This window comes from Pseudotabrizicola sediminis (assembly GCF_004745575.1).
GTDB lineage: Bacteria > Pseudomonadota > Alphaproteobacteria > Rhodobacterales > Rhodobacteraceae > Pseudotabrizicola > Pseudotabrizicola sediminis.
On the sequence record NZ_RPEM01000006.1, the window covers coordinates 251,694 to 294,637 of the forward strand.

Genomic DNA, 42,944 nt, shown 5'->3' on the forward strand with positions numbered 1-42,944 from the left:
GATCCGGTCTGGGAACGGCTGTCGGCGCGGGTGGCCGGGCTGCCCTGTCTGACCATCGCCGCGCTGAATGGCACGCTGGCAGGCGGGGCGATGGGGATGGTGCTGGCCTGTGATGTGCGCCTGTCTGTCGCCTCGGCCAAATTCTTCTATCCGGTGATGAAGCTCGGCTTTCTGCCGCAACCGACAGATCCGCGGCGCATGTCTGCGCTGATCGGCCCGGCCCGCACCAAGATGATCCTGATGGGCGGGGCCCGCATAGAGGCGGCCGAAGCGCTGGACTGGGGGCTGATTGATCGCATCACCACGCCAGAGGCGCTGATAGCTGAGGCGCAGGCCGTGGCGCAGGATGCCATGGCCGCAAGTGCAGACCATGTGGCCGCGATCAAACGGCTGGTGCCGCTGACCTAGACCTTCCGGATGGTATCGCCCGGCTGCAGGGTCGGCGAAAGCTCGATGATCTCTCCGCCGACAATACCGTCGGGCCGCTTGCCCGCGATGATCTCGGCGGCCAGCCGTCCGATATCCAGACGGCAAGCGTCCATCGTTGCCAGCCGCCTTGGCAGACCGTCCAGCAGCTCCACCCCGTTGAACCCGGCCAAGCCCACGCGCCCCGGCACATCAATGCCCTGCGCAAGACAGTACAACAATCCGCCGGCACCGATCATATCGTTGGAGTAATACAGGAAATCCACGTCCGGGCTGCGCTTCAGGACCGCTTCTGTCATCTCGCGGCCTTTCAGCAGGGCAGACCCGCCCGAATAGAATTCCCGGTCGGCAAGCGCCAGCCCCTCGCGGGCCAGCGCCTCTTCAAATCCGGCCAGCCGCTTCTTGGCGCGGTGGTCGTTCGGCATTTGCGTGCCCAGAAAGGCAATGCGCCGGTAGCCCGCAGCCACAATCGCCTCGGCCATCTGCCGCCCGGCCCGGCGGTGGGAAATCCCCACGGCGGAATCGACCGGGGTGCCGTCAATATCCATAATCTCGACCACCGGCACACCCGCCTGCGCCAGCATGGCCTGACTGGCCTCGCTATGTTCCAACCCCGCCAGGATCAGCCCGGACGGCCGCCAGCTGAGCATTTCATAGATGACCGACTCTTCCCGCTCCGGCAGGTAATTGGTCACGCCCACCACCGGCTGCAACCCGGTGTCTTCCAGCACATCGGAAATGCCAGTCATCACCTCGGGGAACACCATATTCGACAGCGACGGGATGATGACGCCCACCAGATTGACCCGCTGGCTGGCCAGGGCGCCTGCGATCTTGTTGGGCACGTAGCCCAGCCGCCGTGCCGCCTCCAGCACCCGCTCGCGCGTGGTGTCTGACACATCGCCCCGATTGCGCAACACGCGGCTGACAGTCATTTCACTGACGCCCGATGCCTCAGAGACATCGCGCAAGGTCAGGGTGCGGCGGAAATCGGGAACAACGGGCTTTGTCAATGGAACGGCCTTCTGCGGCGGAGTCTTTTCTTGTTAGCGCCAAATACGTCCCTTGTCCAAGGCCGTTTCATCTGTTATGTTACCGCTAACAGCCAGATCAACCGGCTGACAAAATCCTTCGCGTCCTGCAAGCTCTCAGCCCGGACGCGACGGACCCTGAGGGGGAGTGGTGGGCCAAAACTCACTCCCCCTTTACCTCCCTGCGATCCCCCCCCCCTCAAAGTCCGCGCTTGAAACCAGATGCATTTTTCCGCATGAAGGTGGCGCGTGGTCCCGTGGCTCAACTGGATAGAGCAGCCCCCTCCTAAGGGGCAGGTTACAGGTTCAAGTCCTGTCGGGATCACCAGAATGTCATCATGCGCGGATGCGCAATCCGTCGGGGTCGTGGGGTGGGCATCGGGTCAGTTCTGCCTGAATCGTGTCACCTGCGACCATCAAGGCATAGTGTCCTGCCGAAAGCCAATCCTCTGACACGCCGCAGTCATGCCGGACATAGCCGTAGCCGATGCTTTTCCCCACCGTATACCCATACCCGCCCGAGGTCAGATATCCCACCGGCAGCCCGTCTCGCAGAATGGTTTCGCGCCCGACCAGCACGGCGGCAGGATCGGCCACGGTAAATCCAAGCAGGCGCTTTTTGAGCGGCTGCCCGGCAACTGCCTCCAGCGCTGCGCGACCCCGGAATGCCGTATTCCCTTTCATCTTGACCGCCCAGCCCAGCCCAGCCTCGAACGGGGTGTCGTTGGGGGTGATATCGGATGACCAGGCGCGATAGCCTTTTTCCAGCCGAAGCGATTCCAGCGCGCGGTAGCCGACGGGGCGCAAATCACGGTCTGCAGCCATCAGGGCGTCGAACACCGCCCCGGTCTGCGTCAGCGGTACGTGCAATTCCCACCCCAGCTCGCCCACATATGTTACCCGCAACGCCCGCACCGGCGCGCCAGCGATGGTGATCTCGCGCGCATGGCCGAAGGGAAATGCGGAGTTGCTCACATCATCTGCGGTGACCCGCGCCAGAATGTCCCGCGCGCGCGGCCCCATCAGGGACAGCGTGCCCCGGTCTTCGGTCACGTCGCGGAACACCACACCGTGCTTTGGCAGCTGGTCGGCGATCCAGCCGAAATCATGGGTGCGAAAACCGGTGCCGGTGACGATGTAGAACAAGTCCTCGTCCATGCGCGCCACGGTCAGATCCGCCTCGATCCCGCCACGCGAATTGAGCAGCTGAGTATAGGTCAACCGCCCCGCATCGCGGGCCACCCGGTTGGCACAGATCGCCTCCAGCGCCTCGGCAGCTTTGGGGCCGGACAGCTCGTATTTGGCAAAGCTGGACTGGTCGAACAGCCCGGCATGGCTGCGCACATGGGCATGTTCTTCACCTACCGGGCCGAACCAGTTCTGGCGGCCCATGGCGTAGACATCGCGCGGCTCCATGCCTTCGGGGGCGAACCAGTTCGGGCGTTCCCACCCCAGTTTCGACCCGAACACGGCGCGATGTGACTTCAGGCGGTCATAGAGTGGTGACACGATCAGCGGGCGGCCTGAGGTGTATTCCTCATGCGGGAAGGCCACTGTGTAGTGCTTGCCATAGGCTTCCAGCGTGCGCGTTGCCACCCAGTCGCGGTCGCGGTGCATGGCCGAAAAGCGCCGGATATCCACGGCCCACAGGTCCAGCGGTGCCTCGCCCCGCATCACCCATTCGGCCAGCACCCAGCCCGCGCCGCCCCCCGAGGCAATGCCAAAAGCGTTGAACCCGGCACCGACGAACATGTTCGGGCATTCGGGTGCCGCGCCAAGGATGAAATTGCCATCCGGTGTAAAGCTTTCTGCCCCGTTGATCATCTGCTTGACGCCCGTGGTTTCCAGCGCCGGAATGCGGGCCATCGCCTGTTCCAGATGCTGGCTGAAATGATCGAAATCATCGTCAAACAGCCGGAACTCCCAATTTGGCGGTATGTCCCCGGTGACCCAGCCCTGCGGATTGTCCTCATAGCCGCCCATCACCAGCCCGCCGACCTCTTCCTTGAAATAGGTGCGGCGGTCGGGGTCACGCAGCGTGGGGGCGTCGGGCGACAGCCCGTCAATCGCTTCCGTGATGATGTACTGGTGCTTGACCGGGTGCAGCGGCACCGTCACCCCCGCCATCGCCCCGATCTGGCGCGCCCACATGCCGCCGCAGTTTACGACCGTGTCGCAGGCGATCCGCCCCTGATCGGTTTCCACATGGGTGATGCGGGGGCCGTCCATCGTAAATCCGGTCACCGTCACGCCCTCAGCCATACGTGCGCCATACATGCGCGCGCCCTTCGCCAGACTTTGGGTAATGTCCGAAGGGCTGGCCTGACCGTCGGTCGGCAGCCAGCTGGCCCCGATCAGGTCGGACGTGTCCATCAGCGGCCACATCCGCTTGACCTCTTCGGGCGAAATCAGGTGCATTTCCATCCCGAAGCTGCCCGCGGTCGTGGCAAGGCGGCGGTATTCGGTCCATCGGTCGGCGGTGGTGGCAAGGCGCAGGCAGCCTGTCATCTTCCACCCGGTATCCAACCCGGTTTCCGCCGCCAGCCCCTTGTACAGATCCACCGAGTATTTCAGCACCTTGGTGATGCTGGCCGAAGAGCGCAACTGCCCCACCAGCCCCGCGGCATGCCATGTGCTGCCGCTGGTGATCTTGCCCTGTTCCAGCAGCAATACATCGGCCTTGTGATCGCGCGCCAGATGATAAGCGGTGGAACAGCCGATGATGCCGCCGCCTATGACGATGATCTGGGCCTGGGCTGGAAGGGTCATGTCAAAGCGTCCCGTGTGTTTGGGTGAACTGGTCCAGCACCGCCTCAAGGCGGATCAGATTGTCGCGCGCATAATCGCGGTAGTCTGCGCCGGGGGCAGCGAGGTGAATGTCAGAGACCATTGCCCACATCGCCTCTCGCAGCAGGCTGGCGCATTGCATCGCATCAAAGGCGCGCTGAAAGGCGGCGTCGGGGGCATGGCCAAGGTAGGACTGCAACAGGGCTGCGGTTTCGTCAGATGTCATCCCCGCATTGGAAGACACCCCGGCAAGATCGAACATCGCCGTGCCGAACCCCGCGTATTCATAGTCGATCAGCCACAGCCGGCGACCGTCATCAAGGATATTGGCGGGCAGCAGATCATGGTGGCCGAAGATGATGGGCAGCGGGATCTGCACGGCCTCCAGCCTCTCGGACAGCGCCAGAAATCGTGGCAGGTCAGGCGAAAACGGACTGTCGCTTGCCTTGATGGTGCAGGCGTAGTCACGGATTACGTGGAACGGCCAGAAGATATAGGGCGTGCCCTGGATGTGCCGCGCCATGCCATTGTGAAACCGGCGCAGAAGCGCGCCAACCCGGTCAGGGGCGGCACGCACATCTTCGGCCCCCCATGTCCGCGACGGGACGAATTGCACCACGCTGACACCGGGGGCCGCATATTCCACCGCCGGGCCAAAGCCTGCGGCATGGGCGGCGCGCGCGGTTGCCACCTCGCGCGCGCGGTCCACGTGGTGAAACGGAAAGTCGCGGCCAAAGCGGGCGACATGCTTGCCCGCCGCGTCGGTCACCAACCAGCTTTCGTTCGACAGTCCACCCTCCAGCGGCACCGCCGAGGGCGTGCCGGTCCAGCAGGGCAACGTCAGGATGTGCGCCGGTGTCGTCATGCCGCACCCTCCAGCCCCAGCTGGGCGCGGGCGCGGCGGGCAGCGGCAGACAGCAGGCGATCAGCGATGATGGCGATAAAGGCAATCGCCAGCCCCGCCACCAGACCATTGCCGGGGTTGGCCTTGGTCAGCGCGATATAGACATCCTGCCCCAGATCGCGGGTGCCAACCAAGGCTGTGATGACCAGCATCGACAGTGCGAACATGATGGTCTGGTTCAGACCCAGCAAAATCTCGGGCAGCGCCAGCCGCAGGCGGATGCGGGTCAGGATCTGCCAGGGCGTGCAGCCCATGGCCCGCCCCGCCTCGATCAGCCGCGGGTCCACCGATTGCAGGCCCAGCACGGTGTAGCGGATGGCGGGCGCGATGGCATAGGCCACCACCGCGATCATCGCAGTGAAGTCGCCGACACGGAACAGCATGACGATGGGCATCAGGTAGACAAAGCTGGGCAGGGTCTGCGCCGTGTCGATCACGGCGCGGGTCACCGTCCACAGCCTTTCGCGCATCGCCACGGCGATGCCGATGGGCACGCCGATGGCCATGGCGATCAGGGTGGAAATGCCGCACAGATAGACCGTGATCATCGCCTTTTCCCATTGCCCGGTCGCGGCGATCAGAAAGGACAGGCCGGATGTCAGCAGCGCCAGCCGTCCCCCGCCCAACCGCCAGCCCGCCACCCCCAGCAGCAGAACCACCGCCAGCCATGGCAGGCCCAGCATGAACCGCTTCACCGGCACCAGCAGCCAGACAAGGAAGAAGGTCTTCACCGCCTCCAGCGTGTCGAAAAAGGTGATGTTGATCCACTGGACGGCCGCCGCCCAGAACGGGCTGGTCGAAAGCCGGGCCGCGTCAGGATAGGTCTGCACCGCCGGAATCAGCAGACCGATGATGAAGGTTGTCACGACCAGCACAGCAGCGGCAGTCACATAGGGATGCCGCCGGATCAAGGGCCCCTTCCGCCCCGGAACGGCACCGCGATGCGCCACGGCCTGACTCAACCGGTCCAGCGCAATGGCCAATGCCACAATCGCCAGCCCCGCCTCCAGCCCCGCGCCGAAATCCAGCCGGCGCAGGGCGTTGAGCACATCAAACCCAAGCCCCCCCGCGCCGATCATCGAGGCGATGATCACCATGTTCAGCGACAGCATGATCACCTGATTGACCCCCACCATCAGCGCCTCGCGCGCCGAGGGGATCAGTACCCGCCACAGCGTCTGGCGCTTGGTGCAGCCCACCATCCGGGCCAGATCATGCGCTTCCTCGGGCACCCGCGACAGAGCCAGCGTGGTGATCCGCGTCATTGGCGGGGTGGCATAGATCAGCGTGGCGATCACCGCCGCCGTGGGGCCAAAACCGAACAAAATCAGGATCGGCACCAGATAGGCGAAGACCGGCATGGTCTGCATCAGATCGAGCAGCGGTCGCAAGGCGCGTTCAAACCACGGATGCCGCCACGCCAGAGTGCCGAACAGCAGCCCACCGGCCACGCCCAGCGGCACCGCCACCAGGATCGAGGCGAGCGTCACCATCGCACTGCGCCACTGGCCAAACACCGCGATAAACGCAAAGCACGCTGCCATCAGCAGGGCCAGGCGCAAGCCCCCCGCCCAATGCCCCAGCGCCGCCATCATGCCGATGACGGCCACCCACGAGATGGGCGGTACATGCTGGACCATCACCCCGCCGGTCTGCTCCTGCACCCCGTTGGCCAGCAGCCCAAGCGCCAGCTGATAGGGTTTGTCCACCAAGGCGGCGACGGCGCGGGTGACATCGGAAAACGCCACCGGACCAAGGCTGGCATCTTTCACCAGCCAGGTTATCGCGGCTCCGATCCAACGCGCGGCAGGGATCTGCCACGTCGTCGGATAGTCAAACGCCATCGGCAGCAGTGTCTGCCCCCACAGCCAAAGCGCCAGTGCCAGCGCCAAGGCCATACCCCAGATCAGCCGCCCATCCCCCGGGCGCATGGCGGGAAAGGGCAGGGCGGTCATGCCTCACCCCCCAGCAGCAGACGGATCACATCGTCGCGCGCGACAGTGCCGATGGCGCCACCATCTTCGGTTACACCGACATGAGCCGCACCTGACAGGAACGACGGCCCGGCCTCTGCCACCGTGGCACGGGCTGGCAGGCAAGGCATCCCCTCTGGCACTGGGCCGGGGGTCACCAGTGACGCCAGCCGCACGACTTTTGCCTTTGGCACCGCGCGGGTGAATTCGCGCACGTAGTCGGTGGCCGGGTTCAGAACCAGATCTTGGGGCGTGCCAACTTGCACCACCGCACCATCCTTCATGATGGCGATGCGGTCGGCGAGCCGGATCGCCTCGTCAAAATCATGCGTGATGAACACAATCGTCTTGTGCAGCCGCGACTGCAGCCGCATGAACTCGCCCTGCAGCTCCCGCCGGATCAGCGGGTCCAGTGCCGAAAACGGCTCGTCCAGAAACCACAGCTCCGGTTCTGCCGCCAGCGACCGCGCAATGCCGACGCGCTGTTGCTGCCCGCCGGACAACTGGCGGGGATAGGCGTGTTCGCGCCCCGACAGGCCGACCAGCGTGATCATCTCCTCCGCCCGGGCCTCGCGTGCGGGGCGGGGCATGCCCTGGACCTCCAGCGGAAAGGCCACGTTGTCCAGCACCGTCATATGCGGAAGCAGCGCAAAATGCTGGAACACCATGCCCATCCGGTGTCGGCGGATCTGCGTCATCTCGGCATCCGAGGCGGTCAGCAGGTTCTGGCCGTTGAACAGGATTTCGCCCGCCGTGGGTTCGATCAGCCGCGAAAGGCAGCGCACCAGTGTCGATTTGCCAGACCCGGACAGGCCCATGATCACAAAAATCTCGCCCCGCCGCACCGTCAGATCGACCGCGCGCACAGCGGGCACCAGCCCGAGTGCGGCCAGCCGGCCAGCGTCCTGGCCCGCCGCGGCAAGGTGCTCGGCGGCGCGCGCCCCGAACACCTTCCAGACATTGCGGCAGATCAGGGTATCGGGTCCGGGCGTCATGGCGCTTGATTACTGGGCGACCCACCCGCTCCATGTCGGCTCATTGGCGGCAATCCACTCGGCGACCACAGCCTCGACCGTTTTGCCGTTCAGATCGACCTCGGTGATCATCGCGCCCATCTGGTCATTATCGATGCTAAAGGCGGAAATCGCCTTGTGCGCGCCGGGCCATTTGTCTTTGACGCCGGACCACCCGACTTTCCAGATATCGCCAAATGGCTTGCCGCAATCATAAGCGGCATCAGGGTTTCCGCCCCAGGCGGGATCGGTGTAGCAGGCGGCGTCATAGGTCGGAAATTCTACCCATTCGCCTTCATACTTGGCCGGGGCCCAGTGCGGCGCATAAATCCACAACAACACTGGGGCCTGGCGCTGATAGGCCGACTCCAGTTCGGCAAACAGCGCGGCATCTGTGCCCGCGTGGATCACCTCGAACGGCAGCTCCAGCGCCTCGATCCGCTCTTCGTCAAAGCCGCCCCAGGTGACCGGGCCACCCAGATACCGCCCGTTCGGCGCGGTTTCCGGGGTTGAAAACGCCTCGGCGCAGGCGGGGTCTTTCAGCGCTTCCCAGTTCGGCAGGCCAGGGCAGGCCTCTTTCATATAGATCGGATACCACCATTCCTCTTTCGCCTGCATGCCGGTGGGACCCAGTACCTCGACCCCGCCAGTCGCTACGGCGGCATCCATCGCCTCGCGCCCTGTGGTTTCCCAGATCTCCATCGCAACATGCAGATCACCGGTTTCCAGCCCGGCAAACTGGGCCAGATAATCGGCCTGCACATATTCGACATTGTAGCCGCCCTTGCGCAGAACTTCGCCCATCAGCTGGGTGGTGATCAGCTGGCCGGTCCAGTCGTGCAGGGTCAGTTTGATCGGGTCGGTTGAATCCTGTGCCAAGGCGGTGGTGGCGCAGAGCATGGCGGCAAGGCTGAGGGTCAGGCGCATCGGTCACTCCCTGTTGTGGAACGGGGCCGCATGGGCGGCCTGTGGGTGGGTTCCGGGCGCTTGGGGCGTGAAAGCAGGCCTGCGCCTTCTGATAAGGTGATTAGCGCGCGTCACGCAGGCAGCTGTCAACGAAAAATTGGGAAATCTGTGGGTATCGTGACCGCATGTTTGTAAACTGGTGGCAAAGCGGGCAGGATATTCGGTATATCCACACGCCAACCACAGGACGCCGCCCCATGCTGACACCACGACACAGCGCGATTCTCAAGCTGTTGGAAGGTCAAGGGCCACAGTCTGTCACCGTGCTTGCCGATCTGTTGGAGGTGTCGGGCGAAACCTTGCGCCGCGACGTGCGGGCGCTGGCCGATGCCGGGGCGGTGGTGCGGGTGCATGGCGCGGTCGGGCTGGCGGGTCAGATGGGCGAAGCGCCGTTTCACCGCCGCATGCGTGAAAATGCTGGGGCAAAGCAGGCCATCGCCCGCGCCATGGCCTTGCAGATCGCCGATGGCGACTCGCTGATGCTGGACACCGGCACCACGACCAGTTTTCTTGCGCGCGAATTGTCTGGCCACCGGCGGCTGACCGTGGTGACCAATTCGTCAGACATCGCCCGCACGTTGGCCACCAGTAACGGCAACCGGGTTTTCATGGCGGGGGGGGAATTGCGCGGCGATTCCGGCGCGGCGCTGGGGGCCTCGGCGCTGGCCTTCATCCGGGCCTTCGCGGTACAGCACGCCATCATCTCGGCCGGGGCGGTCGATGCAAGCGGGGTGATGGACTTTGACCTGCAAGAGGCGGAATTTGCCCGCGCCGTTCTGGCCTGTGGCACGCGGCGGGTGGTGGTGACCGATGCCAGCAAGTTCGGACGGTGCGGATTTATCCGGGTGACCGGTTTCGACGCGGTGGATGAAATCATCACCAATGTCGCTCCGCCTGACGATGTGGCAGCAGCCCTGTCGATGGCGGGCACGCGGGTGCTGCTAGCCGCGGCGCAGGACAACGGCCAGTGACGGGATGGTCCCGGTCTCGCCGGGCATCGAGACATAGGGGGCCGTGGCTTCTACCACTGCCACGCCTGCCATCGTGGTCAATATCGTAGAGAAGCCAGCATCCCAAAGCGAGGTTTTCACCGTCAGCACCATCGGCCCGCCTGCCCTTGTGATACGGATCAGTTCAGGCAAAGCCTCGGCCCCGACATGGCCGGTGGTAAAGACACCGGTGGAAATCACGGCTGCGAAGGCCCCATCGGCAAACGGTAACGGCTGGCCAAGGGCCAGCTGATGCAGACGCGCATAGCTTCCCTTGCTGCGCGCCACTGCCAGCATGCCTGCCGACAGATCCAACCCTTCAACAGGCGCAAAGCCAAGGATGCCCAGCCAATCGCCCAGCAGACCGGTGCCGCAGCCCGCATCCAGCACGGGCCCTGTCCCGCGCGGCGCATGGCGCGCCAGCAAAGCGCAGCCAATCGACGGGTGCCGATACCCCGCAGCCGCCATTTCAGCATCATAGCTGGCGGCCCAGGCATCATAGGCGGCGGCCACCTGCTCGGGGGCTTGCGCGTCATAGACTTTGCCGAGGTGGCCATCGTGGTGACCGATGCTCATGGTGGACACTCCTGTGTTCTGGCGGCTAGCTTGGTTCAAGGTGCTGGGCAAGGCAACGGGGGAACAGGCATGCAGGATGATATCGCCGGGTTGATCGCGGGCATTCCGGCCCTTGCCGGATGGAACGATCCGGCGCAGCGGCTGGGCGGCCTGACCAACCGGGTGTACCGGCTGGGTGATGCGATCCTGCGGGTGCCGGGCGAAGGCACCGCCGGCTACATCGATCGCGACGCCGAGGCTGTTGCGGCAGTGGCTGCAGCGCAGGCCGGGGTCAGTCCGGCCGTGCTGTACAACGACCCGGCCAGTGGCATCATGGTCACCCGATATGTCGCCGGAACAGTGACCATGACGCCGCACGCCTTCCGCAATCGCCCCGGTGCCCCTGCCCGTGCCGCACTGGCCTTGCGCCACCTGCATCAGTCGGGGCAGGTCTTCGCCACACGGTTCGATCTGTTCGCCATGATCGACGATTACCTAAGCTTGCTGTCGGACAAGGCTGTGGCGCTGCCGGATGGCTATCACGCCGTGCTAGAGGAGGCAGAGGCGGTGCGCGCAGCACTGGCCCGCAACCCTGCCCCGGTGGTGCCGTGCCATTGCGACCCCTTGTGCGAAAATTTTCTCGATACCGGTTCACGCATGTGGATCGTCGATTGGGAATATTCGGGCATGAATGATCCGATGTGGGATCTGGGCGATCTGTCGGTAGAGGCGGAATTCAACCAAGGTCAGGATGACGCCATGTTGGACGCCTATTTTGATGGCCCCGCCCCGGACCACGACCGCGCGCGGATGGTGATTCACAAGGCGATGTGTGATCTGCTTTGGACCCTGTGGGGTCTGATCCAAGTGGCCAACGCCAATCCGGCAGATGATTTTCATGCCTATGCCAACACGCGCTTTGCCCGCTGTCGCAGGCTGATGGCCTCTGCCGTCTTTGGCCACCATCTGGCGGTGCTGCAGGGCAAGTAACGGGCAGCCCCGCGGGGCTGCCCGATCTCTTAGCGCGGTTCGTTCATCAATCCGCGCACGATGGAATAGCAGGCAGCCAGCAGAACCAGCGTGAACGGAAGCCCGGTCGAGACCGCCATTGCCTGCAAGGCTGCCAGACCACCGCCCAGCAAGAGCGCAATCGCCACCAGCCCTTCAAACGTGGCCCAGAACACCCGCTGCACCACCGGCGCATTGGTCTTGCCCCCGGCGGCAATGGTGTCGATCACCAAAGACCCGGAGTCGGACGAGGTGACGAAGAACACCACCACAAGGACGATTCCGATCAGCGAACTGATCCCCGCCAGCGGCAACTGGCTCAACATCTCGAACAGCTGCAGTTCCAGTGCGGCTTCTTGCACGCCGGTAAAACCGTCGTTGACCACCTGCGAAATGGCGCTGCCGCCCATCGCCGTCATCCACAGGACCGAGAACAGACTTGGAACGATCAGCACCGCGATCAGAAACTCACGCACCGTCCGCCCACGCGAGACCCGGGCGATGAACATGCCGACAAAGGGTGACCAGCTGATCCACCACGCCCAGTAAAATGCGGTCCAGCCCGCGGCAAAGTTGGTGTCTTCGCGGCCAAAGGGGTTGGCCAGAGCCGGCAGATACTCACCATACGCAACCAGGTTGCTGAAAAAGCCCGTGAAGATACTGGCGGTCGGGCCAAGCGCCACGACAAAGATCAGCAGCGCAATGGCAAGGAACATGTTGACCTGTGACAGAACCTTGACCCCGCCTTCCAGCCCGCGAACGATCGAGATGATCGCCAGCAGGGTGATGAAGATGATCAGGATGATCAGACGGGAATCCGCCTGCCCAAAGCCGAACAGGTAGTCCAACCCCGCTGCTGCCTGCTGCGCACCGATGCCAAGCGAGGTGGCAAGCCCGAAGATCGTGGCGAAGATCGCCATGATATCAATGATATGCCCGGGCCAGCCCCAGATCCGCTCGCCAAAGATCGGGTAAAAGGTGGACCGCAGGGTCAACGGCAGCCCCTTGTTGTAGGAAAACAGCGCCAAAGCCAGCGCCACAACGGCATAAATCGCCCAAGGGTGCAGGCCCCAGTGAAAGATCGTAGCCGCCATGCCCAGACGCGCGGCCTCTGCCGGGTCGCCAGCTGCGCCCCCCAGCGGCGCCCAGTCGGTGCGCGCGCCGGTGTCATCCAGCGTCACGCCCCCCAGCGCTGCCGTGTAATGCGACAAAGGCTCTGACACGCCATAAAACATCAGGCCAATGCCCATGCCCGCGGCAAACAGCATCGAAAACCATCCGACATAGCCGTAATCGGGCGTGGCGTCCGGGCCACCAAGGCGGATTTTGCCAAGCGGCGAGACGATGAGGAACAGGCACAGCAGAACAAAGATGTTGCCCGCGATCAGGAAGAACCAGCCCATATTCCCGGTCAGCCAGTCACGCATGCCGGTGAACACCGGTTCTACCTGGTTCTGGAATGCCAGTGTCAGGATGGTGAAGGCCACGATGCCAAGCGCCGATATGCTGAACACCTTCTGGTGAAAATCGAACTGCAGCATGTAGCTTGGCGCCACATTGTCCTGCCCGATGGAATAGTCGGTGACGATGATCTCGGTCTCGCCCTCGGGTTCAGGGATTGCTTCGATGTCGCTAATGGGTTCGTCGTCGCGCTGTGGCGCGTTCGGGGTGTCGGTCATGATGTCCCTCTAATGGTTTCAGACCCGGCGCGGTTTACGCTGGTTTTACCCGTCAGCAGCTGACGGCGGGTCCTCCCGGATGGAGCGGCCTGCGACCACAGGCCAAGTTCGGACGCGCAGTTGTGTCAGCGTTCCTGCTGACAACGCGCCCATGCGAAGTTCGTGCCACCCAAAGGGCGGCGCACGGGCGGTTTTCGCTGATTTGGACAAAAAGTTCAACCGGTGGATGGAACAAGTGTGCACTGTCTGCCCTGTGCGGGCACCCAAACGGCGACCGTCAGCCCGTTTTCTGCCTACGCGTGATGACCGAAACATGGGGCTGATATTGACGTCAGCGAGGCACGCCTTTCTCAAAAGCGGAGCCGCGGGCCCTTCGCCACGCGGCTCTGTCTGTGATGTGATGTTATCGAGCGGAAACGGCCGTCGCTTCGGGGCCAGTCACAAAGCGGCCGAAATAACCCTGCGCGCGCAGGACCGCCGCGCCGAACAAAAGAAATGCGATCTGCACGCCGAGATGGCCCGACAATATCCAGACATAATCACCGGGGGCGGCATGGGCACCAAAGTGTTCGCCCATTCCATGCGTGACCCGCAGGGTCAGGATGCCCAGCGCCGTCATCAGCCGCACGATGATCGTGAGGGACGGGACACCTTCGGCATTGGTGCCACGCTGCGCCATCGACGCCAGTCCCAGAACGAAAGCGACGTTAAGTGTCATGGCGATGGCCAGAGGCAGTGTCGTCAGCTGGCTTTCGCCGTTTGTGGTGCGCAGCTTCTGGTAAGCTGGCGACTTGCGGAAACTGGCCATCTGGCCAAGGTTCCAGATCAGCAATGTGACATTCACGAAGGCCAGCCCCGCGATCGCGACCATGGCGACTGCCATCGTGGTCTGCAGCAGCGGATCACCTGTGGCCCAGGCGCGGGCAAGATCTTCGAGCACCGGCACCTGTTGCCCGGAATGCGGCACCTACATGTAAAGCCACAGAAAGAACGACACCGCCAAACCTCCGGCTCCGACCGAAGACAGAAAGTACTGGGGCACCCAGGTATCTGCGGGTCTGGCAGTTTTGGTTATGGTCGCGTCATTTCATCGGATCAGCACGGTAAACGCGCCCACAAGCCACGGGTGCGGGTGCGTCAGACGCGGATCTTGCGGAAAAACAGCGACTGCACGGTGTAGACAAGAACAGCCGCCCCAACGGCCCCCATCCCGGCCACCCCTAGCAGGACGATCACATCGACCGGTCCACCGATGTCGCGCAGGTGCGAGTTGGTCATGACCTGAACGAACAGCACTGCCGCGACCGCGCCGAAGGGCATGGAAAGCTGTGCCAGCAGGAATTTGCGCCACGCGATTGACCGGTCGCGGATCATGACGAAGAGATAGGCCAGGGTGACCACGATGGCCGCAAGGACCATCGCCCAGAACAGACCCCGCCCGAAGATCTCCTCGAACACAGCGATCAGGGTTTCGATTGTCAGCTCTTGCATGGTGCCCTCCTCAGGCCTTGCCGCGCAGCATGGCGTTATAGGTGGCCTTCAATGCCACCTCCTTCATCAGCCAGCTGATCCACAATTCTTCCAGCGGCGCGATGAGTCCGGGGAAGGACGGGACCAGATTGTTGTGATAGTCGAACTCGATCAGCATGGCGCGGCCAACACGCGTGATCATCGGGCAAGAGGTATAGCCGTCATAGACTGCCGTCCCCTCGCGCCCCTCGATGGCGGCTACAAGGTGATCTTCAACCACCGGGACCATCCACTTGACGCTGGCCGCCGTCTTGCCCTTGGGCACGCCCGCCACATCGCCCAAGGCAAAGACCTCGGGGTAGCGCAGGTGGCGCAGGGTTTTCATATCCACCTCGACCCAGCCCTGATCCGTCCACTTGTCGGTCCAGGACAGCCCAGACTGGCGGATCACTCCGGGCGCGCGTTGTGGCGGGATGGCGTGCAGATAGTCATAGGGCATTTCGACATCGGTCTTGGTTTCCACCTTGGTGGTGGGATCGACCTTGGTTTCCACAAAGGTGGCGCGCCGGGTGCCGGGGTCGATGGCTTTCAGAACACGTCCGTAAGCGCTGTTGAAGCCGCGGTCTTCGAACAGCATCCGCAGCTTTTCATGCACGATCGGCACGGAAAACAGCGCCTGCTGCGGGGCGGCATAGTGAATTTCATACTTGCCTGCGCCCACACCCCGGCTGGCAATGTCGTCGATCAGAAAAGTGTGCTTCAGGGGCGCACCGGCGCATTTCATTTCGGTGGCCGGGCGGGTGAACAGACCCACGCCACCCTCTTAGGTGAATTTCGACGCGGCCTCCCAGGTTTTCGCAGCATAGTGCGGCCCGGCATACAGCGCGCCAATGCCATTCTGATCCACCATATCCAGAGAGAAGCCCTCGATGGCATCATGATCCAGCACAAGGCCTGGGGCCACGACGAGGAAATCGTAAGGAATGCTCTGCCCGCCCGTTGTCGCCACTGTTTTGGCAATCGGGTCGATGGCGGCAGCGTGTTCGGCCACCAGCGTGATACCTTGGGGCAACCAATCGGTGGTGTTTGAAACGGTGTATCCGGCAGGCTTCAACCCGGCAGCCACCAAGCTGAGCCCCGGTTGGTACAAGTGTTCGGCGCGCGCGTCGACAAGGGTGATCTTTGCCCCGTCCAGCCGCATCACCAGATGGTTTACAAGCGCGGTACCAGCGGCCCCCGCTCCGATGATGGCGATCCGCGCTTAGGTTGCAAGACGTGCGGCTTTGGCTGGCACACCAAGTGCGGCGACTGCCACCCCTGCGGCGCCAAGCCCCAGAAGGGCGCGGCGGGACGTTGGAAGACAGGGCATGGTCATGGGCATCTCCTCCTCGATATCCTGCATTTTAGGCCAACGTTTTGCGGTCGATACTTGATCGGGATCAGCCGCATTCAAAAAGTGGAATGTTTTGTGGTCGCAGTGCGCGAGGCGTCCGGTGCGACCCCCGCCGCAAACCCCAGGCTTGGTTGCGCGCCAGCCGCTGTGCGCAAGCAAGCATCGGCGGTGCTGCCCGGGATTGTCAGAGATCGGACGCGACTCTGCCTGCGTTAGACATCTGTGGCGCAGTACACGCGATACAGGGTTTCCAGCAGCGCGCGGACTTCAGCACTGGCAAGGCTGTAATAGATCGTTTGTCCATCGCGGCGGGTAACCACAAGCCGCAACGCCCGCATCTTGCCAAGATGTTGTGACAGAGCGGCTGGGGTCAACTGGACGATCACGGCCAGATCGCCTGCCGACTTTTCACCGGCCAAGAGCGAACACAAGACCAGCAACCGTTTGGGGTTGGCCATGGCAGCCAGGGTTTCAGACACTTCTTCAGCCTTTGTTTCAAGGGCTTTCATATCTTCAAGGCTGATATCGGTTTTCATGATTGACATTTAAGCACTTTCGAAAGTAATAAGCAATATGGCTCGAAAACAAGGAACACGAAATGACAAACGTTGGACATGTTGATCGATTGCTGCGCCTCATTCTGGGTGCGGTTTTGCTGGCTGCGCCCTTCCTCCCTGTGTTCGCAGGACTGTTTGCTGCCTGGGGCGCGTGGAAATTTGCCGTGGCTGGCGTGGGCGTTGTGATGATTGGAACCGCCCTGTTCCGGTTCTGCCCTGCTTATACAGTGCTTGGCATCAATACCTGCCCGATTACAAAGAAATAAACCCTTCTTTCGGCGCCTGGGCGCTGAAGGTTCGATCTTCTCTGCCGACTGGTCCTGCGCAGCCAATTGCAGGGCACTTGGTCCCTTTCAAGCCGGAGCTTGCCGTTAGATGATCACTGAATTCACCCCCCTTGCCTCACTGTTTGGCGGCGTCCTGATCGGCTTTGGTGCCTTGATTTTGATGGTATTCAACGGGCGCATCGCGGGCATGACCGGCATGTTGAACGGTATGCTGGAACCACGAAATCCCGACAGCCCTTGGCGGCTGGCGTTTCTGGCGGGCGCGATTGTGGCCCCCTTGCTGGCCACTCTGCTTGGCGCTGAATTCGCCTTCGTCTCTCCGACCAATGGGGCGCTGCTGGCTTTGGGGGGCGTGATCGTGGGGATTGGCGTCACATACGGATCGGGCTGCACCTCGGGACATGGCGTGTGCGGTATGGCGCGCCTGTCACCCCGGTCGCTGGTGGCAACCCTGACCTTCATGGTCACGACCTTTGCCACCGTTACGCTGATCCGTCATGGTTTTGGAGGGTGATGCAGATGAACCGCATCTTCTCAGCCCTTGTCGCGGGCATGATCTTTGGACTTGGCATCGCCATCTCGGGGATGGGCAACCCGGCCAAGGTGCTGAATTTCTTTGACCCCCTCGGCACATGGGACGCAAGCCTTGCCTTTGTGATGGGTGGGGCATTGGTCACCACCGCGATTGGCTATCGCGTGATCTTTGGCCAGCGCAAAATACCGCTGTTCGACAAGAAATTCCACCTGCCGACGGCACGTGTGATTGATGCCAAGCTGATCGGCGGTTCTGCCTTGTTCGGCGTGGGCTGGGGCATTTCCGGTTTTTGCCCCGGGGGTGCCATTCCGGCCCTCGGCTTTGCGCCGTGGCCGACAGCGCTTTTCCTGATCTCTATGGGGGGGGGCATTCTGATTGCGCGCTGGCTGCAAGCCTTGCCCCGCCGCCAAACCATCTGACAGTCCGAAGGAAACATTCATGAAGACCTTTGCCCCGATTCCGCATGCTGTTGATCTTTCAATCAAACCTGAGGTTACGGCCTTCTTTGACGAACCGACCAACACAGTGACCTATGTCGTGCGCGATCCGGCCGGCACGGCCTGCGCCGTCATCGATTCTGTGATGGACATCGACTATGCCGCAGGACGCATCTCCTATACCTCGGCCGATGCAGTGATCGACTTCATCCGCGCGCAGGGCCTGACGCTGGAATGGCTGATCGAGACACATGTCCATGCCGACCACCTTTCGGGCGCGCCCTACATTCAGGGCAAGCTTGGTGGCAAGATCGGCATCGGTGAGAATATCACCATCGTTCAGGACACGTTTGGCAAGGTCTTCAATGAAGGCACCGAGTTTCAGCGCGACGGCTCGCAGTTTGACCGTCTGTTCAAGGATGGTGACACCTATCAGATCGGCGGTATGACGGTGTTTGTACTGCACACACCCGGTCACACCCCGGCCTGCATGACGCATGTGGCGGGCGATGCCGCCTTTGTCGGCGACACGTTGTTCATGCCAGATGGCGGATCGGCCCGTGCCGATTTCCCCGGCGGGGACGCACGCACGCTGTACCGGTCGATACAGCGGGTGCTGTCGCTGCCCGCGGAAACGCGGCTGTTCATGTGCCATGATTATGGGCCCAACGGCCGTGAAATCCGTTGGGAAACGACTGTGGCCGAACAGATCGCGCACAATATTCACGTCAGGGATGGCATCACCGAAGATCAGTTCGTCGAGGTCCGTGAAGCCCGTGACGCCAGCCTTGCCATGCCGAAACTGATTATCCCATCGCTGCAGGTCAACATGCGCGCGGGCGATCTGCCGCCCCCGGATGCAAGCGGGAAGCGCTTTCTGAAAGTGCCGATCAACGGGCTGTAGGCTTTCGGAACGGCAACGCCGCACCCTGTATTCGCCGCGCGACAAAAAAGGCCAAGCCGTTGAAACGTTTATCTTCCCTGTTTCCGATCCTCGGGTGGGCACCTGCCTATACGAAAGCCGACGCGCAAAGCGATCTGGTCGCGGCGGTGATCGTGACCATCATGCTGGTGCCGCAAAGCCTTGCCTATGCCATGCTGGCCGGCCTGCCGCCGCAGGTGGGGCTTTATGCCTCGATCTTGCCCCTGATCGCCTATGCGATCTTTGGCACCAGCCGGGCGCTCGCGGTCGGGCCGGTGGCCGTGGTGTCCTTGATGACAGCGGCGGCGGTGGGGCAAGTGGCGGCCCCCGGCAGCGCGGAGTATCTGACGGCAGCCATCACGCTGGCCTTCCTGTCCGGGATTGTCCTGGTGGCAATGTCGGTGCTGCGCCTGGGGTTCTTAGCCAATTTCCTGTCGCATCCGGTGATTTCGGGTTTCATCACCGCATCGGGACTCCTGATTGCGATCAGCCAGCTGCAGCACATTCTGGGGATCAGGGTGGAAGGTGACAGCCTCTTGCGCATTCTGGGTGGGATCTACGCGAAGCTTGATGGGCTGAACCCATTTACCCTTGCCATCGGCATGACTGCGACTGCATTCCTGTTCTGGACACGCAAGCAGTTGAAGCCACTTTTGCTGGCGCGCGGCCTGCCTGCGCGTGCGGCAGATCTGATCGCCAAGTCCGGCCCGGTTGCCGCCATCGTCCTGTCCATCCTTGCGGTTGTCGGCTTTGGGCTGGTGGACAAGGGTGTAAGAATCGTTGGCGACATCCCCGGCCACCTGCCGCCCTTTGCGGTGCCGTCGTTTGATCTGGGCCTGTGGCAGGAACTGTTGCTGCCTGCGGTGCTGATCAGCCTTGTCGGTTTTGTGGAATCTGTATCGGTCGCGCAAACCCTGGCCGCGAAACGGCGGCAACGCATCGTGCCCAATCAGGAACTGACCGCCCTTGGTGCGTCCAACATCGCCTCGGCCTTGTCGGGCGGCTATCCGGTGACGGGTGGGTTTGCCCGGTCCGTGGTGAATTTCGACGCGGGTGCCGAAACTCCGCTGGCGGGTGCCTTTACCGCGGCAGGTATCTTGGCCGCGACCGTTTTCCTGACCCCCCTGTTCCAGTTCCTGCCACAAGCCGTGCTGGCCGCCACGATCATTGTGGCCGTCCTGTCGCTGGTGGATATCGCCGCAATCCGGCGCACCTGGGCCTATTCCAAGGCCGATTTCGCCGCGATGGCGGTGACCATCCTGACGGTGCTGCTGGTGGGGGTCGAAGCGGGGATTACGGCCGGCGTGTCGCTGTCGCTGGCGCTGTTTCTGTGGCGCACGTCGCGCCCCCACATCGCCATTGTTGGCCAGGTGCCGGGAACAGAGCATTTTCGCAACATTGACCGCCATGATGTCATCACCGATCCGCGCATCCTGTCGATCCGGGTCGATGAAAGCCTGTACTTTGCCAATGCCCGCGCCCTTGAAGACGCGATCTATGACCACATTGCCGATCAGCCACTGCTGAGGAACGTGGTTCTGATGTGCCCGGCTGTGAATGCTATCGACGCAAGCGCGCTGGAGAGCCTTGAAGCCATCGCCCATCGACTTGGCTCTGCCGGGATCGGCTTTCATCTGTCAGAGGTGAAAGGTCCGGTGACGGACGCGCTGATGCGGTCCGATTTCATGGACCACTTCAAGGGGCGGATCTTCCTGTCGCAATACGAAGCATTCACGACACTGACCGCCGCGGCACCGAATGGGACCATGACGCCGACCGGTTCCGGGATGCGCGTAGAGACCGCGTAGAGGGACAAGGGGTTAGCCGCTGGATGCCCGGTCGGGCGACGCGCGCAAAGTAGTCTGCTATGACAAACAACGTTGCCGCCACCGCGAGGCAATCACTGCAACCGTCGCCTCTGCGCTGTCGACCTTCCCCGACTGTCATCTTCTGGCTCGGACGATCAATGAGTCTCGACCTCTGGCCGATCATCGCTTAGGATTCGAGCCGATCGCCCGGATACGGCGGCAGAATTTCAAGGAAAGACCACCAAGGAGGTAGGCATGAAAATCATATCCTTCAACGCTCTGGCAGGGGCCGCGCTTGCGGTCGGGCTGATGGCACAAGGCGCGGTGGCGCAGGACATGCAGTTCTTCCGCATCGGCACCGGCGGTACGGCAGGCACGTACTATCCCATCGGCGGCCTGATCGCGAACGCCATCTCGAACCCGCCCGGATCGCGCGCCTGCGATGAGGGCGGATCCTGCGGTGTGCCGGGCCTGATCGCTACGGCAGTCGCCTCCAACGGGTCGGTCGGCAACGTGAATTCGATCAATGGTGGCACGCTCGAGGCCGGGTTCAGCCAGTCTGACGTTGCATATTGGGCACAAACCGGCACTGGTCTGTTTGAAGGCCAGCCTGCCGTGGAAAAGCTGCGGCTGATCGCCAACCTGTATCCTGAAAGCATCCATTTGGTGGCCAGCGCCGGGTCCGGCATCACCTCGGTCGCCGATCTGCGCGGCAAGCGCGTGTCGCTGGACGAACCGGGGTCGGGCACGCTTGTTGACGCCAAGATCATCCTTGAGGCCTTTGGCCTGACCGAGGCCGACATCACCCCGGAATATCTGAAGCCCGATCAGGCATCAGACCGGATGCGCGATGGCGCGATGGATGCGTTCTTCTTTGTCGGCGGCTACCCCGCTGGCGCGATTGCAGAACTTTCCAGCCAGCATGATGTGGTGATCGTGCCGATCACCGGGCCGGAAATCGACGCGCTGCGCGCCGAATACAGCTTCTTTGCCAACGACACTTTCCCGGCAGGCACCTACAATGGGCAGGATGCCGAAGTGGCCACCATTTCGGTGGGCGCGCAGATGGTGACCTCGGCCGATCTGTCCGAAGATCTGGTCTACGGCATCACCAAATCGCTGTTCAACGAGACGACGCAGCGTCTGTTTGCCAACGGTCATGCCAAGGGCAAGTTCATCACGCTGGAAAATGCGGTTGAGGGGGCGGGCATCCCGTTCCATCCGGGTGCGGAGAAGTTCTACAAGGAAGTCGGCGCGATCGAGTGATCGGGCTTTTCTGACCTGAAGACGGGGACGCGGCCAGCAGTGGCCGCGTCCTCTCTATGAAAGACAGATTGCAAGGACCGTCTGATGAGCAACGACACGCGCGCCCTGACCGAGGCGGAACTGCGGGCAATCGAAGAAGAATTTGATCCCGAGGCGCGGTTCAGAACCATCACGCGACCCGTGGCGCTGTTGTCCGGGGTCATTCTGTTCGCGCTGGCGGTATATCATTATTACACTGCCGGTTTCGGCATCCCGCGCGCGACCACGCATCGCGGCGTGCATATGGGTGTGTCGCTGTTTCTGATTTACCTGAGCTTCTCCGCGTTCTCGTCGGGGCGCACAAAGACCACAGGCTTTGTCATTCTGGGTCTGCCGGTGCTGGACTGGCTGTTTGCCTTTGCGGCGCTGATCAGCGCCCTTTATGTGCCGTGGATCTACGTTCAGTTGGCCTTCCGCATCGGTAACCCGTTGCCGATTGATGTGGCGATGGGCACCATCCTGCTGGTGACCTTGTTCGAGGCTGTGCGCCGGTCGATGGGCTGGCCGCTGCCGGTGATAGCGCTTCTGTTCATCGGCTACGCCTATTTCGGCCGGTCAATGCCGGGCATTTTCGTGCATCCGGGAGCGGATTGGTCGGGCATCGTCAACCACCTCTATCTGTCCTCCCAAGGGGTTTACGGCACCGCGCTGGGCGTGATTGCCACCTATGTGTTCCATTTCGTGCTGTTCGGCGTGATGGCGCAGAAAATCGGCCTTGGTCAGCTGTTCATCAATCTGGCCACCGCGCTGACCGGGCGTTATGCAGGGGGGCCTGCCAAGGTTTCCGTAGTTTCCTCCGCCCTGCTCGGCTCTATCTCTGGGTCGTCCATCGCCAACACGGTCACCACCGGTGCGCTGACCATCCCCACCATGATCAAGATCGGCTTCAAACGCCATTTCGCGGCGGCGGTCGAGGCGGCGTCGTCCACCGGTGGGCAGATCACGCCGCCGGTCATGGGGGCGGTGGCTTTCCTCATGGTGGAATACCTTGGCATCCCGCTGCGCACGATCCTGATCGCGGCCATCGTGCCAGCCTTCATGCATTTCTTCGGCGTTTTGGTGCAGGTGCACCTTGAGGCAAAGCGGCTGGGCATCCGCGGTCTGACCAAGGAAGAACTGCCCAACGCGGCAAAGGTGCTGCGCGAAGGCTGGCTGGCCATACTGCCGCTGATCCTGCTGGTCTGGATGCTGATGTCGGGCCGCACCCCGTTTCTTGCGGCGTTCTGGGCCATCACCGCCTGTATCGCGGTCTATGCGATACAGCGGGTTATGGCATCGGGTGTGACCGAGGGCGCAAAGGAGTTCGTCACCGGTATTTTTGAGGGCTTTGTCTCCGGGGCCAAAAGCTCACTCTCCGTCACTGCCGCTGCGGCCTTGGTGGGGGTGGTCATCGGGGTTGTCACGCTGACCGGCATCGGTTTCAAGATCGCCTTCATGCTGACCAGTCTGGCGCAGGGCTGGGCGGTCAGCACGCATGCCTTCCTCGGCTTCCTGCCGTTCGAGCTGTTCGGCATCGAAACGCTGGCGCTTCTGTTCACCCTGATGATGACCGCCGTGGTCTGCATCCTGATGGGATGTGGCATCCCGACAACGGCCAATTACATCATCATGGTCGCCGTCGCTGCCCCTGTGCTGGCCATGATGAATGTCGAACCGTTGGTCGCGCATTTCTTCGTGTTCTACTATGGGGTGCTGGCCGATGTGACCCCGCCGGTGGCACTGGCCGCCTATGCCGCCTCTGGCATCGCCGGGGCCAACGCGTTCAAGGCGGGCAACACCGCCTTCCGCCTGTCGATGGGCAAGGCGCTGGTGCCGTTCATGTTCGTCTTCTCACCTTCGCTTCTGCTGGTGACCGAGGGCTTTACATGGAGCGCCTTTGCGCTGGCTTTTACCGGCGCGGTGCTGGGCATTCTGGCGCTGTCCGCCGCGATCACCAACTGGCTGATGGCCCCGCTATGGAAGATCGAGCGGGTGCTGCTGCCCATCGCGGCCCTGCTGATGATCGCGCCGGAGTTTGTGTCAACCGCGCTGGGCGCGGCCATTCTGGGCGTGGTTGCCTTGCGTCAGTGGCTGGGCTTGCGGGCCGGGCCGCCAGTCAAGGCCCTTTAAAGGGCCCTGATCCGGTCGCGGAACCGGGCGGCCCCCTCAACAATGTGGTCCAGCACCACCTCGACCGCCCAGTGCTTGTCGGCGATGTCATAGGGGATCGTGCGGCTGTGAACGCAGTCGAACGTGCCGATGCGGCGGTGATAATGCTTGGCCAGCTTGGGATAGCCCATGCCTTCCGACATGGCCGACAGCACCAGAAACGTGTCCATCTCTGCCGCCAGATCCGGGTGGTCGCGGCCATGATCCATCAGCCAGCGGTACAGATCGGGGTGAAAGTTGTTCATCACCCCCGAAAACCCATGCCCGCCCGCCAGAATCGCCGGCCAGGCAATCGCCGCATTGGCATTGTTGATCGCCAGCGGCGAGCCTGCCACCAGCGTCAGCCGCCGCTTCACATCGTCCAGATCGCAGGTCACGTCCTTGAGGAAGGCAAAGCGCCCGCTTTGGGCACACCAGCTGACCTCGTCATTGGTCAGCAAGCGGCGATAGGGGGCGGGGCATTCGTAAAGGCCAAGCGCCATGTCGGATGGCAGGGCAGTCAGCAGATCATCAATCCGCGCGCGGAACACGTCGCTGCCCTCATCCGCTGCCGCCAGCCGGTTGGTCACCAGAACCACCGCATCCACCCCGGTCTCGGCAATGGTGCGCAGCTCCACCTTCTGATCGTCCATCGCTGCCGAGATATGCCCCGAGGCCACCACCGGCACGCGTCCTGCCACATGCTTCACCGCGAACCGCGCCAGATCGCGGCGTTCGTCCAGCGTCAGGAACAGCATTTCTGACGACTGGCACACTGCAAACAACCCGTGCGAGCCGTTGTCGATGTACCAGTCAATCAGCCGGGCATAGCCATCCCAGTCGATGGTGTTGTCCGGCTTGAACGGCGTAATCACGACCGGGAAAATACCTTGCATCGCATGCGACATTCGGGAGCGTCCTTGAGTTTTCGGAAAATGAAAGGGGTTAGCCAGCATAGCCAAAGGCACGCGGCAGCATCAGGATGATATCGGGTACCAGGATCATGACCAGCAGCGCCGCCACCAGCACAGCCAGAAACGGCCAGACCTCCTGGATGATTTCTGCCAGCGGAATCCGGGTGACGGCGTTAATGACGAACAGCAGGATGCCATAGGGCGGCGTGATCAGCCCGATCATGCAGTTCACAATGGCAATCACCCCGAAGTGGACCAGATCGATGCCAAGCTCGCGGCAGCTGGGGATGAACAGCGGAATGATGACCAGAATGATGGTCGAGGCATCCAGAAAGCAGCCGAGCAGCAGCAGCAGCAAATTGATACACAGCAGGAACACCAGCGGGTGAATATCCAGACCCACAAGCGCCTGCGCGACCACACCGGGAATATTCTCTGACGCCACAATGTAGTTCAGGATCAGCGCCCCGCCGATCACCAGCCCCACCGCCGCAGATGACCGCGCAGAGTTGACCAGAATCTCGTAGAACGTTTTCAGCGACAGCGACCTGTAGAACACCGCCGCAAGGATCAGCGCGTAAAACGCCGCCACTGCAGCAGCTTCGGTCGGCGTGGTGACACCGCCATAGATACCGTAGAGCAGAATGGCGGGCATCAGCAGCGCCGGGCCTGCGTTCAACGTGATACGCGGGAGATCGCGCAGCGGAACCGGATCGTCCTTGGCAAAGCCGCGCCGGTGCGAGATCCAGGCGTTCATCGCCATGAGAACCCCACCCATAAACAGTCCCGGGACGATGCCCCCCAGAAACAGAAACCCGATAGAGGTGTTCGAGACCAGCGCATACAGTACCATCGGGATGGATGGCGGAATGATCGGGCCGATGGTGGCCGAAGCGGCCGTGATCGCCGCCGCATAGCCGCGCGTGTAGTGACCAGACTTCACCATCATGTCGATGATCAGCTTGCCGATGCCGGCAGCATCCGCCACCGCAGACCCCGACATACCGGAAAATACCAACGACGCCATCACATTCACATGCCCCAGCCCGCCCCGGAACCGCCCGACGATGGCAATACAGAACTGCAGCAAACGGTCCGATACCGTCCCGGCATTCATGATATTGGCGGCTACTATAAACAGCGGCACCGCAAGCAGGATAAAGCTCTGGTACAGCCCGTCCATCAGCACTTTGCCGCTGATGCCGATGCTTTGCCCTGCCGCCACCAGATAGGCCATCGAGGCCACCAGAATGGCATAGGCGATCGGTGTGCCCATTGCCGCAAGACCCATCAGGGTGACAAGGCAGAGAAGAAATTCAAAACTCATGGTTTGGTCCGCTCCTCACCCGGCAGCACAGGCTCTTCGACGCCATGGCGGAACGCCTGCCAGACCAGCCAGAAATAGCGGGCGGCAACGGCCAGCAGAAACACGATGTAGATTACATAGATGTCCCGCATCCGGATCCAGTCGCCGAACAGTTCGCCCAGCGTGGCAGTTCGTTTCAGCCGCAGAATCATGAAGCGGTCCCAGGTCGGCCACACCGAGGCCAGCAAGGCGATGGCGATGGCAAGCCCGGTGATGATGGCAAAAGCGCGTCGCACTGGCGGCCGCACGGCCAGATACAGAATGTCAAAAGTAACATGGTCATGCTGCCGCACGATAAAGGCATTGCCCCAGAAGATCAGCCAGACCCAGACCGCCAGACAGAATTCCAGTGTCCAGCCATAATTCACTGGCTGCAACCAAGGCATATTGACCGCCACCCAGTCGATCCGCGCCGTGTAGCGCACCACGACCTGCAGGATAAAGGTGCCGAACATCGCCGCCATCAGCGCGGCAGCAAACCCCTCGGCCGAGGTGCGCAGCAGGGATTGAAGTCGGGCCACGGAACGCCTCCCGCATATGACAGGCAAGGGATGGAGCAGAGGAAAGACGGGATCGGGGGGGGGCGCAGGCGGCCCCCCGACCGACGTCTCACGTCAGATCAGTTGCCAAGGGCGTTGATCTGTTCCAGCACGCCTTCGGGCCAGGATTGCGCGAATTCGGACCCGACATATTGCGCCTGCACATGAGTGCGGAATGCTTCCAGATCCGGCTCGTACACTTCAAGCCCCTGTTCTTTCAGGAAGGTGACCAGCTCTTCTTCCTTGACCAGTTGACCTTCGCGGCCAGACGCAGCGGCGTCATCTGCCGCCTTTTGCAGGGCCGTCTGTTGGTCCGCCGTCATGGTGTCCCAAACCGACTTAGAGAAGGCGATGTAGTTCAGGTCTACCAGATGCGCGGTCAGGCTGACCTGCTTGGTCACTTCGTAGAACTTGGCGTCCACAACCGTTGGCAGCGGGTTGTCCTGACCGTCAACCGATCCGGTCTGCAGCGCAGTATAGATTTCGGTAAAGGCCATCGGTGTCGGGTTGGCACCAATGGCGCGCCCCAGGAACTGCCAGGCATCAGATCCCGGCATCCGCAGATTCACACCTGCCAGATCGGCCGGTGTCATTACCTCTTTTTCCGAACGTGGGAAACGCAGGTTCACATGGCGCTTGCCCAGATACATCACCGACAGCAGCTTCACGCCAAGCTCGTCCTCAACCTTTTGCTTGAACGGGGTCATCAGGGCGTCGTTGAAGACAGCGACCTGATGTTCGGCGCTTTGATGCACGTAGCCCGTTGCAAAGATCGAAAACTCGGGGAAGAAATTTGCCAGTTCCTGAGCAGATGCGATCGACATCTCCAGATCGCCCGAAGAAATTGCTTCCAGCTCGGACCCTTGGGCCACCAGCGACGCGTTGTAATGCGGCTGATAGGTCGCAAATTCGCTTATCGCCGGGCCAAAGACGGTGGCAAGCGCGACCGACCGCTGGTCCGTCTCAGAGGCCGGGGTCGACATGCGGATGACCGGCTTGTCTTGGGCCAATGCAGAAAATGGCGAAAGACTCGCGGCGAAAAGTGCCAAAGCCCCGGCGGACGCCAGAAAAGCCCGGCGTGTCAGATGGTGTGTCATGCTGTTTACTCCTCCCAGAATATGTCGGTGTCTGCACTATGTTCCGCCTGGCCTTGATGCACCCGGCTTTCCTCCACCCGGTCCGCTGCCAGAAACATTGCGCTTACCTTTCGTCAACTAACATGTTAGTATCATGTTAGCAATAGATCAGTGGGCAAACGATGTCTGAACCGATGGTCACACAGAATTTGGCGAGGCGGGTTTCGCCCGGTGCCGGGGCGGAGCCGTCCTTGCGGCAGATTGCCTATGACCGGATCGAAGAGCTTCTGAACTGGGGCAAGGTCCGGCCGGGCCAGATCATCTCGCAGCGCGAGCTGATGGAAATGGCCGATGTCAGCTTAGGGTCGGTGCGCGAAGCCATCCCGAGGTTCGAGGCCGAGGGGCTGTTGCTGACCCTTCCGCAGCGAGGCTTGATGGTGCCAAGTCTGGATGTGACCTTTATCCGAGAGGCCTATCAGATGCGGCGAATGATCGAACTGGGCGCTGTGCCGGCCATTCTGGCCCGGCTGGACCGCAGCCTTGTCACCGAATGGATTGACTGGCACCGCGCAGCGCAGGTACGGCTGGGGCAGGATGACGGGAACGATCTGGAAGACTTTCTGCGCGACTTTCAGCTATACGACTGGGACATGCACGCACAGATGGTCAGCGTGATGGAAAACCGCCTGATGTCGAATGTTTATCGGGTGACGGCCATCAAGATCCGCATGGCCGCCCAGTCGCGGGTGCGGGTGACCCGCCAGAATGCAACCCGGGTGATCAAAGAGCATCTGGCATTCCTGACGCCGATGCTGGCGGGCGAGGCCGATGCCGCAACCCGTGCCCTGTCATTTCATATTGATCAGTCCCTGACCCTCGCCTTGGGCGGCATGGTTCAGGGCTAGGGGCAGGTCAGGAGGGTATTGCTCCCGGCCTGCCCCCACGCCACGGTCACACCCCCGCCGTAACGGCCGGATGCGACAATGCGGTCATGATGCCGCGCAGTTCGGCCAGCCCTTTCAGACGACCAATGGCCGGATAGCCCGGCTGTGCCTTGCGGGTGTGGTCATCCAGAATGTTTTGCCCATGGTCGGGGCGCATCGGGATCTGCCAGTCGGCCCTGCCTGCCGCCTTGCGGCGGGTCTGCTCGGCCAGCACCGCTGCGATCATGGCCACCATGTCGGTGTTGCCTTCCAGATGCGCGGCCTCATGGAAAGATCCGCCCAACTGCCGCTCCTCCAGCGTCACATTGCGCAGGTGCAGGAAGTGCACCCGGTCGCCCAGCCGCTTCATCATCCCCGGAAGGTCATTGTCGGCGCGCGCGCCCAATGATCCGGTGCACAGCGTGATTCCATTGGCGGGCAGGTTGACCGCGTCCATCACCGACTTGTAGTCGGCCTCAGTCGACATGACGCGGGGCAGGCCCAGCAGTGGGAACGGTGGGTCATCCGGGTGGCAGCACAGCCGCATTCCGATCTCTTGCGCCACCGGGCTGACTTCGGCCAGAAACTCAATCAGGTGACCCCGCAGCTTTTCGGCCGAGATGTTGTCGTAATGGGCCAGATGGGTCTTCACATCGTCCATCGACATCCGCTCTGCCGATCCGGGCAGGCCAAAGACCACGTTACCGCACAGCTCTTGCTTGCGGGCATCAGACATGTCGGCAAACCGGGCGCGGGCTGCTTCGGTTACAGCCGCGCTGTAATCCGCCTCTACACCTTTGCGCTGTAACAGGAACAAATCAAACGCCGCAAAGTCGACGGCATCGTAGCGCATGCACGTGGCACCATTGGCCAGCCGGTAGGACAGATCGGTGCGGGTCCAGTCCAGGATCGGCATGAAGTTGTAGCAGATCACTTCTATCCCCGCCGCGCGCAAGTTGCGCATCGACGTGATCCAGTTGACGATATGGGTTTTCCAGTCGCCGGTCTGCCGTTTGATATCTTCCGAGACCGGCAGGCTTTCCACCACCTCCCATTTCAACCCCGATGGTTCCCCGTCCTTCATCACCGCCAACTCGGCCTGACGTTGCGCAATGTCTGCCGGGGTCCAGACCCTGCCGGTCGGCACATGATGCAGGGCTGTCACAACCCCTTCCACGCCAGCTTGCAGCATGTCGTCAATGGACACCAGGTCCTTGGGGCCGAACCAACGCCAGGTCTGTCTCATCTTCATTCCTTCTCAACAGATATGCCGCGCTCAGGCGCTGGCGAAAGAGAGTTGCACCTTGACCGACTTGGCGCGGTCGCGGGCGGCGCAAAGGCGGTCAGTGCCTCGGTCACCGGAAAAGTGTCGGTGATCCTTGGCCGAGGGTCGATGGCGCCGGAGCCTATCTGCGCGACAGCGTCCAACGCTTGGGTATCAAAGCGCTGCGACCCCATGAACAGGATTTCCTTGCCCACTATCACGTTCAACGACATCGGTGTCGGCCCGGCCACACCCACCTGCACCATTGTGCCACACGGGCGCAGAGAGGTGACGGCATCACGGATCGCCGGGGCTGCGGCAGAGCATTCGAAGACCAGATAAACCATGCCCTTATCTGCATGTCAGACCGCCAGCCCATCGGGGCTTGTGGCTGTGTTGGTGGCGTGCTCGGCCCCCATCTGCCGGGCCACGGCAATGGCGGCGCTCTGAACATCGGTCACGATGATGTCGGCGGCCCCGCGCTGACGGGCAATCGCCACGCTGAGCAGCACTGTCTTGCCCGGCATTGGGCCGCTCAAAGCGGTGCCGCGATTGGCCGCATGCAGGCAAACGGCCAGCGACCCGGCACAGACTGCCGCACTGGGGTCGGTGCCGTCAGGCAGCACCGCGCACTGGCTTGGGCCAATCACCACTCTGTCGCGGAACATGCCCTGCTGATGCGGCAGATACATTGCCGAGCCTTTGAATGTCATCGCGCTGCAATGGATCGGCAGCCCTTGCTGACAAAAGTCACACAGTCCGCAGGGATGCGACGGGTTTATCGCCACCAGCTGGCCGACCGACAGCCCGGTCACGCCTTCGCCCGATGCATCAACCCGGCCCGCCTCGTGCACCAGAATGATAGGTTCGCCCATACGGATCGTCCCGATGCCGCCTTCCAGCCAGCAGTCCAGGTCCGACTCGCAGATGCCCTTAGGCAGCACCGCCACCCGCACTTCCGCCGGCGCGTTCATCGCCCGGGGCTCGAGGCGCAGATCATCCTGCCTGTGCAGACACACAACACGGATTTGCGAATGTTTGGTCATATTGGCCAAAGGGCATTCGATTTGTGTGTGTGGGAAGACGGGGTCTGGCGGCCCACCCACAGCCTTTGCTGGAAGCCACGGTCGGGATCGCGGAAGGTCGTGTATAGGTGCGGACTGTCACTATGCTCTTCCCCGGATGGTGGCTGGTCGGCATTGGTCGCAGTTAAAGGAAATACCCGGGCTGTTCGTGCCTTATCACCGGCAGATTGGTCAGAATGCCCAGCAGATGCCGCCGCACGCAGCTTTCGGCTTGGTTCGCCGGAGTGCAGCGGCTTAAACCGAATCGAAGACGCAATACGATCTGACATCTCAAATCTCCCTCATTCAGAAGTTAAGCCATACTACCATACCAGTCAAGGCAAGAGAATGCTGAGCCATTGCCCGAGCTGCCACCAGACGCTACCATACAAGTGGCGAAAGATCGTTCCGGGCGCGAACGTTCTGCCGAACAGAAATATTAAACGTCATGGATACAGTGATCAACAACGATCAGATAGATCCGCGTGGCTCTGTCGGGCGGCAGTTGGTTCAGATCCTTCGTGAGCGGATCATTGAAAACCGCATGAAACCCGGTGAGCGGGTATCCGAGGCAGAGCTGAGTGTTCAGTTCGGTGTCAGCCGACAGCCTGTTCGTGAAGCCTTCATCAAGCTGGCCGAAGAAGGGCTGGTACAGGTCCGTCCACAGCGTGGCACCTATGTCTGCAAGATTTCTCTGCGCGCGGTGGAAGATGCCCGCTTCATCCGCGAAGCGATTGAAGGCGATCTGATGCGGATCCTTGCGGTCGACCCAGACCGCGCTTTGCTGCGGGAACTGCGCCATCAGCTGGACGCACAGATCAACCTTTGCCAGGTCGGGTCAACCCAGCCGAAGCGGACTGAATTCCTGCGGCTTGACGATCTTTTCCACCGGACGCTGGCCGAGGCGGCGGGGCGTCAGCATCTGTGGCAGGTCATGGATGGCGTGAAATCGCAGATGGACAGGGTCCGATACCTGACAACACAGAATCTGGACATCAAACACCTTGTCGCCCAGCATGCGGCCGTGGTTGATGGGCTCGAAGCGAAAGATCCGGTTCGGGCCGAAGCCGCGATGCGGCGTCATCTGCGCACCATCCTGCAGGATCTGGTTGTGCATCAGGCCCGCACCCCCGAGGTTTTCGAAGGGTCTGACATTGACCTTAACGCCATGGCGCGTGTTGCGCTGGATCAACGCGAATAACGAAGGGGGCCGGACGATCAGAGTCCCTGTTCACCATCAGTCGCGCAGGGCGTCGATTGCTTCCTGTTTATCGGCACCCCCGAACTCTGCGATGGAGCTTTCACGCGCCGGGACCCTTGCCGCCACACACGGGCCCTGGTCGAAATCCTCCGACACCTGACCTACAAGCGCACCTCTGTTCAGCTGTCGCTGAAACGACGCCGTTTTGACGGCAGACCCCATCAGCATCTACTGCTGGCCCGGGGTCAGTGTGTCGATCTTGGGCTTGCTCATCGCGACGACCACCGGGCTGTAGGCGTGGCGTGACTGCGTGACATTGTCCTGCACCTTGAAGAATTTGGCAGACATTAACCCGCCCAGCGGATGTTCCTGTGCAGTGCCGGTACCATGGCGGAGCCAAAGATCTCGCGGCTACAAAAGGAAGAAAAGTCCTCACACGCCAGCCCGTTGCGTGTTTTTGAAGGCAAAGCTCTGATCGACGCTGGCAGTCTAAGCCAGCAAATCAATGCGGAATTGCTTCCGCTTTGGCAGGCCATGCCCGGAAATACGGACGTCCGTCCGACCATTGCCGATTCGCGTGACTCGGGTGCGCCCGAGCTTCTCATGGCTCTGGCCGTTGACGACCCTGACCACAGCACGCTGGATGCATCGCTTGCTTGCCCGCATGCTTTCTGACACGAGATCACAGTGCAAAGATCCTGGCCCGGCTTTTCGCAGGCAGGAGTCATCACCATGTGATGCGGACGCAGTCCGCAGACTGATCCGAAAGAGATCCCGTCGCGGATCTGCGTGATCACAGCCGCAGTCGGTACAGCCACCTGCCGCGACAACACTACCGTCACCAGGAGGAAAAAACTCTTTGCCTGGCAGATGTCACGTGGCCTTGGTACGGCGGCACAGCGCGACGGGGCAATGATGATGAAAGGCTTCTGCGTATCCGCAATCCGCTTACCTTCATCTGATTTCGGTCCTTTTGTAGCGAAGATGGCCTTTCCGAAAGCTCCGGATTCAATCCAGTCCAGTTTCCTGCGCAAGGGTCGGATGCGATAAACTACTGGAAGTTATGCCTGCGCCATGCAATCTGCTTGCAAGTTGAGCTGAAGGCCAACGCATTCTGAGGACGACGTGATGAGAGAACTGCAGCGGATTCTGCACGTGGATGATGCCGAAGACGTTCTGTTCATAGCGAACCTGGCGCTGAAGCAGATCGGTCAGTTCGAGCTTTTACAATGTGATTCCGGCAAACAAGCAATCACAGAGGCGGTAGCCTTTCGTCCAGAGCTGTTCCTTCTAGACTATATGATGCCCGAAATGGACGGCAAAGAAACGCTCAACGAGCTTCGCAAGCTGCCCGGCCTGAGTGATGTGCCGGTTGTCTTCATGACGGCGCGGGTCAGCGAAGAGTTTTCAAATGGTCTTCGCCAAGAGGGCGCTTTGGATGTCATCGCAAAGCCCTTCGATCCGATGAGTCTCGCCGATCAGCTCCGCAAACTCTGGCAGGCTCACAAGGGTTTGTATTAAAGCTTTTTTCTGACCTAGGACGTCGTCAGACCAGTTGTGTTCCGGTTGGCCGCATCTGCGACCAGTTCGGCACCTGCGCATGCGCCGCCTGTGTCTGTCAGACGGTCAAATTCTATGAAAAACGTCGATCCGACTCCGAGTTCGCTGACGTAGTCGATTGTGCCGTTGTGGCGTTCGACGATCTGCTTGGTAATGTTGAGTCCAAGGCCGGTGCCACCGACCTTGCGAATATCCGACGAATCGACCTGACTGAACCTGCCAAAAACGCGATCTTTGGCACCATTCGGAATGCCCACGCCTTCATCCTCGACCAAAATACGGATGCGGGTGCCAAGGTTTTCAACGCGCACCGTTACCGAACCGCCCTGACTGGAGAACTTGAGCGCGTTGGACAGCAGATTGTTCATCACCTGGATCATGCGGCTGCGATCTCCCATGAACCGGCACTCTTCAACGCAGGGGACGGTTACAACCTGGATGCCAACCTTGTTTGCATAGCCGATGGTGGATTCCACTGCCTCGGCCACCATATCGTCCGCGTCGATGGGTTTGAGATGGAACACGATCTCGCCTGCCTCGATCTTTTGCAGGTCAAGCAGGTCGTCAATCAGGCTGGCGAGCCGATGCCCATTTTTGGTTGCTATGCCGATCACGGGTTTGAGGTTTTCGGGCACCTCGCCGAGGACGCCATTGTTGAGAAGGTCCAGCCCTCCGATGATTGAGGTCAACGGGGTCCGCAACTCGTGGCTGACCGTGGAGAGGAACTGCGACTTGATCTCCAGGGCGGCTTTGGTCCGCTCGTTTTCCTCCTCGAGCAGCTTCATCTGGTGGAGCCGGTCCTGGTAGCCTCGATAAAATTTCGCCGAGATGTCGACAATGAAGTAGAGCACGAAGATGATCGTGAAGAACTCCAGCCAGACGGGGGAAGTGAGCGGAGGAAAGTAACGATACACGTCAAGAAGCGCGATGTAGAGAAACGCTCCCCCGTAAATCGAGAGACGCAAGAGCAGGATACTGACCATCTGACTGTTGTACATTGCGGCAAAGAGCGACGCAGAAAACAGAAAGAACAGCGGCGTGAAATGCCCGCCAGAGGTTTGCTGAACTGCAATGGTGATGCTGAAGACGCTGATCGCCACGGCGCTGAGAATGGTATTGAAGGCAATGCCTTTGAGGATCTGTCGGCCCACGACCGGGTCAAGTCCATCCCAAGCCTTGGACTTGCGGGCAAGCATCATGTCAAGCATTTCGGTGACGACGACCAGCGCGTAGGTTGAGAAGGTCCAGAGCGGGTCGAAATACAGCGCGGCCAGTACGGCCGCAGCAAAAAAGCTGGCCTGCCGCTGCCAGACCACTTGGTTGAGGAGGACCACGTAATCTTTGATCAGTTTCTCGCGGCCGTCCGAGTTGAACCGGTTCGCCCAGGCCGCCCTAACCGTGTGTAGGTCAATCATGGATGCCTCTGCCGCCATTCTAAACTCAAATGCTACCGTGCCAATGTGTCGAAATTCGGCCGGACGATGGGCAGGGTGCGGCTTTTCCTTGTGAAATGAAAGGCAAAGGCGAGGCTCTCCTCGCAGGTTTCGCTTTGCGCAACAATCCGCATTGGCACAGTGGGCACCGTACCCATCGGGGTTGGGGGCGGCCCGACGTTGATTGCGCCTTGTTGTGGAACGGACGCCACGCCGGGCTGCCGTCAGGCTGCCTTGGGTCGGCCCGCTTTCGAAGCGGCATAAATCCCCGAAAGCGCTGGGAATGCAATGTCGGCATGTGGGAATTCGTCCAGCGGACCAAAGACCGGTGAGCGTGCCAGAACGGCGTTTCGCTGTTCTTTAAAATTGGCGATCAAAAGATGCAGGGGTTTTTTCAGCCCAGGGTAGTCGCGTGCCTTTATTGCCAGTTCATAACCGAGATACCTTCGGTAAAACGCGATATGCTCGGTCCGTACTGAGGCAAGCGCAAGGTCGATATCGTAGAACATCGCGGCGAGAAACGGGATGCGCAGGGCCAGAAAGTGTATTGGCACGCGCATTTTTCGGGCGTCGGGATCTATAACGAAACGGGTCGGATCCAGAACCGTCCGTCCCTGCCTGAGATGGTCCGATAGCTCGGGAAACACATCCAGCGTCGGCGAGGTGAGCGAGAGATTGGACATCAGGTGCAACCGCATTGCCGCCTGCAGCTTTCCATCAACCTCAATCGCGACGTGAACACAGTTCGGCGCTTCGTCGAGTGCGTCCGTCAGCATCCCGCTCTCGTTTTCGGCAATCGCTTCTTCGGCGAGATAGCATTTGTAGCGCAGGCGATAGACCTCTTCGAGGTCTTTCTTGTCGGTCAGAACTCTGTAGCGGGAGCGCTGAAGCGCCTCAATAACATGTGGGTTCATGATTGATTTCTGTGTTTCTGCACAACTATGCCATTGCGCGACAGACGAGGAGGTCGCTGTATCCACGATAGACGGATTGCTTCCTGACGATCTCGAATCCCGCAGCGGTGGCAGCCGTTGCCACCTCTGCTTCGGTGTGCGTCCAGTAGTCGCCTGTCTTTTGTGCCTCGAGAATGTTTTGGTTTTGCTTGGCGATTTCCCGACCCTGCCAAAAGATCCGGAGTGCGCCGGCCAGTCCGAGTTGCTGTCGCAGGCTTGAGAACAGGTAGTTGCGCCAGTCGGCCACATCCATGTGCCGACCCAGATCGATCAGATAAAGCCAGCCACCCGGACGCAGCAGCCGGCGCAGGTCGAAAAGCCGCTCCTCTGGGGTCGGCATTGTGTAAAGCGCGTGGACGCAGATGACCAGATCCGCCGTTCCGGTTGCAACGATGTCTTCCAGCGCAAGGGTGTCGAACCTGATGTTGCCATGCGCCGCCAATTTGGATTTCGCCATCCCGATCATGCCTGTGTCGGGCTCCATGAAGCGAATTTCGCTTCCGGGGCAGTCGCGCGCCGCAATCTTGGTATAGTTTCCGGTGCCACCACCGATGTCGTAGATCAGCCGGGGTTTTTCTATGGTCGAGAGAAAAGCCTCGAAATCGTGCAGCAGCGCTTGATACTCAGGGTTGTGCTCGGACAGCAGATCGTAAGCAGATGCGTAGCTGTTCCAATCGACGCGGACTGAGCGATCAGCCGTTTCAGTTTTCTGAAGAGTCACGGGATCGGACCCTTCAACACGTGTGTGTGACGGCATGAAAAGAAGACTCCAGAGCTTGTTTGGAAAGGGCCTGCTGCGCGACCTCATTAGTTAACAACACGTTAAGACGCGAGGCGGGCATTGCAAGGACTTTTACCAACAGTGCATTCGATCTTTGCGAAATGTTTCCAATTTTGCAACTTGTTATTTGACCGAATGAACGAGAGCCGGCCGGGCCTCGCCAAGGCAGGTGCGCCTGCCAGGCTTCGCGTGGCTTACAAAATATGCTCTGTACGCCAAATACAACCTCGAATTGTGGTGGGTTGGCGGGTGCGGGCACCGTCCGACATCGATGGGTTTGGCCCGGTTCGGTCGCTTGAGGCCAACCGGGCAAGGCCTCCTGCTCCGCGGAACCCCGCAACAAAATGTGACCACAAAAAGGCAAAAAGAACACAGTGCGGGGAAAGGCTTCTCTGTTCGGACCAAATGCAACCCCAATTCTGGGCGACAAAAGACCGAATCGGGCGGGCATGAAACCACTGGAGGGGTAATGGTATTTTTAATGAGTAATGATAACCGGGCAACGCTGGATCTGGTGGCGCACTTTCTCGGTATCGTAACGCATGACAACATCAACGCCGCCCCCTCGGCAATTGCGGCCCCCAGGGTTGCCTCTTCAGCGCCGGCATCCGGTGCCTCGGGTTTCCGGTGACCCAGTCTGGATATTGATGCCCAGACTTGTGGGTTGACCTTTCCCCCGATTGTCCCTCGCTCGTAACGAGAGCCCTTCGGTCATTGAGCCGATCCCCAATGGTGGACTGTCCGAAGGTAGAGTTTTCCGGCCTCGCTCAGCGTGGCGGGCTGGTGATGCCACATGAGGGCTTGTTGCCCGCCGCTTTGCTCATCACCGGCCAGAACCGCGCTGTGCTGACGTTAGTGCGTGTGACCTGCATGGCTATGGCCGGTGCCCCCTGCGTCTTCAACCGCAACATGCACGTAGAGATGCTGGTCGCTGAAGCTCAGCTCCAGGTCGATCTTGTCACCTTTGGTCAGGGGGGTCGCCAGCCCGGTCAACCGGAGTGCGAGGGTGCGCGGGAGGAGGTCAAGGTGCTGGCCAGCGGCAAGCGGCATTTCGGGCAACACCTGCCATGCTTCGGTCCCGTCGGTATAGGTGAAGCCGACAAGCTCGGCACGCTGGCCGTCTGCGGTTTCTGCGCCGGTCAGGGTGACCGCAGCGTCAGACCCGTTTTCGATCTCCATGTAGATCAGCGCCTCGGGGCCAGAGGTGGCCGGGGTCCAGGCATGAACGACCCGCAGGCCATCGGCTTCGGTCAGATGATGATGACCATCATCGGCAGCGGCCAGCGGGGTGGCGGCAAGCAGAAGGGCGGCAATGAGGGACAGTTGGCGCATGGCAGGCTCCGGTTTGGTCAGCTGCGAAGATCGGTGAGAAGGGGGCGGCGGGTGGCGGCCAGTGCGGGCAGCAGGGCAAGCAGCAGCGTCAGGCTGACAAAGCCCGCGACCAGCTGCACCTCGGTCCAGCTTACGGTGGCGGTGACCAGAACATCGGTGCGCGCGGTGATCACGCGCGAAAAGCCGATGGCGGCAAGCCAGCCAAGTGCCAGTCCGATCACTGAACCGGCGGCGATCAGCGTGGCGCTATAGCTCCAGACCACGGCAAAGACAAAACGACGCCCGGCGCCGATGGCGCGCAGCAAGGCGAGTCCGCGCGCGAAAATCCGGGTCAGGATCATCAGTCCGGCCAGAATGGACACGGTGACAAGCACCTGCGTTACCACCGCCATAAGCGACATTGCCTCGCGGATGTCGCGCATCAGCCCGTGCAATTGGGCCAGCACAGTGCCGGGAAAAAAAGCCATCATGTCGGCGCGGGTATAGCGCGACTGCAGCGCATAATTGCCCCAGAGCGCATCAGCGCGGACAAGTATGGCCGGTGTGCCGGGAAAGTATGCGGCATCAAACGGTGGGCCAATCCGGTTGCCTGCGCTCGGGGCATGGCCGTTGGCAAGACCGTGGACTTCCCACACACCCTCTACCGGGACAAGGATCGCCCGGTCCCAGGGGCTGCCGGTGGGCGCCATGCGGCCCGTGACAGTGTAGGCGGCACCGTGATGGGCATCCTCCTCGGCGGCAGGACCGTGGCCATGCGCGGGTGAGAAGGTTTCTCCGGTTGCGATGGGGACAAACGCCCCGGCCACCGCTTCGGAGGCGGTGGTGAACATCTGGCCTTCGAGCAGCGGGCCTGCGAGATGGGTCACAAATTCGGCTGTGGTGCCAACGACCGGGGCACCGAGATAGGTGTCGCCAAAGGCGATCGGAGCGGCAAAGGCGACATCCGGGTCCGCCGCGACCTCGGCATACTGCGCGCTGGTCAGCAATGGCACGTCCGACGGTTGCAGATAGACAGCGGCAAACATCAGGGTGATTTCGCTGCCGGGGGCGGCCAGGATCAGGTCGAAAGCCGCTGCGGCGCGGGCGCTGCCTTGCCGTAGCCCGCGTTCCTGTGCCGTCAGGCCGATGCCTATGGCGACCGAGACGGCAATCAACCCGACAAACACCGCGTTGACGACGCTGAACCGCCGCAGCATGGCCCGGACCAACCGCCCGGGCGCAAACCCGCGCAGCACAAGCACGCCGGTCACCAATCCGGGCAACAATAGCAGGACCACCGTCGCCGCATCTTGCACAACGGCGGGCAGTCCTGCCCAGAAGTCCAGCGGGCTATCCATGCGAATCCTCCACAATCCTGCCCTCGGCCATGGTGAGCACCCGGTCCAGCCGCGCGACCAGTGCCGGATCATGGGTAACGGCAATCAGAGTGCGTCCAGCCTCTTGCGGCAGAGCGGCCAGATCGTCGATCAGCCGGTTGGCGCTTGCACGGTCCAGGCTTGCGGTCGGTTCGTCGGCGAGGATCACTGCCGGGTCATTGGACATGGCGCGGGCCACCGCGATCCGCTGACGTTCGCCGCCCGAGAAACTGTCAACCCGGCGCAACCCGATCTGTCCCAGACCCAGCCTTTCCAGCCAAGCGTCCGCCCGTTGCCGCAGGTCCATGCGTCGGGCGGCGGGCGCGAATGAGGCGGCTAGGGCGGCGTTATCCAGCCCGCCCAACTCCTCGAACAACAGGAAGTCCTGAAAGATCAGTCCGACATGGTCGCGGCGAAAGCGGGTCCGGGCGGCATCACTCAGTCTGGAAATATCGGTATCGCCCCAGAAGATGCGCCCGGTTGCAGGCTGCACCAGCCCTGACAAGGCATGCAGCAGCGTCGATTTCCCAGCCCCCGACGGCCCCCGGATCGCGACAGAACTTCCGGCAGGCACCAGCAGAGCACCAACCGATACCAGCGGTCGTCCATCGGGAGCGCGTATCTCCAGCCCGGCCACAGACAGCCCAAGGCCGGTATGGCCGGCTGCATCACGCACGCGCGTAGGTCGCATCCGTCAGCCGCACCTTGGAGTAAAACCCGAGCTCCGGGTCGACATAGTCCCCCAGCTCCAGCACGCCCGTTGACTCGATCGGCACGTTGAAGGGAATGACGTTGACCACGCGCTTGGCGTAGATGGCGAGGATGTCATCGGGCCATGGCATCCCGGGTTCGCAAAACGGGCAGACTGTCATCGGCATCTTGGTCAGGACAAAGAACGTTGACTCGGCCTTGAGCGGCGGGGCCATGAACCCGGCGATGGTGATGCGGTCGCCTTCATGTGACAGCGCCAGATCTGAAAAGCTCATGTCTCGGTTGTAAAGTTCGCGCAGGCGGATCGGTACATCCTGCGCCCGCACAGGCGGCGGCAGGATGGTCGCCGCAGCAAGGGCAGGCAGCGACAGCAAAAGGCGGCGGCGGGACAGTATCGGCATCGGATCATCCTTTGCACTTCTTGTAACAAACGACCGGCACAGGGATGTGACGAGGCGGCCCATAGGGGGCACGCAGTTTGGCCGGAATCAATGCAGACGGGCCCCGTTTGTGCCGGGGCCCGTCGCGGGCAGAGGTTCAGATTACTGAGCGGTCATCGCGTGATGCATGACGTGGAAGATCACGTTCTGCTCGATGGTGCCGCCGATCAGATGGGCAAACGGGCCGTGGGCATAGACTGCGACATCCGAGCCGGAGTGGGTTTCCGACGACATCGGCACCAGCGCCTGCTGCAGATAGTCCGGGTCGGTGGCCTGTTCATCGGTCACGGTCGGGCGGGTGCCGAAGTAGCTGCCATCCGCCTGTGCAGTCAGCACCGAACCGGCACCGTTGAGGTAGCCAGCGACGGTGTAGGGTTTGCCATCGGCGGCAAGTTCCGGCGTTCCGGTATGTTCGACCCCTTCGTCATTGATGCCCATGCACAGGCCGGTGATCGACGAACCCCGTCCGCAATAGCCGTTGAAGGTGATTGCATGTTCATGGTCGGCGGTGACGATAATCAGCGTTTCGCTGTCATCGGTCATGTCCATCGCCATCTGCACGGCTTCGGCAAAGGCGACGCCATCTCTCAGCACCCGGTGCAGGTTGCCGCCGTGGTTGGCATGGTCGACGCGGCCCGCTTCGATCGACAGGAAGTAGCCTTCCTGATTGGCGGAAAGCGTGTTGATGGCTGCTGCAGTCATTTCGGCCAGCGACGGCTCGCCGGTACGGTCATGCTCGTACATCATGTGCGACGATTCGAAGAGGCCCAGGATCGGGGCATTGCCGGCGCCGGACAGCGCCGCAAAATCTTCATCGTTCCAGACATATTGGCCGCCTGCCGCAGTGATTTCCTCGATCAGGTTGCGGCCGTCGGTGCGGCGACCGGTCTTGCCTTCGTCATCCGTCACTTCGGCCGGCAGGAAATGCGCGCGCCCTCCACCCATGGCGAGGTCGATCAGGCCGCTGGTCATTGCGTCAACCAGCTGCGCTGCGATGTCTTTTTGCGTGGTGCAGTCTGCGGGCAGGCGAGTGTTGTCTTCCCAGTCGCGGTTGGCCGTCACAGCATAGGCTGCAGCCGGGGTTGCGTGGGTGATCCGCGCCGTCGAGATGACGCCGACCGATTTGCCCATCCCATCCGCGATCTGTGCCAGCGTGGTCAGTTCATTGCCCGGCAGGTTGGCGCAGTCGCTGACTGCGACGCTGCCATCGACATTGATCATGGTGTTCTTGCTTTTGACGCCGGTCACCATTGCCGAGGCGGTGGGGGCGGAGTCAGGGGTCTGGCCGTTGACGGTGTAGGTCTTGACCAGTGCCGAATGGGCAAAGGTTTCGTAGGGCAGAACGTGATCGTCGCCCAAACCGCCGGCCTGCTGGCCCGCGAACAGACGGATCGCATAGTTGGTGTTGACGCCATTGCCGTCTGCGTTGAACAGGATCACGTTGCGCGCCCGGTTGGTGTTGGGCTGCAGCGCCAGGCGGGCTTCGATGGTCGCCTGACCAGCGGTGAACCAGTCGCTGCCCGACTGGGTAATATCCTGCGCCATGACAGCAGTGGCGGACAGTGCCGCAATAATAGTGAAAGCAGAGGTTTTCATGTCTGTCACTCTCTTGGTTGAAACCTGCGGTCAGCGAGTAGGTCAGAGTCAAAACAACGGCATGACGCATGAATGAAACTTGTTTAACATCATGCAGTTATGATATAATGTATCTTTAGTGGTATCATTTCCGTAGCATGGCTCTACATGCGTCATTTCTTAATGCCGGTCGGCCTCGGCCCAAGTGCCACAGCCACTTGTCATGCAGCCGTTACCTCGCAGGGGGGCGTTGTTGCAGAACTCTGACTTTAGAGGATTCACAAC

The 42,944-nt window shown here is 61.5% G+C and carries 43 protein-coding genes and 1 tRNA gene (1 of these 44 only partly in view); 15 read left to right on the forward strand and 29 right to left on the reverse strand.

Annotated features, from left to right (window positions below; translation table 11 throughout):
* Positions 1-408: the 3' portion of an enoyl-CoA hydratase/isomerase family protein gene (locus EEB11_RS10885; protein ID WP_135431236.1), read on the forward strand. The gene continues 213 nt to the left of window position 1, outside the view; only the last 408 of its 621 coding nucleotides appear in the window; its start codon lies beyond the left edge, outside the window; the stop codon is at positions 406-408.
* Here the strand turns inward: EEB11_RS10885 and EEB11_RS10890 are convergent.
* A complete protein-coding gene (locus EEB11_RS10890) occupies positions 405-1,439 on the reverse strand; it encodes a LacI family DNA-binding transcriptional regulator (RefSeq protein WP_280950272.1) in 1,035 nt (344 codons plus the stop codon). The two genes, EEB11_RS10885 and EEB11_RS10890, sit on opposite strands and share 4 nt — an antisense overlap.
* A gap of 269 nt (positions 1,440-1,708) precedes the next feature.
* Between EEB11_RS10890 and EEB11_RS10895 the strand changes: the two genes are divergently transcribed.
* A tRNA-Arg gene (locus EEB11_RS10895) sits at positions 1,709-1,785 on the forward strand.
* Positions 1,786-1,793: 8 nt separating this feature from the next.
* On the opposite strand, the gene EEB11_RS10900 is transcribed toward EEB11_RS10895, so the two are convergent.
* The 5 genes from EEB11_RS10900 to EEB11_RS10920 are packed head-to-tail and all read right to left on the reverse strand — an operon-like array spanning position 1,794 to position 9,061.
* A complete protein-coding gene (locus EEB11_RS10900; protein WP_135431238.1) occupies positions 1,794-4,226 on the reverse strand; it encodes a GcvT family protein in 2,433 nt (810 codons plus the stop codon).
* A gap of 1 nt (position 4,227) precedes the next feature.
* Entirely contained in the window at positions 4,228-5,109 is an 882-nt protein-coding gene (locus EEB11_RS10905) for a phosphotransferase (RefSeq protein WP_135431240.1), read from the reverse strand.
* Positions 5,106-7,103, reverse strand: a complete 1,998-nt coding sequence (locus EEB11_RS10910) for an ABC transporter permease (RefSeq protein WP_245298864.1) — start codon at positions 7,101-7,103, stop codon at positions 5,106-5,108. The genes EEB11_RS10905 and EEB11_RS10910 overlap by 4 nt, the downstream gene beginning before the upstream one ends.
* Positions 7,100-8,116: a quaternary amine ABC transporter ATP-binding protein gene (locus tag EEB11_RS10915; protein ID WP_135431242.1), complete on the reverse strand. Its 1,017-nt coding sequence runs from the start codon at positions 8,114-8,116 to the stop codon at positions 7,100-7,102. The genes EEB11_RS10910 and EEB11_RS10915 overlap by 4 nt, the downstream gene beginning before the upstream one ends.
* Positions 8,117-8,125: 9 nt before the next feature.
* Entirely contained in the window at positions 8,126-9,061 is a 936-nt protein-coding gene (locus EEB11_RS10920; RefSeq protein ID WP_135431244.1) for an ABC transporter substrate-binding protein, read from the reverse strand.
* A gap of 236 nt (positions 9,062-9,297) precedes the next feature.
* Here EEB11_RS10920 and EEB11_RS10925 point away from each other — a divergent pair, with 236 nt between their 5' ends.
* A complete protein-coding gene (locus tag EEB11_RS10925) occupies positions 9,298-10,071 on the forward strand; it encodes a DeoR/GlpR family DNA-binding transcription regulator (RefSeq protein ID WP_135431246.1) in 774 nt (257 codons plus the stop codon).
* On the opposite strand, the gene EEB11_RS10930 is transcribed toward EEB11_RS10925, so the two are convergent.
* A complete protein-coding gene (locus EEB11_RS10930; RefSeq protein WP_135431248.1) occupies positions 10,042-10,665 on the reverse strand; it encodes a class I SAM-dependent DNA methyltransferase in 624 nt (207 codons plus the stop codon). The two genes, EEB11_RS10925 and EEB11_RS10930, sit on opposite strands and share 30 nt — an antisense overlap.
* 69 nt (positions 10,666-10,734) lie before the next feature.
* Here EEB11_RS10930 and EEB11_RS10935 point away from each other — a divergent pair, with 69 nt between their 5' ends.
* A complete protein-coding gene (locus tag EEB11_RS10935; protein ID WP_135431250.1) occupies positions 10,735-11,634 on the forward strand; it encodes a phosphotransferase family protein in 900 nt (299 codons plus the stop codon).
* Between the two features lie 29 nt (positions 11,635-11,663).
* Here EEB11_RS10935 and EEB11_RS10940 read toward each other — a convergent pair whose 3' ends face one another.
* From EEB11_RS10940 to EEB11_RS10960, 6 genes are all read right to left on the reverse strand, one after another.
* Positions 11,664-13,331, reverse strand: a complete 1,668-nt coding sequence (locus tag EEB11_RS10940) for a BCCT family transporter (RefSeq protein ID WP_135431252.1) — start codon at positions 13,329-13,331, stop codon at positions 11,664-11,666.
* 403 nt (positions 13,332-13,734) lie between these two features.
* Positions 13,735-14,271 carry a hypothetical protein gene (locus EEB11_RS10945; protein ID WP_167852718.1) on the reverse strand — a complete coding sequence of 179 codons (537 nt, stop codon included), beginning with the start codon at positions 14,269-14,271 and terminating at the stop codon, positions 13,735-13,737.
* A 197-nt stretch (positions 14,272-14,468) separates the two neighbouring features.
* Complete coding sequence (locus EEB11_RS10950) at positions 14,469-14,822, reverse strand: DUF5368 domain-containing protein (protein ID WP_135431256.1); 354 nt, start codon at positions 14,820-14,822, stop codon at positions 14,469-14,471.
* 10 nt (positions 14,823-14,832) lie between these two features.
* On the reverse strand, positions 14,833-15,615 hold the full coding sequence (locus EEB11_RS20310; RefSeq protein ID WP_354002094.1) for an NAD(P)/FAD-dependent oxidoreductase: 783 nt from the start codon (positions 15,613-15,615) through the stop codon (positions 14,833-14,835).
* A gap of 9 nt (positions 15,616-15,624) precedes the next feature.
* Complete coding sequence (locus EEB11_RS20315) at positions 15,625-16,056, reverse strand: FAD-dependent oxidoreductase (protein WP_354002095.1); 432 nt, start codon at positions 16,054-16,056, stop codon at positions 15,625-15,627.
* A gap of 350 nt (positions 16,057-16,406) precedes the next feature.
* Positions 16,407-16,739, reverse strand: a complete 333-nt coding sequence (locus tag EEB11_RS10960) for an ArsR/SmtB family transcription factor (protein WP_245298865.1) — start codon at positions 16,737-16,739, stop codon at positions 16,407-16,409.
* A gap of 53 nt (positions 16,740-16,792) precedes the next feature.
* Here EEB11_RS10960 and EEB11_RS10965 point away from each other — a divergent pair, with 53 nt between their 5' ends.
* The 7 genes from EEB11_RS10965 to EEB11_RS10995 all read left to right on the forward strand — a co-directional run bounded on the left by EEB11_RS10965 (position 16,793) and on the right by EEB11_RS10995 (position 24,154).
* Complete coding sequence (locus EEB11_RS10965) at positions 16,793-17,017, forward strand: YgaP family membrane protein (protein WP_135431258.1); 225 nt, start codon at positions 16,793-16,795, stop codon at positions 17,015-17,017.
* Positions 17,018-17,126: 109 nt separating this feature from the next.
* Positions 17,127-17,552 (forward strand): YeeE/YedE family protein, encoded by a 426-nt coding sequence (locus EEB11_RS10970; protein WP_135431260.1) that lies wholly within the window; start codon positions 17,127-17,129, stop codon positions 17,550-17,552.
* Between the two features lie 5 nt (positions 17,553-17,557).
* Complete coding sequence (locus tag EEB11_RS10975) at positions 17,558-17,992, forward strand: DUF6691 family protein (protein ID WP_135431262.1); 435 nt, start codon at positions 17,558-17,560, stop codon at positions 17,990-17,992.
* Between the two features lie 19 nt (positions 17,993-18,011).
* Complete coding sequence (locus EEB11_RS10980) at positions 18,012-18,914, forward strand: MBL fold metallo-hydrolase (RefSeq protein WP_135431264.1); 903 nt, start codon at positions 18,012-18,014, stop codon at positions 18,912-18,914.
* 59 nt (positions 18,915-18,973) lie between these two features.
* Positions 18,974-20,740 carry a SulP family inorganic anion transporter gene (locus EEB11_RS10985; RefSeq protein WP_135431266.1) on the forward strand — a complete coding sequence of 589 codons (1,767 nt, stop codon included), beginning with the start codon at positions 18,974-18,976 and terminating at the stop codon, positions 20,738-20,740.
* Positions 20,741-20,995: 255 nt separating this feature from the next.
* Entirely contained in the window at positions 20,996-22,006 is a 1,011-nt protein-coding gene (locus tag EEB11_RS10990) for a TAXI family TRAP transporter solute-binding subunit (protein WP_135431268.1), read from the forward strand.
* Positions 22,007-22,090: 84 nt separating this feature from the next.
* Positions 22,091-24,154: a TRAP transporter permease gene (locus tag EEB11_RS10995; protein ID WP_135431270.1), complete on the forward strand. Its 2,064-nt coding sequence runs from the start codon at positions 22,091-22,093 to the stop codon at positions 24,152-24,154.
* Here the strand turns inward: EEB11_RS10995 and EEB11_RS11000 are convergent.
* The 4 genes from EEB11_RS11000 to dctP all read right to left on the reverse strand — a co-directional run bounded on the left by EEB11_RS11000 (position 24,151) and on the right by dctP (position 28,088).
* The gene (locus EEB11_RS11000; protein WP_135431272.1) at positions 24,151-25,080 is read right to left on the reverse strand and encodes a dihydrodipicolinate synthase family protein; all 930 of its coding nucleotides are present in this window, start codon (positions 25,078-25,080) and stop codon (positions 24,151-24,153) included. The two genes, EEB11_RS10995 and EEB11_RS11000, sit on opposite strands and share 4 nt — an antisense overlap.
* Before the next feature lie 37 nt (positions 25,081-25,117).
* A complete protein-coding gene (locus EEB11_RS11005) occupies positions 25,118-26,413 on the reverse strand; it encodes a TRAP transporter large permease (RefSeq protein WP_135431274.1) in 1,296 nt (431 codons plus the stop codon).
* Entirely contained in the window at positions 26,410-26,973 is a 564-nt protein-coding gene (locus tag EEB11_RS11010) for a TRAP transporter small permease (protein WP_135431276.1), read from the reverse strand. The genes EEB11_RS11005 and EEB11_RS11010 overlap by 4 nt, the downstream gene beginning before the upstream one ends.
* A gap of 98 nt (positions 26,974-27,071) precedes the next feature.
* Positions 27,072-28,088 (reverse strand): TRAP transporter substrate-binding protein DctP, encoded by a 1,017-nt coding sequence (dctP, locus tag EEB11_RS11015; RefSeq protein ID WP_135431278.1) that lies wholly within the window; start codon positions 28,086-28,088, stop codon positions 27,072-27,074.
* A 161-nt stretch (positions 28,089-28,249) separates the two neighbouring features.
* Between dctP and EEB11_RS11020 the strand changes: the two genes are divergently transcribed.
* A complete protein-coding gene (locus EEB11_RS11020; protein ID WP_135431280.1) occupies positions 28,250-28,972 on the forward strand; it encodes a GntR family transcriptional regulator in 723 nt (240 codons plus the stop codon).
* A gap of 46 nt (positions 28,973-29,018) precedes the next feature.
* Here EEB11_RS11020 and uxuA read toward each other — a convergent pair whose 3' ends face one another.
* Genes uxuA through EEB11_RS19970 form a run of 3 tightly spaced genes read right to left on the reverse strand, consistent with a single transcriptional unit; the run spans position 29,019 to position 31,228 of the window.
* Positions 29,019-30,236: a mannonate dehydratase gene (gene uxuA / locus EEB11_RS11025; protein ID WP_135431282.1), complete on the reverse strand. Its 1,218-nt coding sequence runs from the start codon at positions 30,234-30,236 to the stop codon at positions 29,019-29,021.
* Positions 30,237-30,238: 2 nt separating this feature from the next.
* Positions 30,239-30,601, reverse strand: coding sequence for a zinc-binding dehydrogenase (locus EEB11_RS19965; RefSeq protein ID WP_245298866.1), 363 nt, complete (start codon positions 30,599-30,601; stop codon positions 30,239-30,241).
* Between the two features lie 15 nt (positions 30,602-30,616).
* A complete protein-coding gene (locus EEB11_RS19970; protein ID WP_245298867.1) occupies positions 30,617-31,228 on the reverse strand; it encodes an alcohol dehydrogenase catalytic domain-containing protein in 612 nt (203 codons plus the stop codon).
* Positions 31,229-31,766: 538 nt separating this feature from the next.
* Here EEB11_RS19970 and EEB11_RS11035 point away from each other — a divergent pair.
* On the forward strand, positions 31,767-32,519 hold the full coding sequence (locus EEB11_RS11035; protein WP_135431284.1) for a GntR family transcriptional regulator: 753 nt from the start codon (positions 31,767-31,769) through the stop codon (positions 32,517-32,519).
* Between the two features lie 228 nt (positions 32,520-32,747).
* Here the strand turns inward: EEB11_RS11035 and EEB11_RS11040 are convergent, their stop codons facing one another.
* Positions 32,748-32,867 carry a hypothetical protein gene (locus EEB11_RS11040; protein WP_245298868.1) on the reverse strand — a complete coding sequence of 40 codons (120 nt, stop codon included), beginning with the start codon at positions 32,865-32,867 and terminating at the stop codon, positions 32,748-32,750.
* Positions 32,868-32,906: 39 nt separating this feature from the next.
* Here EEB11_RS11040 and EEB11_RS11045 point away from each other — a divergent pair, with 39 nt between their 5' ends.
* Both EEB11_RS11045 and EEB11_RS11050 read left to right on the forward strand, forming a co-directional pair.
* The gene (locus tag EEB11_RS11045; protein ID WP_135431288.1) at positions 32,907-33,194 is read left to right on the forward strand and encodes a hypothetical protein; all 288 of its coding nucleotides are present in this window, start codon (positions 32,907-32,909) and stop codon (positions 33,192-33,194) included.
* A 453-nt stretch (positions 33,195-33,647) separates the two neighbouring features.
* Positions 33,648-34,040: a response regulator gene (locus EEB11_RS11050; protein ID WP_135431290.1), complete on the forward strand. Its 393-nt coding sequence runs from the start codon at positions 33,648-33,650 to the stop codon at positions 34,038-34,040.
* A 14-nt stretch (positions 34,041-34,054) separates the two neighbouring features.
* On the opposite strand, the gene EEB11_RS11055 is transcribed toward EEB11_RS11050, so the two are convergent.
* The 8 genes from EEB11_RS11055 to EEB11_RS11090 form a co-directional block, all read right to left on the reverse strand.
* Entirely contained in the window at positions 34,055-35,494 is a 1,440-nt protein-coding gene (locus tag EEB11_RS11055; protein ID WP_135431292.1) for a sensor histidine kinase, read from the reverse strand.
* Between the two features lie 242 nt (positions 35,495-35,736).
* A complete protein-coding gene (locus EEB11_RS11060; RefSeq protein WP_135431294.1) occupies positions 35,737-36,426 on the reverse strand; it encodes an N-acyl amino acid synthase FeeM domain-containing protein in 690 nt (229 codons plus the stop codon).
* 25 nt (positions 36,427-36,451) lie between these two features.
* Complete coding sequence (locus tag EEB11_RS11065; protein ID WP_245298869.1) at positions 36,452-37,186, reverse strand: class I SAM-dependent methyltransferase; 735 nt, start codon at positions 37,184-37,186, stop codon at positions 36,452-36,454.
* 912 nt (positions 37,187-38,098) lie between these two features.
* Positions 38,099-38,578, reverse strand: coding sequence for a copper chaperone PCu(A)C (locus EEB11_RS11070; protein WP_135431298.1), 480 nt, complete (start codon positions 38,576-38,578; stop codon positions 38,099-38,101).
* Between the two features lie 17 nt (positions 38,579-38,595).
* Positions 38,596-39,915, reverse strand: a complete 1,320-nt coding sequence (locus EEB11_RS11075; RefSeq protein WP_135431300.1) for an ABC transporter permease family protein — start codon at positions 39,913-39,915, stop codon at positions 38,596-38,598.
* Positions 39,908-40,624, reverse strand: coding sequence for an ABC transporter ATP-binding protein (locus tag EEB11_RS11080; protein WP_135431302.1), 717 nt, complete (start codon positions 40,622-40,624; stop codon positions 39,908-39,910). Before EEB11_RS11080 ends, EEB11_RS11075 begins: the two co-directional genes overlap by 8 nt.
* Entirely contained in the window at positions 40,602-41,045 is a 444-nt protein-coding gene (locus EEB11_RS11085; protein WP_135431304.1) for a hypothetical protein, read from the reverse strand. The genes EEB11_RS11080 and EEB11_RS11085 overlap by 23 nt, the downstream gene beginning before the upstream one ends.
* Positions 41,046-41,186: 141 nt before the next feature.
* Positions 41,187-42,680 (reverse strand): alkaline phosphatase, encoded by a 1,494-nt coding sequence (locus EEB11_RS11090; RefSeq protein ID WP_135431306.1) that lies wholly within the window; start codon positions 42,678-42,680, stop codon positions 41,187-41,189.
* Positions 42,681-42,944: the final 264 nt, after the last annotated feature.

What these genes read in the sequence shown, in the direction of transcription:
- EEB11_RS10900 (WP_135431238.1), bottom strand. Translation starts at nt 4,226, where the DNA reads ATGACCCTTCCAGCCCAGGCCCAGATCATCGTCATAGGCGGCGGCATC.
- EEB11_RS10905 (WP_135431240.1), bottom strand. Translation starts at nt 5,109, where the DNA reads ATGACGACACCGGCGCACATCCTGACGTTGCCCTGCTGGACCGGCACG.
- EEB11_RS10910 (WP_245298864.1), bottom strand. Translation starts at nt 7,103, where the DNA reads ATGACCGCCCTGCCCTTTCCCGCCATGCGCCCGGGGGATGGGCGGCTG.
- EEB11_RS10915 (WP_135431242.1), bottom strand. Translation starts at nt 8,116, where the DNA reads ATGACGCCCGGACCCGATACCCTGATCTGCCGCAATGTCTGGAAGGTG.
- EEB11_RS10920 (WP_135431244.1), bottom strand. Translation starts at nt 9,061, where the DNA reads ATGCGCCTGACCCTCAGCCTTGCCGCCATGCTCTGCGCCACCACCGCC.
- EEB11_RS10925 (WP_135431246.1), top strand. Translation starts at nt 9,298, where the DNA reads ATGCTGACACCACGACACAGCGCGATTCTCAAGCTGTTGGAAGGTCAA.
- EEB11_RS10930 (WP_135431248.1), bottom strand. Translation starts at nt 10,665, where the DNA reads ATGAGCATCGGTCACCACGATGGCCACCTCGGCAAAGTCTATGACGCG.
- EEB11_RS10935 (WP_135431250.1), top strand. Translation starts at nt 10,735, where the DNA reads ATGCAGGATGATATCGCCGGGTTGATCGCGGGCATTCCGGCCCTTGCC.
- EEB11_RS10940 (WP_135431252.1), bottom strand. Translation starts at nt 13,331, where the DNA reads ATGACCGACACCCCGAACGCGCCACAGCGCGACGACGAACCCATTAGC.
- EEB11_RS10950 (WP_135431256.1), bottom strand. Translation starts at nt 14,822, where the DNA reads ATGCAAGAGCTGACAATCGAAACCCTGATCGCTGTGTTCGAGGAGATC.
- EEB11_RS10960 (WP_245298865.1), bottom strand. Translation starts at nt 16,739, where the DNA reads ATGTCAATCATGAAAACCGATATCAGCCTTGAAGATATGAAAGCCCTT.
- EEB11_RS10965 (WP_135431258.1), top strand. Translation starts at nt 16,793, where the DNA reads ATGACAAACGTTGGACATGTTGATCGATTGCTGCGCCTCATTCTGGGT.
- EEB11_RS10970 (WP_135431260.1), top strand. Translation starts at nt 17,127, where the DNA reads ATGATCACTGAATTCACCCCCCTTGCCTCACTGTTTGGCGGCGTCCTG.
- EEB11_RS10975 (WP_135431262.1), top strand. Translation starts at nt 17,558, where the DNA reads ATGAACCGCATCTTCTCAGCCCTTGTCGCGGGCATGATCTTTGGACTT.
- EEB11_RS10980 (WP_135431264.1), top strand. Translation starts at nt 18,012, where the DNA reads ATGAAGACCTTTGCCCCGATTCCGCATGCTGTTGATCTTTCAATCAAA.
- EEB11_RS10990 (WP_135431268.1), top strand. Translation starts at nt 20,996, where the DNA reads ATGAAAATCATATCCTTCAACGCTCTGGCAGGGGCCGCGCTTGCGGTC.
- EEB11_RS10995 (WP_135431270.1), top strand. Translation starts at nt 22,091, where the DNA reads ATGAGCAACGACACGCGCGCCCTGACCGAGGCGGAACTGCGGGCAATC.
- EEB11_RS11000 (WP_135431272.1), bottom strand. Translation starts at nt 25,080, where the DNA reads ATGTCGCATGCGATGCAAGGTATTTTCCCGGTCGTGATTACGCCGTTC.
- EEB11_RS11005 (WP_135431274.1), bottom strand. Translation starts at nt 26,413, where the DNA reads ATGAGTTTTGAATTTCTTCTCTGCCTTGTCACCCTGATGGGTCTTGCG.
- dctP (WP_135431278.1), bottom strand. Translation starts at nt 28,088, where the DNA reads ATGACACACCATCTGACACGCCGGGCTTTTCTGGCGTCCGCCGGGGCT.
- EEB11_RS11020 (WP_135431280.1), top strand. Translation starts at nt 28,250, where the DNA reads ATGTCTGAACCGATGGTCACACAGAATTTGGCGAGGCGGGTTTCGCCC.
- uxuA (WP_135431282.1), bottom strand. Translation starts at nt 30,236, where the DNA reads ATGAGACAGACCTGGCGTTGGTTCGGCCCCAAGGACCTGGTGTCCATT.
- EEB11_RS19965 (WP_245298866.1), bottom strand. Translation starts at nt 30,601, where the DNA reads ATGGTTTATCTGGTCTTCGAATGCTCTGCCGCAGCCCCGGCGATCCGT.
- EEB11_RS19970 (WP_245298867.1), bottom strand. Translation starts at nt 31,228, where the DNA reads ATGAACGCGCCGGCGGAAGTGCGGGTGGCGGTGCTGCCTAAGGGCATC.
- EEB11_RS11035 (WP_135431284.1), top strand. Translation starts at nt 31,767, where the DNA reads ATGGATACAGTGATCAACAACGATCAGATAGATCCGCGTGGCTCTGTC.
- EEB11_RS11040 (WP_245298868.1), bottom strand. Translation starts at nt 32,867, where the DNA reads ATGTCTGCCAAATTCTTCAAGGTGCAGGACAATGTCACGCAGTCACGC.
- EEB11_RS11045 (WP_135431288.1), top strand. Translation starts at nt 32,907, where the DNA reads ATGGCGGAGCCAAAGATCTCGCGGCTACAAAAGGAAGAAAAGTCCTCA.
- EEB11_RS11050 (WP_135431290.1), top strand. Translation starts at nt 33,648, where the DNA reads ATGAGAGAACTGCAGCGGATTCTGCACGTGGATGATGCCGAAGACGTT.
- EEB11_RS11055 (WP_135431292.1), bottom strand. Translation starts at nt 35,494, where the DNA reads ATGATTGACCTACACACGGTTAGGGCGGCCTGGGCGAACCGGTTCAAC.
- EEB11_RS11060 (WP_135431294.1), bottom strand. Translation starts at nt 36,426, where the DNA reads ATGAACCCACATGTTATTGAGGCGCTTCAGCGCTCCCGCTACAGAGTT.
- EEB11_RS11070 (WP_135431298.1), bottom strand. Translation starts at nt 38,578, where the DNA reads ATGCGCCAACTGTCCCTCATTGCCGCCCTTCTGCTTGCCGCCACCCCG.
- EEB11_RS11075 (WP_135431300.1), bottom strand. Translation starts at nt 39,915, where the DNA reads ATGGATAGCCCGCTGGACTTCTGGGCAGGACTGCCCGCCGTTGTGCAA.
- EEB11_RS11080 (WP_135431302.1), bottom strand. Translation starts at nt 40,624, where the DNA reads ATGCGACCTACGCGCGTGCGTGATGCAGCCGGCCATACCGGCCTTGGG.
- EEB11_RS11085 (WP_135431304.1), bottom strand. Translation starts at nt 41,045, where the DNA reads ATGCCGATACTGTCCCGCCGCCGCCTTTTGCTGTCGCTGCCTGCCCTT.
- EEB11_RS11090 (WP_135431306.1), bottom strand. Translation starts at nt 42,680, where the DNA reads ATGAAAACCTCTGCTTTCACTATTATTGCGGCACTGTCCGCCACTGCT.